This is a genomic window from Marinomonas algarum (assembly GCF_020532605.1).
GTDB lineage: Bacteria > Pseudomonadota > Gammaproteobacteria > Pseudomonadales > Marinomonadaceae > Marinomonas > Marinomonas algarum.
In genome coordinates this window covers 1-41,856 of the sequence record NZ_JAJATW010000021.1, presented here as the reverse complement: position 1 = coordinate 41,856, position 41,856 = coordinate 1, and the positions used below count along the sequence as shown (strand labels likewise).

The window sequence follows — 41,856 nt, the reverse complement described above, 5'->3', positions numbered from 1 at the left end:
CTAATCCCGTATGATTACTTAGTGACACTCTTCGAAGAATTACCGAAACGACAGACCAACGAAAGTCTTGATGACCTGCTGCCATGGAACGTCCGATCTATCTAGGTGGTGATGCTCTGACGCTTACGTCTTAACAGATGATGAAAGACCTGTCGTGTTATATGGAGATCACGAGTCTGATGGCTCTAAGTTTATGTCTAAATCATGAATACATTTAGTCTTTTATTCATGCCTTTTCAATATAGTTACATGTTAAATGCTATCTGGGTTAGTGCGCTGGTTGGTGGTGTATGTGGCTTTTTATCTGCGTATTTGATGTTAAAAGGTTGGTCATTGATTGGCGATGCTTTATCCCATTCTATTGTACCGGGGGTGGCTGGAGCCTATATGTTAGGTTTGCCTTTTGCTTTTGGCGCTTTTCTTTCCGGTGGGCTGGCGGCTGTTTCTATGTTGTTTCTTACTCAGCGAACGAAGCTTAAAGAAGATGCTGTGATTGGTTTAATTTTTACGTCTTTTTTTGGTTTGGGCCTGTTTATGGTTTCTTTGAATCCTATGGCCGTTAATATTCAAACTATCGTGTTAGGTAATATTCTTGCGATAACTCCCTCAGATATTGTTCAGTTGGCTATTATTGGTGGAGTGTCATTAACTATTTTGTTGTTGAAATGGAAAGACCTTATGGTAGTTTTTTTCGATGAAAACCACGCAAGGAGCATAGGGTTAAATCCAAATACATTGAAACTTCTTTTTTTCACTTTACTTAGTGCATCCACTGTTGCAGCGCTACAAACTGTCGGTGCTTTTTTAGTGATTGCAATGGTAGTAACGCCAGGGGCAACGGCTTACTTACTAACGGATCGCTTTCCAAAAGTTATCATTATGAGCGTATTGATTGGTGCTATTACTTCTTCTGTAGGGGCTTATATAAGTTATTACATTGATGGGGCCACAGGCGGTGTTATTGTTGTATTACAAACTATGATTTTTATGACTGCATTTCTATTTGCCCCTAAATATGGTTATTTTGCTGCAAGGAAAAAAGTGAGAGACGCCAGAAGAGAAGAAATAGTAGAAGGCGTAAATTGATGGATCAAATAGTGACTGTTTTATTTGAGCCCTTTAAGTTTGAGTTTATGAAACAAGCTTTTATTATGGTGGTACTGATTGCTATACCAACGGCTGTTCTATCTTGTTTTCTAGTGCTAAAGGGGTGGTCTCTTATGGGGGATGCGATCTCCCACTCTGTTTTGCCCGGTGTTGTATTGGCGCATATTCTAGCATTACCTTATTCTGTTGGGGCTTTTGTCGCGGGTCTATTTTGTGCTCTGTTTACCGGATTCTTAAAAGAGAATAGTCGAGTTAAAGAAGACACACTTATGGGTGTTGTATTTTCTGGCATGTTTGGCTTGGGTCTGGTGTTAATGGTGAAGGTACAAGCTGCGGTTCATCTGGATCATATTCTTTTTGGAAATGTGCTTGGTATAGATTGGCGCGACATACAGGAAAGTGCCGTGATTGCGATTGTTGTCGTTGTTTTTATGGCTCTAAAAGGCAAGGATTTATTGCTTTTTATATTCGACCGACAACATGCAAAGGCGATAGGTTTGCCGGTTAGTTTCTTGCATTATGGGTTATTGATCATTCTATCTTTGACAATAGTGGGAGCCTTGAAGGCGGTTGGTATGATTTTGGTCGTGGCGATGTTGATCGCTCCTGGGGCTATCGCGTTTTTACTTACTCGTAGTTTTATTAAAATGCTTGCCTTATCAGTTTGCATAGGAACGAGTTGTGCTGTTTTAGGTATGTATGTGAGCTTTATTATAGACAGTGCACCAGCCCCTACGATTGTTTTGTTGATGACGTTGACTTTTATTACGATATTTACTCACAACCGTTTTAAGTGTCGCGTTAAAGCCTCCTCCATTGATCGAGAAGCAGGCAGTTCAGAGGCCCTATTTTAAAAACACATTTCTCTTTTGCTCTAAAAATAGTCTATAGTGAATTGAGCGCTCAAAAAATAGACGATAATGAGAGGGGATACTATGAAACTCAAATTAACGCCAACTCAGAATTTATGCATTGGGTATTTAGAGTCCGGTTTTACACTGATTGAGCGAGATAATCAGTATTACTTTGTGAAAGGTCATCGATGTCAAAAGGTATTGCCGAAAACCTTAGAGGCTTTGGTTAATCGAGGGGCTTTGGAGTACACAGAGCAAGGGGATTACCTGCTGAGTGATGAGTTTATGGAATACCGTAAACAAATGCGTTATAAAAGTAGCAGTAAGCTCACTTGTCATTGATCTTACTGGCTACGAATCGTTTGTTTGAATGCCGCTTTGTTTTTTAATCACACGCATAAAGCACATTGCAGCAATAAAACTACTGCAATGATTTTGGTGTTTCTGTGAACAAATACCCAACTGCTTGGGCTAAGGCTGGACTAGCATGGCCGCTACGTAGCAAACGCCACAAAGGCTGTTTGGTTTCTGAGTGCTGGCTGAGCTCTGCCGTAATTTGTTTAAACGCAATGTAACCATCTTCGCGGTGTGCAAGTTTTTCCATAATAATGCGCAGAAGCTGAGGATTTTGCCCCAACCAGTGGGGGCATTTAGCGGCGAGAGCGGCAATGTTGTGAAGGTCTTCCTCTTTGCATTCCGTCAAGCTGCCTAAGAGACCAAAAAGAGGTAACAACAAGGTATCGTTCAGTGTGGTTCTTGATAGCGCTCGTAAATAGCTGGCTTGCATTAAGGCATCTTGTTCCGTCTGTAGCTGTTTAATAAGAACATTTTGTACGCTCTCAGGCAGTTTTTCATGCTCTAGAGCGTGGCATAAAGCACTGACAACCGGCTTAGCCGCGACAGGAAGGGCTTTATTGATCAGCTCTTGATAGTTGGCTTCATTCACACGTGCAGCCAGTTCAGCGATGCCTTGTAAGCCTAATAATTGCCAATCGTCATTTTGCGCGCTTAAATCCGATGATAAATGTGTAACCACATCTTGAAAATAAACAGAAGGCGTCTGACGTAGGTCTTTTCCTAGAATGGCATGAAAGCTTGCCATGCGTTCTTGGTCGGGCTTAAAGGCGTAAGGGCTGTCTTCTAAAGCCTCTGATAAACCTTTCGCTTCCCCTTTGTGCAAAATTTTATCGACGATGCTTTTGATAAAATGATCGCGTGTGCCCAGATTCAAACAACCTGCCTCATCAAGTGGTAACTTTAGAAACCAAATCACGGTGTCGGCTGTTGTGTCAGGCGCAGTCGATTTCAGGTGTTTCTTTTTTAATAAACAAGCGAGCCAAGCGTGCTGACGAAATGGAAAGGGGTAAACCTGCTGCTTTCGGTCAAATTGTATGGCTTGCTGTGGCGTGATTTTGGTAATGTGGCGTCCTAGGTCGTAATAGTTGACATCACATTCAACCATGTCGAATAAGTCGGAAAGAGATTCAATTTTGTTCATGATAAAATATGAGCTCAGTTGCCGATAAAAGCCAAGCTTGGGCTCTTATGGGATTATAAAAAAATCCTATCTTACCGTTTTTTAAAGGAGAAATCAGGTTGAAAGCAGTCTTTTCTGATCAGCCTACATTGGCAGATTTATTGGCGGATTTACAGGGTGCTATGCAAGAAGCCAGTGTATGGGAATGCACCGCTCCCAGTGACATTGCATTACAAAGTCAGGAGCCATTTTGTATTGACACCATGTCTTTCCCACAGTGGTTGCGTTTTGTCATGATCACCCGATTTAAACTCATATTAGTCTGTGGGCAAGATCTACCGGCCAGCTGCCATATTTCTCCTATGGCTGAAGAAGCCTTTAAGTCTTTGCCTAGCGGGCAAAGGCAAGCCATCGTGTACTGTTTAGATCGTATTGATCAGCACTTAAGTAGTTCACAATGACAATGACAATGGCAACCGGGCAGGATTCCGTCGTTGACGATCTGATTTGGCTGGTGGAAGGTCATTATATCGAGTGTGATTTTGATTTAACGCCGTATTGGCATGAAAACATTGCTGAGCGATTACAAACATTGAGTGACCATCCAGCGCCGCTTTACACGGCGTTAGCCGAATGCAAATCGCATTTCATGGGCAGTTACTTTGAGACCTTGTTTTCGTTTGCAATCGAACATTTATCGACCCTCATTATCCGGTTAGAGCACACACAGATTCAAGCAGACGGAAGAACGCTAGGGGAAGTGGATATGTTGGTGGAAACACCGATAGGGACTTTTCATCAGTTTGAAATCGCGATTAAGTTTTATTTAGAACGACCGGACCTTGCGCCCCATGATTGGATAGGACCAAACAAAAACGACAGCTTGCTGAAAAAAGTGACGCGGGCTCGTCAGCATCAGTTAACCATGTTCACTACGCCACCAGGGGCCGCTATTTTGGACGCTGTTGCCAATAAACAAAAGGCCGATGGGAATTTACTCATGTTCGGGCGTTTATATTCTGCCTTAAATTCGCAAGCGGATATTGACGCTTGGTTGCAACAAGCTGATAGGGGCGGCTGGATACGAGTAGAGTTGTTACCACGCTTAGCTCAGCACTTTACTCACTACGCAAAAATGAAAAAGCCTCACTGGATGGCAAGTCCAAGTCGAGAAGCGGTGTCACTTCTTTGTGCAGAGCGTTTAGCCGCAGAGTGTGTTCATGCTTTTTTATCCGATGATCGACCAGTGCATCTGTGTTTATGGCCTACAACGGGTTTGAATAGGGTCAATCCATCACCAAAAGCGCTTTTTGTTGTGCCTGAAGGCTGGTAACCATTTCTCCCCACGAGGGACCGCTGAGCCGATTTTTGATGTTCTACTTTTGGCGAATAAGGTATCCTCCTCGGCTTAGTATCTATAGATAAAGATAAAGACCCATAAATAAAAAGTAGGATTGTTGTGTCAACGCTTGAAAATCTTTCCTGTCCCATAGACGCTGCACCATTACGCCAAGACGGGCGAATGTTACTGTGTGAGCATGGGCACACTTATGATCTTGCTAAAACAGGTTATGTGAATCTGTTGCCCGTGCAAAACAAACGTTCAAAAGACCCAGGTGACAGCAAGGAAATGGTGGCGGCTCGTCAGCGTTTTTTGAATCAAGGACATTATGCCCCTATTGTTGACGCCATACTTGAATCCTGGCCAGACCCTCATTTAGTTGATCATGTACGCGTGTTGGATGCCGGTTGTGGAGAAGGTTATTATTTACACGAAATCGGTGATGCTCTTTCCAACCAATCCATTCAAGCAGACAGTATTGGCTTAGACATTTCTAAGTGGGCGGTACTAGCCGCCAGTAAACGTAGTAAACAAATAGGGTGGATTGTCGGCAGCAACGCAAGCTTACCTGTGCCTGATTGCCGTTTTGATGTGGTGTTGTGTCTGTTTGGCTTTCCTGTGTTTAGTGAGTTTTCACGCGCATTAAGTGACGACGGTGTTCTGCTGTTAGTCGAGTCAGGCGCTGATCACCTTATCGAATTGCGTCAGCTACTTTACCCAACGATTCACGACTACAAACCAACTCATTCAGACGGCGTATTAGGGTTTGAATTAATCAAAGAGCACACACAACGCTTCACCTTCTGCTTATCTTCTCAAGCTAGTATCCAGGACTTATTGAGCATGACACCGCACATTCATAAAGCCTCTTATGAAGGAAGAGAAGCCGTAAAGCAACTTGATTCGATTGTGTTAACGGCGGATGTAAAGCTCCGTTGGTATCGAAAACAAAAGGGAATATACCATGTCTAGTCATTTAGAAGAGCTCTTTAAGAAGAACAAAGAGTGGGCAACGAAAGTTACGGAAGAGAACCCAGAATTCTTTTCTACCCTATCCCACCAGCAATACCCGGAATATCTTTGGATAGGCTGTGCTGATAGCCGTGTGCCAGCCAATCAAATTGTTGATCTGCTACCGGGCGAAGTGTTTGTTCACCGCAATATTGCCAATGTTGTGGTGCATACGGACTTAAATTGCTTATCAGTGATTCAGTTTGCGGTTGATGTTTTGAAAGTGAAACACATCATGGTGGTCGGTCATTATGGTTGTGGTGGCATCAAGGCGGCGATGGGCGCAGAAGAACACGGCATGATTGATAATTGGCTGCGTCATATAAAAGACGTCTATCGATTACACAGAGAAGAAATTGATGCCATTACAGATGAACATGCTCAGCTCGATCGTATGTGTGAACTCAATGTCGTAGAGCAAGTAGCGAATGTTTGCCACAGCAGTATTGTTCAAAACGCTTGGAAAATGGGGCAAGAGCTGCATGTGCATGGCTGGTGTTACAGCCTTGAAAACGGACTGATTACTGACTTGGAGCGCACCGTATCGAGCGCATCAGAATCCATTGAGCAATTGAACAATATGTAGTGTTCTTAAAGATTTCTGACGACTTCTAAGTGACCAACGAGCCAAATAAAACGCATTGAATGCTCGTTCTATTTGGCTTTTTATTTAGCGCTTTTGTCTAGAGAGAGGTTATTTACAGGTTGTTGTTCTCAGCGATGGTTCTTGCACAACCGGCAATGGTTGAACGTAGCCATATGTGCCCCGGATCATGCTGTAACAGCGGGCTCCACAACATCTTGAGCTCAACTGGGGGAATGTCGAAAGGAGGCGGCAATACCACAACACTTTTATTGTCTTTCATTAAGCGCGTTGCCAATGACGGCAGTGTGGCGATTAAGCCCAGTTGCTCAGTAGCACGCATGGCGACATTGTAGTTTCGTGTAAATAAACGGATGTTTCGTTTAAAGCCTAAATCCGCCAAAGAACCGTCAACCCAACCTAATTTTTGTACTTCCTCAGGTTGAATACCCACACCCACACCAAAGCCAGTTTTGCTTACCCAGACATGTGGGGAAGACAGGTAGGCGTCTAAAGAGAAGTTTTTGGCTATCTCTGAATTGGCCGGCACCAAGCAAGAAAAGTGATCGACCCAAACCGACTTTTGATGGAAGGATTGGGGCAAGACATCAAATCGGTTGATGACAAGGTCTACCTTGCCTTTTTCCACATCATGAAAACTGACATCACTGGGGTTCATGACATCCAAAATCACATTAGGGGCTTCTGCTTGAAGTTTCTGCATCAAAGGAGGAATAAGCGTGGCTTCAGCGTAATCGCTGGCCATAATTCGAAACACTCTTGAACTGGATTGCGCTTCAAAATTTTGCCCTAGATGTAACACTTCATCCACTGATTGCAGAATACTTTGCACACGGGGCTGTAACTGTATGGCCAATGCCGTTGGCATCATGCCATCACTGGTGCGTACCAACAATGGGTCGTGAAATAGGTCTCGTAAACGTCGTAAACCGTTACTCATGGCAGGTTGTGTGATGCCTAATTGATTGGCAGCATGAGTCACATTTTGTTCTCTCAAAAGAGAGTCCAAATAGCGTAGTAAATTGAGATCTATTTTATCTAACTGCATAAAGTAAGGGGCTCGTCTACTAACCTAAGGGACTGCATCATACTTCATTTTACTAATGAATAGAATGATTCACCCTTGGTTATCATTGAACCTATTCACTAAGCAAAGGCGATTTGCCTGAGTTTGATTACGTAGCCGCTTGTTTTTAGGTAAGCGGCTTATTTTTAGTATTATTTTGTAAACATGCCCAAAGCGTAATCGGTTACTATTAAATCCATGATGTTTATTAAATTACAGTGGTCTGTACACGGATTCAACGCAAGGGTAAGTAACTATGAGGTCGACAGGAAGCACGTCGGAACAGGGTCGTATTTATAACGAAAGGGTGATTTTGCACCTTGTTCGACAGAACCCTGACATCTCTCGTGTGTCCATAGCAAAATACACGGGGTTAAGTGCACAAACGGTTTCTGTCATTACCGCAGCGTTACTTGAGCAGGGGTTACTGCAGGTGTCCGGTAAAGTGAAAGGTCGTCGCGGGCAACCTTCGATAAAACTCAGCATTCGTAAAGAGGGAGCGTATGGGCTGGGGGTTAATATTGACCGCAATCATATCAGTGCTGCTTTATTAGATTTTTCAGGAGCCTGTATTTTACTGCTAGAGCGCCAAGTTTCTTTTCCAACAGAGCAGTTGGCCAAAGCCATTGCAACGGAGTTAATAGAGGAAGTCAAAGCGATGCTTGGTGAAAACTGGCATAACGTACACGGGATTGGTTTGACGCGGCCTGATTACATGGATGACTGGCTAGACACCTTGGTGACCAACGCCGAACAACGCGCTGATTTGATCGCTTTAAAAGCGGCGTTGGTATATTGGCAGTCTGATGCCTTTGAATCTTGGCTAACCGATCTGACTCAGCTGGTGTGTTTTTGTGAAAATGATGCCGTTGCCGCTGCGACGAGTGAACTGCTGCTTTCGCCAACCGCATCGCAACGAGACTTCTTTTACCTGTTCATCAGCCAAGCGTGCGGCGGTGCATTTGTCGCCAAAGGGGAATGTTACTTTGGTGCCCATGGCAAAGCGGGCAGTTTTGGCTTGATTCCGACAGCGACCGGCAAACATGGTCAATGGATTCTGGAAGCCTTGTCTTTGTCTTCATTGCAACGTTTTTTAGAGCACCATTTATTGGCTTGGCCAACGGATGATGTCATATGGTATGAGCCGACTTATAAAGAAAAAGTTGCTCAATGGTCAGACGAAGTCGCAGGTGAAGTGCAACCCGCGTTACTGTCGGTTATTGCGCTTTACGATCCAGACAGCATTCTGATTGGTGGGCGTCTACCCAAACCGGTGTTGGATACCCTAATCATCAGTATGAGCGCCAAGCTTACCCCTTACAGTGTATTACCCTTGCCGACAATTGATGTCGCACAAACGGCTTACACAGCAGGCGTATTGGGCGCAGCGGTATTGCCATTGTATGGCTCCTTTGCGCCACAGAGTGATGTTTTACTTTTGGGTTCAAAGTCGCTGGGGTCTGATGTGACTGGCGATAAGGCGACTCAGCAGAAGAGACTCAACCGATCCACTCAATTCGTCAATGACGTCAGGAAGTATCATGAGATTGGAAATACAGTGCGAAGATAGAATCGGTATGGTCAGAGAGGCGTTGGATTTATTTGTGCCCCTCGGTATTGATATGCGTTTGGTAGAAGTGGATACCTTGCGTCGCTGTATCTACTGTGGTTTTCCAGACATTGCGTTTGAAACGTTACAGTGTTTATTGGCTAATATTCGTCGATTAGACAGTGTTGAAGATGTGAAAACGGTGATGTTTACACCTTCGGAACGAGAGCATAATGCCCTTTATACCTTGCTGGAGGCCTTGCCAGATGGGGTAATCTCGGTGGATTTAAAAGGTCATATTACGATGGTAACCGCCTTAGCGGCAGAGGAATTAAACGTTTCCGTTGAGGCACTGCTGCATCAGCCTTTATCGCACTTCATCAAAGGTGTGCCTTTTACTAAAGATACTTGGGCGAACCCAAAAGAAGGGGTAAGTAAGCGTATTCGTGTGAAGGGTAAAGCGCTGTTACTGGAAATGAAGCCTATTTTTGTCAGTGACGACGAAGGTCATAAAAACACCGCTGGGACCGTCCTATATTTAAAATCGGAAGCGCGCCTTGATCGTCAGACCGCCAGCTTAAAGCGAGCGCCAGAAGCAGAGCAGCGTCTAGAAGCGTACTTTCACTCCGCTGTCATAAAAAGCCATGGGATGAGAGAAACCTTGCGCAAGGCAAAGGCGTTTATGACGGTGGATTTGCCCCTATTGGTACAAGGGGACGTTGGGGTAGGCAAGGGCGTTCTAATTGAAGCCTTGTTTCAATATTGGCAGCAACGTCAAGGAGAGCAAGATGCTCGATTAATCGTGTGTCATGCGCGGGATATCACCAGAGAGGAAGTGTCGCAATGGCATCAGCAACCTGGCTGGAGAGTGATCAAAGACATTGAACAGCTAGATGAAACGGTTCAAGAAGATCTGATACGCTATCTTGCTCAACAGTCGAATATTGGAACCAGTCTAGATACGCCTGTACGCCTGATCAGTGTTTCGTCATTGGATGAAGTGTCTTTGAGTCAGCACCCAACACTCAAAACAGCACTGTATCTTGCTTTGTCATCTCTTACCTTATCGGTGCCCGCCCTGCGTGATCGAGCGGAAGATCTACCAGGGCTTGTTCAGCAAATACTTCAAGCCGAGTCTGAGCGTCATCGTTTGCCTATGCCGTTGCTTTCGAAGGGGGCAATGACGAAATTAGCCTTATATGAGTGGCCTGGCAATATTGTGCAGTTACACAATGTATGTCGACAAACTTTGCTGACGGCACCGAGTACACCATGGCAACCAGAGGAAATACATCTACCCACAACCGTTGAGAATGGTCTGGGTGAGCTGGTGGAGCATTCATTAGAGCGCACAATGAAGCGATGGGAGTCGGATCTACTGAAAGCCCTGTATCCCCATTACCCAAGCACTCGAAAATTGGCTAAAGCCGTGGGAATGAGCCACAGTGCCATTGCCAATAAACTGAAGGATTACGGAATTAAAACGTAAAAAAACCAGACAAAATCTTATCTGGTTTTGTCCGGTTTTAGAGTTGTCTGGTTTTAAGAGCCCAGTGAGCTAAGTCGACTGATTAAGAGCGACGACGGCGCTGATTAAGGCGATTTTGAAGTGTGTCTTCGCGCTCAATCTTAATCGGTTGCAGCTTTGTCTTTGGTGTGGCCGTTAATTTCTGGATATTGGCTACCAAGAAAGCAATGGCTGCGCAGGCAGCAATAAAAAGCAAAAGTTCAAACATGGCATTTCTCCAATCTCGTTCTTCTCATCATGGTCCATTATGACCACGGGGTAAAGGCAATTTTCTGATCTTCTTATTCAGGATGAACAAAGAGGCTCATATGACTTATAAATCGTAACGCTTTCTTAAATATCGAGCGACGCCGTCTTCATCATGGTGACCAATAATATGATTGGCCGCGTTTTTTACATTTGGCATGGCATTTTCTGTCGCGAAAGATTCATCAGAAACCTCAAACATAGACAGATCATTGTCACCATCACCAAATACAATAAGCTTTTCGGCACCCATTTCGGCTTTTAGTTCCGTTAATGCTGAGCCTTTGCATACATTACTATGGTGTACATCCAGCCAAAATGCATCAGGATTGTAAACACCGCCACCGGAATACGCCGTTAAATGCGGATGTTTTTTGCTGTCCTGAATAATATTGTCAATGATTTCAGGATGACCCATAGCACTGATGTTGGTGATTTTTGCATGCTGAGGTAAGCAGTCTATTGTGTGTAAACTCATGTTTTTATGGCTGCCCAGCTCATTCACAAGAAGGTTACTGACCTCTCCTGTTAAAGGGGCGTGATACACACGGTGTGAACCGTCTTCCTCTAAACAAAACACAAATGGCGTAATGTTGTTTTCTTCAAAAGAAAACAACAGTTCACTGATGTGACTTTGGGACAATAGATTTCGATGACGATACTGCTGTTGGCTTGGGTCCCACCATTCAACGCCATTTTTAAAAATTTGCCAGTTAGGAAAATCATGGCCTTGAATACAGGGCATCGCCGCAAAATGGGTTCTTCCAGTAGCGACAGTGTAATGTACCCCCGCTGCTTTTAAACGTTCCAGTGTTTCAAGGGTATAGTCAGAAAGACGTTGATGCCTGTTAAGCAAGGTGCCGTCTAAGTCAAAAGCCACTAATTCCATAATCACCTCATTATTATCATTCTCAGCACTATCGCATTTTATCTGCAGACACTTCAAGCGTGAGCAATAGGCTTGTGTGATTAAGTCGCTGAACTCTTTGTGTAGATACGTCACAGTGAACTGGGTCAGTTCACTGTGACGTGTTTTTCTTGGTACGTGGTGTGTAGACAGTCAGTCGCATTCAAATACGACAATATGAGAGGGACGAATTACGCGTCTTTTTTAGCCAAAGCCGAGCCAGAGAAGCGAATGCCTTCCCAGCCATTTTCAATAAATTGGCGAATATTCTGATGATCTTCCCCTGTTGGGTTTTCTAGCACATCGACACGATAAAAATCACCAAACAAATTGAGGGTCGCAGCCTGGTCAAATTGCAGCATTGACGCCAACGAAAAAATCTTGCAAGAACCATTATTTTCGTTGATAGCATTGTTTTGTGTGCCATTTGTAAAAGCAGTGGGTGTGAAATCGTATTCGCACTCAATGACTTCGATGACTTCTTTAAATTGTACCTGATCTGGGGTGTTGTTAACTTTTTCGATCAGGGTTTGAGTGTTTAACATAATGAGCTCCATGTTCAAGGGTTTGCAATTGGTTGGGCATAGCGTACCGTCACTTTCAAAATAATAAAAGCAAGAATGCCGCACATCGCAATGGTACCGAGCATAGGAACAAAAGTGCCATTATGCAATATGCTTATAGTTGTACCGCCCAACGCACCAAAAGCGAAGCGAGAGGTTCCCGCTAAAGCGGTCACACTGCCATTGTGGTTGCCAGCGTGGTTCAGTGCGCCTGCCATAAAACCACTGCCTAAAATCCCCATGGGTCCCATATACATGACGCTGGATAAAATAATCAGCCACAAGGGCGGATGTGAAAAAAAGCTCAATACAATCATTATAAACGCCGCTGTGATGGGAATATAAATGGCGTATTTGCACAAGACTTCTGTGCCCAGCTTTTCGACATAGCGACTGTTAATTGTGGCGGCCAACATCATAGACAACACGTTGATGCCGACTAAAAAGCCAAAGTAAGCTGGATCGACGTCGTACAGTTCGATGTAGACAAAAGAAGCGCCAGTGATAAAACTCATCATGCCGCCAAAGTAAAAGGCAGAGGCGACAATGTAGCCCATAACGGTACGATTTTTTAATAATACGCCATAGTTGCGAAGCGCATTGCCTAAAGCAAATGCCGTTCTATTATGAACAGGAAGAGTCTCGGGAATGGTGCGTAAAAACAACACAACAGCGACCAAGGCTAACAGGCCAAGAAAGACAAAAATATAGTGCCAATCAAACAAGATTAAAATAGCACCACCGATAATCGGCGCTGCCAAAGGCGCTAACGCCATGACGAGCATCACCAACGACATGGTTTTAGCAAACTGATTAATGGACATGCCGTCTTTGACCAATGCAGGCACACACACAGCGACTGCAGCACCGCCAAACGCTTGTATGGCACGACCGATGAGTAAGGTTTCATAGTGTTGTGAAAGCGCACAAAGGAAGCTGCCTAATGAGAAAATGATTAGCCCTCCCACCACAACTTTGCGACGGCCTATGGCGTCAGAAATAGGACCAAATACCAGCTGAAACAAGGCAAACACCAATAGGTAAATACTCAATGTGAGCTGAATCAAACTGATGTCTGTATTTAGGCTGTTTGCAATCGTTGGAATACTGGGTAAATAAGCATCAATAGCGAAAGGCGTTAACCCAGCAAGAAGACCAAGAACCAAAATAATGGGCAAAGAAAGAGTCATAAAGCAACTTAGGTCGGTGGGTTAACGTATAAAGAATAAAGTACATTATAGTGGCTTTGTTTGTGAACCGGCAGTTTAATTGTGCAAACAGCAAGTAAAGCTATTTTCGCACCGCAACGTGACCCTGAATGTTTATCGTGTCCTTGTGGTTTTCAATGAATGAACGTGGTTCAATCTCGCTTCTCTTTCTCAGCCCTTTATTGTTAAAAGGAAAACTATGTTACGTTTTTTTGAAAAATGGATATCGGCCTATCCAGAAACGGAGACAGCACAGGCACCAAAAACCTTGTATGCGTTTTGTCGATATTTCTCAAAAGGCGTTGAAGTTCCCTTAGTGTTAATGTCCATATTGACGGCCAGCATTGCGATTTTAGAGGTCGTTTTGTTCAGCTTTATGGGGAAACTCGTTGACTGGTTAATTAACAAAGACCCAGAGACCTTTTTTGCTGAGGAAGGCACTCATTTATTGTGGATGTCTTTTATGATTCTGGTGGCTATGCCACTGATTACTTTTGCACATTCGGCCATTATCCATCAAACGTTGCTGGGGAATTACCCCATGCGCATTCGCTGGTTGTCCCATCGTTATATTTTGCGTCAAAGTATGTCGTTTTTTCAGGATGAGTTTGCGGGGCGTATTTCAACTAAGGTGATGCAAACCTCCTTGGCCGTGCGTGAAACCGTGATGAAACTGTTGGATGTCTTGGTGTACATCAGTGTGTACTTTATTTCCATGGTGGTGCTTATCGCGAAGGCAGACTATCGCCTGATGATCCCCATGTTGGTGTGGCTACTGTGTTATGTGTTACTGCAAATGTATTTTGTGCCCAAGTTGAAAAAGATATCGGCTTCACAGGCGGACGCCCGTTCCACCATGACGGGACGTATTGTCGATAGCTACAGTAATATCTCTACTGTTAAGTTGTTCTCTCATCACCAGCGCGAAGCAGAATACGCCAAAGAGGGCATGGACGGTTTCTTACAAACTGTCTATGTACAAATGCGTTTGGTGACCAAGTTAAACGTGGGAGTACAAACCTGCAATTATATCTTGGCCTTTGCGATTGCGGCGTTATCGATTTGGTTGTGGAGCGACAGCGTGATCAGTGTAGGGGCGATTGCCATCGCAGTGAGTTTGGCGTTGCGATTAAATGGCATGTCCCAGTGGATTATGTGGGAAATCAGTATGCTGTTTGAAAATATCGGCATGGTCAATGACGGTATGAAAACCTTGTCTCGTCCGGTGGAGATTGAAGATCAAGCCGAAGCAAAAAACTTGTCTGTGCCCCATGGCATGATTGAATACGATGCCGTTAATTTTCACTACGGTAAGCGGGATGACAAGGTGATTGAGAACCTCAATCTTGCCATAAAACCTGGTGAAAAGGTGGGGCTGGTGGGGCGCTCCGGTGCCGGCAAATCCACCATCGTGAATCTATTGATGCGTTTTCATGACATTGAATCGGGGGAGATTCGGATTGACGGGCAAGCGATTCAATCCGTAAAGCAAGATTCTTTACGCGCTCAAATAGGCATGGTGACACAGGATACCTCTTTATTGCATCGTACTGTGCGTGAAAACCTTCTGTATGGTCGCCCCGACGCATCAGAGGCGGAAATGATTGCCGCCGCCAAACAGGCAGAAGCGCATGAGTTCATCCAAACGTTGACCGATCCTTTTGGTAACCGTGGCTATGATGCCATGGTTGGTGAACGCGGTATCAAATTATCTGGTGGACAGCGCCAACGTATCGCCATCGCTCGGGTGCTGTTAAAAGACGCGCCACTGCTGATTCTGGACGAAGCGACTTCTGCCTTAGATTCTGAAGTGGAAGCGGCCATTCAAGAAAGTCTTTACCAGCTAATGCAAGGTAAAACCGTCATTGCCATTGCCCATCGATTATCAACGATTGCCGCCATGGACAGGCTGATCGTATTGGATAAGGGGTGCATTGTTGAGCAAGGAAGTCATGAGGAATTGCTTAATCACAAAGGCATTTATGCCGCGTTGTGGGCACATCAAACCGGTGGTTTTTTAGCGGAAGATATTCAACTACAGATAGACTCTCCTAAAGCGTCTTCTTAGGTGAGTGGTAAGCGTCACTTGTAAAAGCCGCTTGTGAAAATAACAGATTAACTAAGAGTCAAGGTGAGTCAAATAATGACCTATGTGATTTTGTTGCTGGCGATTGTGTCTGAAGTCATTGCGACCTCGGCCTTAAAAGCGTCGGACTCGTTTAGTAAGCTTGGTCCGAGCTTGATTGTTGTGGTGGGGTATGTGTTTTCATTTTACCTATTGACCATTGTTATGCGATCAATGCCGACGGGCATGGCTTACGCCATTTGGGCTGGGTTAGGCGTGGTGCTGGTTTCTTTGTTTGGCTACTTTTTTGCTAACGAAAAACTGGACTTTGCGGCTTGTTTGGGCATGTCGTTGATCGTGTTAGGCGTGGTGGTTATTAATGTGTTTTCTAAAACAGTGAGCCACTAAAACCCATGCCTAGATTTCAGTGACTCTTGGTTTTAGTGCTCCTAGGTTTTAATGACCCATAGATTATTGATTTACTTTGTCTGGGTAATTCGACCTTTTTTATTGGCCAGCCAGACAAATTGGTAGGGCATTAGGGTCACTTTACCAAGGTGATCTTCGTACACTTGTTCAGACACGAGATCTGTCCAAGTGTCTGTGGCGATTAAGTTCAATTCAGATAAATTAAAACTCTGAGGCTGGTCTGTCATATTGTACACAGCGAAAAGGCTTTGTCGGCGATCAATGCTTTGACGCCAAAACGCGAACAAGTTTTCCCCCATGTGTAAAACATATTGCGTAGCATTGGGATGAAAGGCCGGTTGAGCGCGACGGACTTTGGTTAGTTTGGTGACACTTTGAAACACTTTCTGATGGTGAGTTGGGGTGTTCAATGCGTGTTCCAAATCTTCCATATCCCAAATATGGCGATTGATTGAGCGGAATTGCCCTGTGTTCTCCACGCGTTCTAGGTCGTTTTCTGTACCAAATAAACTGTGAATATAAAACGCGGGTACCCCCTCAAGAGACATCATCACGCCAGCTGCACATAAGAAGCGAGCAAATTGCCATTGATCAGGTCCCTGCTGAGCCGACCCTGAGAGGGCATTCCACAGGCTGATATTAATTTCATACGGTTTGGCTTCACCTTGTGGCGTGGTGCGTGAGCTGATTTTACCGCCAAAACGTTTCATGGTGTTGATCAGGGTGTCTAATTCCCATTCGCTCAACAGCCCTTCGGTCGGACGCAGGCCGATACCGTCGTGTGATGCAAGAAAATTAAGATAGGTTGTCCCTTGTTGGGCGGGTGGCATGCTCATCAGCCATTGTTTCAAATGGCTGCAATTGCCGGTGACCAAGCTATTGATCAGCAAAGGGGGCAAGGAAAAGTTGTAAATCAAGTGGGCTTCGTTGGCATTCCCAAAATAGGTCAGGTTTTCTTGGTTAGGAATGTTGGTTTCGGTGATGATTACGGACTCGGGCGCATAGTGTTCAATGAGCAAACGAAGTAGACGAATGATCTCGTGTGTTTGTGGCAGGTTAATGCAGCTGGTGCCTGGGATCTTCCATAAAAAAGCTACAGCATCAAGGCGAAACCAACGGATACCTTTTTCAAGATATAAGCGAATGATGCGTAAAAACTCCAGCAAAACTTCAGGCCTTTCAAAGTTCAAATCCACCTGATCATGGCTGAAGGTACACCAGACGTGTTTTTCACCATGCTTAGTTTGCACTTCCCTAAGCAGGGGGGACGTTCTGGGTCGAACCACCGCACTCAAATCCAGCGTTGGGTCGGCTTCATAAAAAAAGTTGGCCCCAGGGTGGGTGCCCGCTTTAAAGTTTTCAAACCACATACTGCGACTGGAACAGTGATTGATGACCAGGTCGCCCATGACTTTGAAGTCTTGTGCTAACTGGGTCACATGGCTCCATTTTCCAGATGACGGATTGACCGTCGTATAATCCATCACACTAAAGCCATCGTCGGAGCTGTACGGGAAAAAGGGCAGCAAGTGAACGGCAGAAATGGCGTCCGATAAGCTGGTTTTAGCAAACTGATGCAAGGTCTCTAATGGCGCTTCTCCTTCCCGACGCAGTGTGTCTGCGTAGGTGATCAGCATAATATCACCCTGGTCCCATAAGCTTTTATGGGGCCGTGGTGACTCGGTTGCAGGGTCAAGGTGAAAGGTGGCAAGGCATTGGTCGGCCAGTTCTTTGCTATTTAGCTGGGGATAAATGGTCTGTAAATGCGCAATTAACCTAGGTTCTAAATGAGACAAAGGGGCGTTTTCCATAGTTATCTACCTGTCTTTTTTGATCAGTGAAAAGTGACAATGTCGTAAGGGAAGATTTCTCCGCTACTGCCTTGCACCACGCTTGCACTCGCATCATGTCGAGTCATGCTTATTGAGTACTGAATTCAGCCATATCCGCGTCTACGGCGTCGGCCAGTTGTTCCATGACCCCTGGGAAGGCGCTGACGACGCGGTTCCAACTTGGAATAAAAGGCGTTTCCATTGGGTTTTCAAGGTATTGGTTGCCGGCTTTCATAATGTTACTGGCAAACAGTTCAACGGCTTGCTCTTCCGTGTGTACATCGAGTTTTAAGCCATTGATTTCTGCATCGTTACGGTATGCTTCGATGAAATCCAGTGCCACTCGATAGTAGGTGGCCTTGATGGTGCGGAAGGTTTCTTGGTTGAAAATAGTGCCGTTTGTTGCCAGTTTTCTGAAAATGGCCTTGGTGATGTCGATGGACATTTTCGATAAGCCACCATCGTCATTATCGGCAGACAAGTCTTGATGTTTGTGGTCATAAATATCGGCAATGTCGACCTGACATAGGCGGTTTTTTGAGTAGTTGCGGTACATTTCACTTAACACGCCAATTTCTAAGCCCCAATCGCTGGGAATGCGTAAGTCTGTCATCACATCGCGGCGAAAAGAAAATTCACCTGCTAATGGGTAGCGATAGCTGTCTAAGTAATCAATGTAATCCAAATGACCAAAGACTTTGTTCAATGAACACAGTAAGGGCGTTACTAATAAACGGCTAACGCGACCATTCATTTTTCCGTTTGCCGCACGGGCGTAAAAGCCTTTGCAAAATTCGTAGTTAAAATTGGGGTTGGCCACAGGGTAAATCAAGCGTGCAAGCAGTTCACGGTCATAGGTCACTATGTCACAGTCATGCATGGCGATGGATTCGGCTTTACCCGCTGCTAAGTTATAGCCCATGCAAAACCAGACGTTACGGCCTTTGCCTGGGTCGGAAGGAGAAAGTTGTTCGCCCTTAAGAACGCTGTCGATCGCACGCAAACGAGGGCCGTCGTTCCAAAGCACCTTGACGTTTTGCGGTAATACGCTGAAAAAATCCAAAGCGTGTCGGTACTGTTCTTCTGTCGCACGGTCAAGCCCGATGATGATTTCTGACAAGTAAGGGACTTTTTTCAAATGCTCAAGAATATTGGGCATGGCGTCTGTTTCTAATTCAGAATACAGGCAGGGAAGAATAAGCGACATAGGACGTACCTTGGCAAATTCAGTCAGCTCTTTTTCCATTTCTTCTAGCGGGCGGTTGGCCAGGTTGTGAAGGGTGGTGATGATACCGTTTTGATGAAAATCGCCCATAATAGCACTCCTAAATATTGTTATAAAAATACAGTGGTCAGTGTGTAAACAGTGTTGTTAGCGCCTCTTCGTAAAGAGGGTTTCTTTTATAAGAGGCCTCGCTTGGTCAACAGGCTGTTGATTGCTTGCGCCCAGCCTTCAGGGCCATAGCCATCGGTTAGCCAAGCATCGCTTCGATTGGGTATGCTTGGTGCGTCATGGACGGGTGAGCGAACCACCACAGGAATGTCCGCTTCGCTCAGCATGCCTACGTCATTTTCGCCGTCACCAAGGGCAACGGTCGTGATGGCAACGTGATCTTTCTGTTTGTAAAACGACGTTAACCAACGCATTGCATTCGCCTTGTCGCAGGCCTTACCCATCAGATGTGCAAAGCGTCCGCCTTTTTGAATTTGCACATCAAAGGGCGCGAGTGCTTCCCGTAACGTGTTGAGCGCGAGGTTGGAGTCAGCCCACACCATGGGCTCGGTAAATTCTCTTTGCATGGCTTGTTCGGCGCTTTTGCTGTCAAGACCGGTTAGAGTCATCAGATCTTGCTGGGTCATGTTACTGAAGCGTGTGAAAGCGTAGTGCGCTTGTTTGTCTTGGGTAAGCTCAATTAAACGTGCCCGAGTTGGGCCAAACGCTTTGCGCCAATAGTCTCCGCAATCTTCTAGCGCTTCTTTTTCAATAAAAAGAGGCTCAATGGAAAGAGATTTAGGAAGATATACCGCTGAGCCGTTTTCAACGACAAAAGGGTCTTGGTGGTGTAAGGCCTGTCGTAATGTGATGAGTTCGGCAAAGGTTTTGCTGGTGTTGATAATACAAGGGATTGAAAAGGCTTTTAAAGACTGCAAACTGGCCTGCGCCGGCTGGAAACGGTAGGTATGATGATCTAATAAAGTACCATCTAAATCGGTATAGATTAACAGTGTGGTCATCTTGATTCCTGTTTGGGTCCATTGAAAATACGCTGGACGTTATTGAATGACTTGCAAATCTGGTGCCAGTGCGCAAAAGTACGCGCCCATTAAAAGAAGGTTGCGTCTAAGGTTAACTGGGCGACAAAACAGATTGATGACAAATTTGCTGCGGTTGTGCTCGCTGATTGCATTGGCTTTATTGGCCTTTGCGGCCAATTCCGTGTTGTGTCGGTTGGCCTTATCGGATGGTTTGATTGATCCTGCCAGTTTCACTGTAGTGCGCTTATTGAGTGGTGCGTTTACGTTAGGGCTGCTTTGTGGGTTACAGTCTTTAACAAGCCGCACTGACGGTATTGAAAAGGTGTGGTCAGAGGGCAGTTGGTTGTCCGCCATAGCGCTGTTTGTTTATGCAACCGGCTTTTCCTATGCCTATGTCACACTGGAAACGGGAGTGGGCGCCTTGATACTGTTTGGGGCGGTACAGCTGACTTTAATTGTATTGACGATGTTGGCTGGGCAGAAGCTAGCTGGGCTGGAATGGCTTGGGTTAGTGATTGCCTTTATGGGCTTTGCGTATCTTGTGTTGCCAACCTTATCGTCACCGTCATTAGTGGGGTTCATCTTAATGAGTGTCGCGGGTGTCGCGTGGGGGTTATATACCTGGCGAGGAAAACGATCGACAAAGCCGCTTTTTGCGACTACGTCAAATTTTGTTCGTACGCTACCCATGTTAGGCCTTGTGTTGCTGGTGGTGAGCATCAATAAAACGACCTCTATGCAAATGGAAGGGGTTGGGTATGCACTGGTTTCAGGCGCCTTAATGTCAGGATTAGGCTACGCATTGTGGTATGCGGTACTGCCATATCTTAGTGCTTCATTATCGGCGGTTTTGCAGCTATTAGTGCCTGTGATCGCCACGATAGGTGGCGTTATATTTGCCAATGAATCCATAACCTTACACCTAGTGATTGCAACATCGGCTGTGTTGGGGGGCGTCATGTTGGTGATTTTAGGGAAAAAGCGACCTTCTAAAAATGCTTGATTTTGGTGCGTTTTTGAAGGCGTGCGACATTTCTGACAGAGTATGTGTTTAATTATGACACAATGAGAAGCACGTATTTTTAAACGAAAAGGACAGAGTATGAGTGTGAAGACAGTTATTAGAAAATTGATTTCAATGGCTACATTTTCTAGCAACACCTCATCCGACACAAGTATTGATCAAGTGCTTCGTAGCGTGATGACGATGATTGACGAAATGGTCGATCAATCCGAAGGGCGTGGGATTATTTTTACTGACTGCGAAGGTGCGAAGAACATTTTTGAGGGATACGTACTGTCGGACGATAAAAGCCTATTAAGCTTACGATATACTTATAACAGTGAAACCTACCAAACTCAGATCGATAACCGTTGTTACCAAATTAAACGCTTAAAAGATCAAATCATGGGTTTTGATTCAGATGGTGAAGCGTTTAATTTGTCTTTTGGTCCGCTTGTTTAACCCTTCAAATTTTTACGCTTCTATCGTGCGTTCTGACAAAGCAACGTAGGCCACGGTAAAAGCCCCTTCTTGAAACGCTCGCAAACCGGTTGCTTTAAACGGGATCGGCATGGGGTTGTGTTGCAAGATTTCTTTGGTTTTGGCACCGCTGAATAAATCAACTTGGACTGTGTCAATAAGTTGAATAGCCGCTTCTATTTTAAAGCCCACCGAGGCGCCAGCAAATTTTCCCTTAGTGGGGCGCTCACGAATAGCGACGCGTTCTACTTTATAATCTTCGAATAATTTCTTTAGCATAAACTGGAATTTACGCATACTTTCTGCGCTGTCTGAATGGCTGAGAGTGTGCCGAGTCTGACGGCAATCAGCGATTTGAAATAGGCCATCTTGTTTGGACAGCAAACATAAAATAACCTCGCTGCCTTTTATTTCAATACCACAAGTGATCATAACGGTGTCCTAACAATGTCTTAAATAAGTGTTTAGCGCATTATGGCACAAGAGGCGACAATCTCGCAGAGTAAAAAAGACTATGGGAAGAAAACATGGCAAGTCATATCTAAGGTGAAAACCAAAGAGTGTGGTGTATTACACTTTTTTGAATGTGAATGCTCTTGTTTTTTGGGCAGATATTATAAGATAGCAAAATAATCTTTTGCAGAAATGCAAATCACGACATTTTATGCTAATAAAATGCAGTATGGCATTTTTTTAAGCGTAAAGTGCTTTTTATCATTCTGACTAATTAGGTTGTTTAACATGACTGCTTTATCGCCAAAGGGGATTCCTCGTCCTCAGGTGAAAACTTTAGATGAAATCCTTCCACAAGAACCGCTTCTTATGATGGGCGCAGGTCCTGTCCCGATTCCTGAGCGTGTTGCCAACGCGAACTCGATGGTCATTAACCACCTTGGTGACGCCATGGCGCAGGTGATTGATCAAGTGAAGGCCATGGCACGTTATGTATTTCAAACAGAATCTAAATGGGTGTTAGGCGTCGCGGGGCCAGCATCGGCAGCAATGGAAATGTCTGTGGCCAATTTGTTGGAACCCGGCGAGCGTATCCTATGCATCAATAACGGCTTTTTTAGCCATCGAATGGCGGAAATGGCCACGCGCATCGGTGCGGATGTGCATGAGTTGCATGTTGGTGTTCATGAGTCTGCGGACCCTGAACGAGTGCGTCGTGCCATTGAAGAAACACGACCCAAGGTGTTGACCTTAGTACAAGGGGAAACATCGAATACCGTGTTTAACCACTCCCTAGAAGAGATTACTCGTATTGCTAAATCGTATGGTTGTTTGGTGGTCGTTGACGCGGTTTGTACCTTAAGCACCATGCCGTTGAAAATGGACGAATGGCAGGTGGATGTGGTGATTACCGGTGGACAAAAAGGGTTATCATCTATCCCGGGGGTGTCTTTGTTGGTATTTTCTAATGATGCTTGGGCAACGGTGAAAAGCAGAAAAAAACCAACCGTACAATGGTGTTTTGATGCGCAGTTAGCAGAAAATTTTTGGCACAACCATGGCTACCATTATACGGCGCCGGTGTCTGGCATCATGGCGTTGCACGAAGCATTAAAGCTGGTTTGTGAGGAAACCCTTGAGCAGCGTTTTGCTCGACATCTGCGTTGTTCAAAGGCGTTACAAGCGGGTGTGGAAGGCATGGGACTTTCTTTATACATCCCAGAGGTATCGCGTTTGAACTCGGTGGTGGGCATTAGTATCCCGGAAGGGTTAACGGCCGCACAGATTTGTCGACATATCTCTGATACATACCGCGTGGAAATTGCGGGGTCTTTTGGTCAGCCGATCATTCGTATTGGTCAAATGGGAGAACAATGCCGAGAGCATAATTTATTCCGCACCTTGCATGCCTTAGGCAGTACCATGCGCGACTTGGGTGCCAAGGTTGATCAACCTAATGGCATGGCGGAAATGGAAAGCTATTTACAGAGCGTGCCTCGCTCTTTGTATCGAGTGGCTTAGCAAGTACGACACCCTTTACCGTGGTGTGATATTAAAATCGTTTTCCTAAGAACAGATAAACGCTACCGATCCCCTTGTTGTCATTCGCAGTAAGGGGATTTTTTGTGTGTATCTTTTACCGTACGTATATAAAAATACGTAAGAAATAGTCAAGACTGACAGGGTAGTGACAGGTTTGCAGGGTAAAGTTTACGAACTCAAGTATGTTGATATGATTTTGTAACTTGATTCGCTAACAACAACAATAACAAGCAGGAGATAATCATGCTTAAAACCCTTTCTTTGAAGTCTGTTCTTATTACAGGTGCTGCGGCACTGACAATCGCTGGACAGGCACATGCCTTTGAACCCGCTCGAAGCGCAGAATGTATTGCTCCTGCTAACCCAGGCGGCGGCTGGGATTTTACCTGTCGTAGTGTGGGTAAAGTGCTTGTTGATCAAAAATATTTTTCGGGCAACGTACAGACCGTTAACATGTCTGGCGCAGGCGGTGGTGTTGCGTTTGCACACACGGTGAGTAAACGTGCTAGCGATGACAACTTGATTGTAGCGGCCAGTACAGCAACGACAACACGCCTTGCTCAAGGCCAATTCCCCGGCATGAACGCTGACCAAGTAAAATGGGTGGGTACTCTGGGTGCTGACTACGGCATCATTGCAGTAGGCAAAGAGTCAAAATACACCTCTTTATCACAAGTGATTGATGCCCTTAAGAAAGATCCTGGTGCCGTGAAATTTGCGGGCGGCAGTGCGTCAGGTGGTTGGGATCATTTGAAAGTCTTGATGACAGCGCAGAAAGCCAATGTCGAGAAATTACCCAACATTCGCTACCTTGCTTTTAGTGGCGGTTCAGAGGCTTTGGTTCAAGTTGTTGGTGGACACGTTGACGCCTTTACAGGCGACATTTCTGAAGTGAAAGGTTTCATGGATTCCGGCGACTTGCGTGTATTAGCGGTGCTATCTGAAGAGCGTTTACCGGCGCCTTTTGATTCGATTCCAACGGCCATGGAGCAAGGTATTGATTCTGTTGCACCTAACTGGCGTGGTTTTTACGTGCCGGGTAAAGCCGATACGGCGTCTTACGACTGGTGGGTTGATACTATTGATGAGCTGTACACCACACAAGAATGGAAAGATGTCATGACTAAAAACGGTCTGATGCCATTTCATAAGTCAGGCGCTAAATTTACAGAATTTGTTAAAAATCAAACACTAGACATCAAAATTCTTTCTCAAGATATCGGTTTGATTCGCTAAGAGTCGACTGTTTTGGAGGGGGGCCGTGTTCTGACACACTGCCTTCTCCTATTTTCTCTTTATTCCCCCTATGATTTATTAACACGGAGCAAAGACATGCGCATTAACGATCGTGTGTTTGGCATGCTGATGCTGATTCTCGCCGTTGTTTACGGCTGGGAAGCAACCAAATTCCCTATTCCTTTTGGCGGACACGAAAGTGTTGGGCCTGAAACCTTTCCTATTATGTTGTCGATCATTTTAGGTGTCAGCGCTATTTATCTGATGGTGCGTCCTGATGAAGACGAGCCATGGGCACCGGTTGCTATGTTGATTGAGCTTGGTGTGGTGGTGATTTCTATGTTGGCGTTTGCTTGGGCCATTGAACCCATTGGCTTTATGCCAGCGGCGGCCTTGGTAGTGTCTTTTTTAAGTTGGCGTATGGGGGCAAGCATTGCGAAGAGTCTTATCACCGGTGTGACAAGCTCCGTGGTGATTTTCTTCCTATTCAATAATGTGCTTGAACTAGCGCTGCCTCTAGGTCTATTGGAGTTTTAATATGGATACTATGAGCTTATTAATGCAAGGCTTTGCGGTGGCATTGACGCCGGAAAGCATTATGTTTGCGGTGATCGGTGCCATATTGGGTACCTTGATCGGGGCATTACCGGGTCTTGGCCCCGCAAATGGTGTGGCGATTCTGATTCCATTGGCGTTCAGTTTGGGGCTGTCTCCCACGTCGTCTTTGATTCTACTCACCTCCGTATACGCGGGTGCCATGTATGGCGGTCGTATTTCATCTATTTTGCTGAATATTCCAGGCGATGAGCCTGCGATGATGACCTGTCTAGACGGGTATCCTATGGCGGTGAAAGGCAAAGCCGCGGAAGCCTTGGCCATCTCAGCGATTGCGTCTTTTATTGGTAGCTTTATTGCGACCATCGGCTTGGTGATTTTGGCGCCGATTCTGGCAAAATTTGCCTTAAAATTTGGCCCTTCAGAATACTTTGCTTTATTCGCCTTGGCGTTTGCGACCTTGGGTGGTATTACCGGTAAGAATCAATTTAAAACCTTAATGGCCGCGGCGATTGGTTTAATGATAGCGACAGTGGGTATCGATATTTCCACGGGTGTGCAGCGTTTTACCTACAACACGTTAGAGTTATTTGAAGGCATCGACTTTATCATCGCAATTGTTGGCTTGTTTGCCATCAGCGAATTGTTGTTCTTCCTTGAGCGTCACGCAGGTGATGGCCTGAAACAGGTTGCGATCAATAAGCTCAAGTTGTCTCCAAAAGACATTGTAAAGGTTTTACCTGCGTCCTTCCGTGGGGCCGTGCTGGGTTTTGTGGCGGGTGTTTTGCCGGGTGCCGGCGCGTCTTTGGGGAGTTTTATCAGTTACACCTTGGAAAAACGCACGTCCGATAAAGGCGAATTTGGTAAGGGCGATCCTCGTGGTGTGGCTGCGCCAGAAGCAGGCAACAACGGCGCAGCATCCGGTGCACTTGTGCCTATGTTGACCTTGGGTGTGCCAGGCAGTGGTACAACCGCTGTGTTGTTGGCGATGCTGATTTCGTTGAATATTTCGCCTGGTCCTATGTTGTTTCAACAAAATGCGGATTTGGTATGGGGCGTAATCGCGGCCATGTTCGTGGGTAACTTGGTGTTATTGTTGTTAAATATTCCAATGGTGGGTATTTTCGTGAAGTTGCTGAGCATTCCACCAAAATATTTGATGCCAGTAGTGACCCTGATCGCCTCAGTGGGTATTTATTCTGTTAGTCACAGCGCGTTGGATTTGTACTTCATGGTGGGATTTGGTGTTCTAGGTTACATCTTCCGTAAAGTGGACATTCCATTGGTGCCGATTATTCTGGGTATGTTGCTTGGGCCAGAAATGGAAAAAAGCCTTCGCCATGCCTTGGTCTTGTCCGATGGTGATTGGACGGTCTTATTCAATAGTGGTTTAAGCATTGGTCTTTGGACGGTTGCGATTCTCGGTTTGGTGCTGCCAATTATTATCGGTCCGATTGTTCGCGCTAAAATGAAGCGATCAAAAGACACTGTCAAAGACAGCTAAGCCCTGCAATACTAGGGAAAAGCGACATTAAAATTCGAGCCGTGAGAGCGGCTCGAATTTTGTCGTTTATAACCCTCAACAGCGCCTAAAAAAATAACAATAGGATAACAAAGCGATATGCGTATTTTAGTGGTGGAAGATACTCAAGTCTTGGCGCAAGCTATTTGCGATCGGTTGACCAGCTTAGGCCATGGTGTAGACCTGATGGAGGACGGTCAACGCGCGGATGATTTACTCAAATATCAGTCATTTGATCTAATCTTATTGGATTTAAACTTGCCCAGTTTATCGGGTCTGCAGCTACTGAAAAAGCTGCGTCAGCGTGATGACGATACGCCCGTATTGATTCTGACGGCCCGCGACCAAATTGAAGATCGTATTCGATTGCTTGATGAAGGCGCTGACGATTACTTGAGTAAACCCTTTGATTTTGGTGAGTTAGAAGCGCGTTGTCGTGCTTTGTTACGCCGCAAACAGGGCTATGCGTCTAACGTTTCGGAGCACGGTAACATTCTGGTCAACCGCGACAGTCGTCAGGTGTTTGTGAATGGCGAGCTTATCGGTGTGACCAATCGTGAGTTTCGGTTATTGGAAATATTTTTGGGGCATCTTGGGCGAGTGCTAAGCAAGGATGAGATCACCGATCATTTATTCAATTTTAATGAAACCCCAGGGCCGAATGCCATTGAATTGTATGTTGGTCGTCTACGCAAAAAAATTCTCCAAGGAGACTTAGTTATCAGCACGCTGAGAGGCATTGGGTATGTGGCAGACATCGCTAAACCAGCCAAACCTGAGTGAGGAAGAAGAGAAAAAAGCCTTAGCGCGGGCGCCGTCATTACGCTTTCGATTTATTGTGGCTGGCGTTTTGGTTATCGGTGTGATTGCCGGTCTGGCGATTAATCTAATTTTTGATTACAGCCAAAAGTTAGCGGATTTGTCTTACGACCGATTACTGCGCAGCGCTCTTCTGCAAATGGATGAAAATGTTGGTTTGATTCGCAACGAAGTCAGCATTGATATTCCTTGGTCGGCTTTTGCCACCTTGGCGCAAGCAGAAGAAGACCGTGTTTTCTATAAAGTAGAAAGTCTAGAGCAGGGTTTTATTACGGGTTATCAAGACCTGAACAGCTTTCCCCCCCGTTTCCCTGTGTTGGATGAAATCCAATTTTACAACCAGGCGTACTCCGGTGAAATGGTGCGTTTTGCTTGGGTGCAACGCAATATTATCGACGCAGAAACTGCCCAGACGATCCGAATTATTTTAGGGCAGACACGATTGTCACGGGAAGCAATGGCCGCCTCAATCACTCGTAAAGCGGTTGAAGTGGTGGTACTCATTGCGTTAGTGGCGATTACCTTGATCATCATTGGCAGTCATTTGGTGTTGCGGCCTTTGCATCGTATTGGTCGTGCCCTTGAGGACAGAGCCGTGGGAGATTTGACTCCTATTGATATTAATACCCCCAAAGAGACACACCATTTAAAAGTCGCCATTAATCATTTTATGGCGCGTTTGCAAACCAACTTAGCACAACTGGAGAATTACACCGCTGACGCCGCTCACCAGTTACGTACCCCCTTGGCCAGCCTGAAAGCGTTGGCTGAAAATGCCAGGGATATTGGCAACTCTGATCATTATTCGCCTGAAAAACAACGTCAGGCGTTGGAAAATATCGTTAAGCAGTGCGATACGTTGAACCAAACGGTAACCTTGTTGTTGAATCAAGCGGTGGTGTCCCATCGCCTACAAACTCATCGCTTGGCGTTGATGGATTTATTGGTGCCCGTGACCGAGTCTTGTCGAGAACAGGCGTTAGTCGCATTGCGTCAAGGCGTGCACCTGTCTTTAGAATGCGATTTAAAAGAGAGCCTAATTTTAGGCGATCGTTTTTCCATCCAGCAGATGATGCAAAATTTAATAGAAAACGCCGTGCGTTACAGCGGACAAGATTCTGCCGCACCAAAGGAAGTGATTGTGCAAGTGATGGCGTTCGATCTTTTTTATCGTATCAAGGTCATTGATCATGGCGATGGTATACCGGACAGCGAGAAAGAACGCGTCTTCGAGCGCTTTTACCGTGGTCGTTATGACGTTGCGGGCAGTGGCGTGGGGCTGTCGATGGTGAGAGACATTGTGAATCACCATTCGGCGCGGGTAAAAATCCTGAACACGGTGCCCAAAGGAACGACGTTTCAAGTGGACTTTGCCAAACATCGATTTGATGGGGACGATCAGTGATGGGTATTTTTCAAGTGTTGTGCATGGTGATGTTACTCCATGTTGGCAGTGTTTGGTCGGCAGATCCTGTCTGGTTTGGCAGTCAAGACAACACGCGTGTGTTGCATGTGAATTCGACCATGGATTTAGCCTCATTTGAGCCCATTTTAAAGGTCTTCGTTGCCTTACACCCTGATATTAAAGTGGCTTATCGAGACGTAAACACGCTGGATTTGTATCACCTGACCATTGATCAACATAAGCAGCCTCAAGCCAGTTTGGTGATCAGCAGTGCTATGGATCTGCAATTGAAGCTGGTGAACGATGGGTATGCGCAAACCTATCAATCAAATTTTACCGAGCGTCTACCCAGCGATTTTAGATGGCGTCATCAAGTGTTTGCTTTTTCTCTAGAGCCAGTGGTGATGTTGGTGAACACAGAGGTTTTTCCTGGTGACTTGCCAGAAGATCGTCAGTCTCTTTTGCAAACCATTCGGCAAAATGAAAGCATCATGACGCAACGAATCGGGACGTATGATATTCGTCAAAGTGGTGTGGGGTACTTATTGGCCAGTCAAGATGCTCGACAAGCGGATGTGACTTGGGGGCGACTCTTAGAAGCGTTTGGCAGCCATCAAGTGCGCACTTACTGTTGCACTCATGAAATGATCGACGATGTCGCCTCAGGCGAATTGGTGCTTGGTTACAACTTGTTAGGCTCTTATGCGTCTCAGCGAGCCCGGGATGATAAACGGCTGAAAATGATTTTGCCCAAAGATTATACCTTGATGTTGATGCGGACAGCCTTGATCCCAAAACAAGCGCCTAATCCACAAGATGCGGGGTTGTTTTTAGATTTTTTGTTGTCTGACAGTGCACAAAAAATGATGCAAACCCAAGGGTTATTGTTTCCTATTCGACCCGATGCGAACATCCCCAATGATCCTTATGTGGTCAGTGCGCCGGGGCCCACTGGCGTGATTGAGTTGGACCAGCAATTGTTGGTTGGGCGGGACTATGCTAAGCAAAAACGTTTTATTCGTAACTGGGAAATGGCATTAGAAATCAGCGAACTGGTGCCATAATCGGTGAGAATAGTGTGTTTTTTATGGCATTATTTTTCGACTGAGTCTTTTAAATAATGTGTGATTTCTTTATATTAGTGTAAATTAATTTAGAGGGTCTAGAAATGAAAAAATACAAAGATATCAATAATCATCAAAACGTTTTAGCGCGCGAATACCACCAGTCTGCGCCTGACATGCTGAACAGCTTTATGGCAATGCACAAAGTGGCCATGGCTGAAGGCGCATTGTCGGTAAAAAACAAAGAACTTATTGCGTTAGGGATTGGTATTGCTGCGCGTTGTGACGGTTGTATTGGTGCGCACGTTCAAGCGGCATTACAAGCGGGCGCTACACGCGAAGAGCTGGTTGAAACGGTCAACGTTGCGGTTGTGATGGGCGGTGGCCCTTCCATTACGTACGGTACGCAAGCGTTGGGTGCGGTAGACGAGTTTCTAGCGGACTAAACTCAGGCCACAGAAAGCAGGCCATAGAAAGGTTTGTTTGCAAATAAAACACACAAAAAAGCGATTCACTGTAGGTCGCTTTTTTTTGTTTAATTTGCTTAAGCTGTTTAAAGCATAATAACACCACGACCAATAGAGGCAATGGGCCCGGTTGGCAAGCCTGTAGGTGAGCCCGACGCTTGCTCTAGGGTCAGTTCAAACAGTTGGTTCTCGGTCAGAGGGGGGAGAGAATCCAAATTCACCTTGAGTGTTTCGCCCTTTTTAACAAGGCCCAATGACACCGGTTTCTCCCAACCTTCTGCTTTTGTCCAGAACTGCAATGCCTTGCCTTTCGGGATCTCAACGGCGGCTAATGGCACCAATTGCATTTGATTTGATTGACCTGTTTGAATCACCCAGCTCGGAGTTTTATCTTGAGGGGCAACCAATACGGCAATGTAGGTTGGCTCGCTTAATTCGGGTTGCATGGTGCTAAGTTGAACCGCAAAAAAGACGGTTAAGGCCATACCCACTCCGGCTAAACCTCGCCATATTGGTAAGCTTTGCCAAAAGTTCGTTGTCGGCTTTTGGGTTATTGGACGAGATGTTTCTAACGTATCCAAACTGCGCTCAATACGAGCGGACAGCGGCTGCGGTGCTGACACAGGAGGAAGTTGGTCAGTAATAGAGACAAAGTGATCTTGCCATTGGTTAACCATTTTTTGCAGCTGAGGGTTGTCCGCCAATCTTGCTTCAAACACCACTCTTTCAGTTTTATCTAGCGTGCCCAGAACATACTGACCGGCAAGGTTGTTATCGGTATTAAGCGAATCTGCATCGGTGGTTTTCATTGTAAGCACTCCTTTAGCGCATTTAGGCTACGTTTAATCCATGACTTAACGGTGCCGAGTGGCTTGTCGAGTAGGGTGGCGATTTCATCTTGTGTGTAACCATCGACGTAAGCGTGTAACACACAGAGTTTACGCTGTGGTTCTAGATGATCTAAGCAGCGGTTAAGAGAGGCTTGCGCCAATGGATCATTGACTAAGGTTTCTACATTGTCTTTCTGATGCTCGTTTTCAATGGCGTGGTGATCACACAGGTCCAATAAAAATTCGGGCTCAAATAGAACTTGTCTATGGCTGTATTTCAGCGCGTTGAGTGCTAAGTTGCGAGTTAGGGTATAAATCCATCCCCGCGCTGACCCAAGCTCGCTGTGATACTGTTGCGCGTTCTGCCAAATTTTAATAAACGCATCGTGTACCACGTCTTCTGCGAGTGGACGATTTTGCAGAATCCTCAATACAACGGCTAATAATCTTGGGGCTTCTTGCTCATAAAGCTGCATTAAGGCGCGTCGATCCCCTTGTGCGCATTTTTTAAGCGATGTTTCGTAGTTAAAAATAGAGGGAGACACGCTGATCCTATCTAATGAAAAAAAAACAGTGTACAAAACTGGCTCTTCTAAGTCATTAAAGTCAGTGCAAGAGTAACGTTTAAAAAAGTTTAAAATTTTTTTTATCTTTGCTGCATCCAAATCCTTTCCTCAATGGTTGTACTAATAGAAACACCAACACAGACAGAGAAGCCCATTCAAAAACGACTTGTTTTAAATGGGAGGAGTGTTGAATCCCTATTTGATTAACCTATGAAAGGAAATAACGATGAGAAATAAAGTAATTTTAAACGGTCTTCAAGTTGCAGCGATGGCTGCAGTTATGGCAACAGCGACTCAAGCCCATGCATGGACTTTTTCGCAAGAAAACTTACCAAGTGCTGTTCAGGTGCCTGCAGGCAACAAAGTCGCTATGTTCACATCTGCGCAAGGTAACATTACTTGGGAATGTAAAGCCGATGCCAGTAACATGGATCAAGCAAAATGGGCGTTTGCAGGGCCGCGCGCGATTTTAAGTGATAATAAAGGCAATCATTTAGTGTCTTACTTTGGACCGCCAGCAACTTGGGAATCTTTAGACGGTTCTTCTATTACGGGTAAGCAACTTGCCGTGTCTCCTTCTGAGAAGGGCAGTATTCCTATGCAGTTAGTAAAAGCGAATGCGTCTTCACGTCCGGGTTCGTTGGAAGGGGTGACGTATGTACAGCGTATTAACCTGAAAGGTGGTGCGGCGCCGCAAACCGGTTGTAATATGGATAAAATTGGCCACAAAGTGGTCGTGAATTACTCTGGCGAATACCTATTCTGGAAAGCTAAATAAGACGCTTTGCCCTGTCACAAAGTGACGGGGCGCATTGTTTCTACTGCTGTTTGTTCGTTGTTATCTTTATCAACCAAGTCCTCTTGATAGCATGCTTATTGATACGATGGCTGATCCCCTCGTTTTTGTTGCATGCGACGCAAAAACTCCGACATGATGTGCATGTACAGCTCATCCCCTAGGTATTTGTCTTCCACACCGCGGTCGATACTGGGGTTATCATTCACTTCGATTACGTAACCGCGACCGTTAATTTCTTTCACATCCACCCCGTACAGGCCATCGCCAATGGGTTTGGTGGCAGCGATGGCTGCTTGCAACACTTTACGCGGCACTTCAAATGTCGGTAGGGTATCAAAGCCGCCGCTTTCACTGGCGCTGTCACTGTGTTGATAAATTTGCCAGTGGTCTTTTACCATGTAATAACGACAGGCAAAAATCGGTTTGTTGTTGAGCACACCAATGCGCCAGTCGAACTCGGTGTATAAATATTCTTGCACCAACAGCAAAGACGACTTTTTAAACAATGAACTCAAGCTTGCCGTTAGCGCCTCGCGATTTTCGGCCTTGATGACGCCTTTTGAGAAGGCGCCATCGGGTATTTTTACTACCATTGGGTAGCTGATGACCGCTTCTAGAGCGTCTTCAACGTCTTTCTCACCTTTGTGTACAATGCGTGTTTTCGGGCAAGGGACTTTGTGGGTGTTAAATAAATCTGCCAAATACACCTTGTTTGTGCAGCGCATAATGGACTGAGGGTCGTCCATCACCACCAAGCCGGCCGCTTCGGCTTTTTTAGCGAAGCGGTAAGTGTGGTGGTCGATATTGGTGGTTTCACGGATAAATAAACCGTCGTATTCCGGTAACCGCATGATGTCTTTTGGTCCTATCATGTCCACGTGAATGCCCAATTGTTTGCCTGCCTGGATGAATTTTTTAATCGCTTGTTCATCGCTTGGTGGCATGGCTTCTTCTGGGTTGACGAGAATCGCCATATCAAATTTTGCGGCGCGTTGAATACGGCCTTTACTCCACACTTTATGACTAAAGGCTTCCAATGATTCGGCAAAGAGGGTTTCTTCCGCGTCGTTAAGGCTCTTATGTGAGGTGATTTGTAGATCACTGACTTGCCAGGTTTTGCGAAACTTCAACTTCACTTCCAACACTGGGCAAGCAAAGGCTTCGAACATTTTACGAGCGAATTCTTTCATTTCAGGCAAGGTGGTTTTTCCAAACACACAGTGAAAAGCGATGTCAGTCGGTGCGTCGGGTGTGCCCAGCTTTTGTGCTAACGCCGGTAAAAGTTGTGCCACTTGCATTTCATACAAGGCTTTTTTACTGATGTCGTTTAAGACCCGAACAGACGGCATAACATGATGACCGCGACTTTCAGCCAACAGAGAGCAATAGTACCCATCTGATAGGTATTTGCTGCTTTTACACAGGTTGATGATACGGGTTCGCCCATGGTTTTTGACTGCCATGTTTAGGTATTGTGTGAAGGTAATGACACGATCGCTTGGCAAAAACGCAGACCAATCTTTGGCCTGATCAACAACGATGTAAGTCTGTGACATGTGTTTTGGTTTTCCTTATAAGGTGGTTTTTTTGAGAGAATTGAACGATTTAATGGTGTCTTGAATTGTGCGGATAGTGCGCTTGTTTTTGTGATTTAACAATAGGCGAAAAAGAAATAAAGAGATGTTTTTTTGTTGAAAATTTAGACTATCTTTTACATAAAATTCGCCCTAGAATGCGCGAAAATTTCCATCGTTACATCGCCTTGTTATGGCATCCGCGTTTGATGCTATAGTCCAAAAATGCAACGATTCTAGTGACCTTTTGCCCTTTCGAGGCGATGCCATGAGCAAGTTGATTTCTTCTGTAATACCCCCCTCTCAATCCCTTTCCCAATCTCTTTCAAGCCTTAATGTGCAACCGGCCGTATTGGACGACCTTAGTGGCTTATTGCAATTAGAAAGCCTGGCTTTTAATGGTGATCGTTTGAGTCGCCGCAGTTTTCGGCGTGCCATCACCAGTCAAGGTTCGGCATTATTTGTTGCAAAACGAGAGACCGGTGAATTACTTGGCTACGCCTTGCTTCATCTTCGTCAGGGGACGCGTTTGGCGCGTTTGTATTCGTTGGCGGTGTCACCTTCGGCGCGAGGATTGGGCATAGGAAAATTACTGATTCAAGCCTGTGAGAAAAAAGCGCTAAAGCAAGGAAAAATGCTGCTACGTCTTGAAGTCAGTGATGTGAACCTCAGTGCCATTGGCTTGTACCAAGCGCTGGGCTACAAGGAGTTTGGCCATTACGATGCTTACTACGAAGACCAGACCGATGCGATTCGTATGCAAAAGCGTTTACGCCATGTGGGTGATGAGCAAACCACACGCCCTATGCCTTGGTTAGCCCAAGGTACTCCCTTTACTTGTGGCCCAGCATCGTTGCAAATGGTGTTGTCGGCGTTGCAACCAGACTATCAGGCCACGCCCGATGATGAGCTGGAAATATGGCGTGAAGCCACAACGATTTTTATGACTTCGGGTCACGGTGGCTGTCATCCAATGGGGCTGGCGTTGGCGGCAAAAAAACGTGGCTTGTCAGCCAGCGTGTGGTTAAGCGAAGCTGGCCCCTTGTTTGTTGACAGCGTGCGTAATGAACTAAAGAAAAGCGTGATTACGCGCGTGCACGAAGGGTTTACGAAACAATGTCACGAGTTGCAGTTACCTGTGCATTATTCACCGATGCCTTTAGATCAGTTGATTGCTGAGTTCGATCATGGCGCCGTGGCGATAATCTTGATCAGCACTTTTCGTATGGACGGTAAAAAATCGCCTCATTGGGTGGTGATGTCAGGTTACGACGAACATTGTATTTTAGTACACGACCCGGATTTAGACGATGAAACACGTTTGCCAGATGATCCGCCTAGCCCCTTAGATTGCCAATTTGTTCCCATAGCACGGGATGAATTTGAAAAAATGTCTCGGTTTGGCCAAAGCCGTTTACAAGCAACTGTGGTGCTGAAAACGCTCTAAGCAGCCTTGGTGTTTTGCCATGAAGGCGAGCGTGATACTGTTCTTCCATAAAATGAGTACTTTTCAAAAATCGATGGAGGAACAGTCAAATGAAGGTTGCGTTTACCAGTGATAATATTGCCGGCGCGTCTGACGCCGTATTTCATGCCATGATGGAAGCCGCGCAAGGCGATGCTATGCCCTATGGTCATGACGAAGGTACGGAGCAGGTCACGCACATGCTATCGGAACTGTTCGAGTGCGATCTCGCGGTGTTTTTAGTGTCTACTGGCACGGCAGCGAATGTATTGAGCATCAGTGCGTTAACGCCTCCTTGGGGCAGTGTGTTGTGTCATTCTGAAAGCCATCTATTAAACGATGAAAGTACGGCGCCAGAGTTTTATGCGGGAGGCGCTCGCTTTGTGGGTGTGCGTGGTGCGGACGCTAAAATCGACCCTGTTCAGTTAAAAAAAGTCATTAATCAAAAAGTAGGTGACGTTCATTCATGCCAAGCGTCGGCGGTGAGCGTGTCGCAAGTGACGGAAGTGGGCAGTGTGTATTCATTGCCTGAGCTGCGTGCCATTACTGATGTTGCTAAAGCGGCTGGTTTACCTGTTCACATGGATGGTGCTCGTTTTACGAATGCCTTGGTGGCGTTAGATTGTTCACCCGCCGAGATGACCTGGAAAGCGGGGGTTGATGTCGTTTCGTTCGGCGCTACCAAAAATGGCGTGATGGCCGCGGAAGCCATCGTGGTATTTAAGCATTCGTTAGAAAGCAAAGGCATTGACAGCGAGCGAGTCGTTCAAGAACTGGGTTTTCGTCGTAAACGCGGTGGACATTTGCATTCTAAGATGCGTTTGTTATCTGCGCAAATGGTGGCGTATTTGACCGATGACCTGTGGCTCAACAATGCCAACCACGCCAACACCATGATGTCGATGTTACAAGACGGACTAAAAGACATCCCCGATGTGATGATAGATACGCCGGCACAAGCGAACATGCTGTTTTGCCGGATGCCTTTAGCGATGATCGACTTCCTACAAAAAGAGGGATTTGGTTTTTACACTGGACGCTGGGAAGAAGGGGTGATTCGATTGGTAACGTCTTTTAGAACGCCCAAAGAAGGTGTGGACGCGTTTATTAATGCAACTCGACGTTTTTCAGCAATAAGCGATTAGGTCAAGACGGGTAACGGAACAGGATAAAAAGCCCCATCGACTCTTATAGTGTCGTTGAGGCTTTAAATTTGAAACGAGATTAACGCAAGATGAGCAAGGGAACGTCGCTTTCTACGATCATTTTGCTGGTGTTGCTGCCGACAAAAAATTGACGTACTTTGGAATGGGCGTAAGCACCCATGGCCATTAGGTCAATATTATTTTCTTTTCGGTATTCAGTCAGTACAGGATAGATTTTCCCTGGAATAATCGACGCCGTAACGTCGAATCCTTCCTTTTCCAACATCTTATGGGCTTCTTCCAGTTTTTTGCGTCGTTCAGGTGTTGCGTCCCCCGCCATAACTAGGTGGCACGGCAAGCCTTTTAACAGTGGGCTTTGTGCAATGCGCGCAATGGCATTATTCGCCGCTTCGCGACCGTCGTAAGCGATCATGAAATTAGACGGTGGCGTAAAATCATCGACCGTGATTAAGATAGGACGATGAAGGGTTCTGGCGGCCCGTTCGATGTGCGTTCCCACCGTTTGTGCTGATAAGGTATGGTTCGTACCCAGCCGACCGAGCACAAAGAGACGAGCGTCTGTTTCTAAGTCAATAAGATTATCGACCAAATCCCCATGACGTTGCAGGGTGTTCGTTTGGGTTGCTCCTGCTTTTTTAGCAAGCTCATCGGCATTGTCTAAAATAATCTTGCCATACTCTACAGCCAACTTGGCGCGTCTTTGGTCCAGTTCCACCAACTCATCCAGCAAGTGCTCACGACTGCCAAAACCAATTGCACCGGATAAATCCTCATCGGTGCGAATAGGATCTTTTTCCAGCGAATGCAATAACGTCAGTGGGCTGTCCATACGGTTTGCCGCCCACACTGAGGCATTTGTGACGTACTTGGTCAAAGAAGACCCATCTATACAAGCGATAATATGTGTCATGTTGCGCTCCTTATTATTTGTGTGATTCGGCCTAGTGGCCGCCCATGACTTTTTCGACTTCTTCTGGGTTGCTGTGTACCCCAAACTTGTCGACTACGGTGGCGCTGGCGGCGTTCATACCTACGAGTTCAACATCGGCTCCTTCACGACGGAATTTGATCACCACTTTATCGAGGGCCGACACCGCTGTGATGTCCCAAAAATGGGCGTCGGTCAAATCGATCGTCACCTTTTCAACCACTTCTTTGAAATCAAAAGACGCTGTAAATTGATCGGATGAGGCAAAAAACACCTGACCGACAACTTTATAAGTGCGTTGGTTGCTGTGTTCGCCTTGTTCGTTTTTCACCACCATAAAGCGGCCAATTTTGTTGGCAAAAAATAACGATGCCAATAAAACACCCACGAACACACCGATTGCCAAGTTGTGTGTGGCAACCACGATGGACACCGTGGCCAACATAACAAGGTTAGTCGATAACGGGTGTTTTTTCAGGTTAACAATGGATTCCCATGAGAAAGTGCCGATGGATACCATGATCATCACCGCCACTAAAGCGGCCATTGGGATTTGACCAATAAGGTCATCGAGAAACACGACCATAATAAGCAGTAATAAACCGGCAATGAAAGTGGACAGACGACCGCGACCGCCGGATTTAACGTTGATGACGGACTGACCGATCATGGCGCAACCGGCCATACCGCCCATTAAACTGGAACCAATATTGGCGATGCCCTGACCTTTACACTCGCGGTTCTTGTCGCTGGTGGTATCGGTAAATTCGTCAACAATGGTGGCGGTCATCATGGATTCAAGTAAACCAACGACAGCCAAACCGAGCGAGTAGGGTAGGATGATCATCAATGTCTCTAGATTTAACGGCACATCTGGCCACAAGAAAATCGGCAAAGTATCAGGTAACTCGCCCATGTCACTCACGGTACGAATGTCTAATCCGTAGGTCATGGCGAAAACAGTCAATAACACAATGCAGACCAAAGGCGAAGGTACGGCTTTGCCAATGATTGGCAACAAGGGGAAAAGATAAATAATGCCTAATCCTGCTGCTGTCATGGCGTAAACATGCCAGGTTACGTTGGTTAATTCAGGGAGCTGCGCCATAAAGATAAGGATTGCGAGGGCGTTAACGAAGCCAGTGACTACAGATCGAGAGACAAAGCGCATTAAGGCGCCCAGTTTTAAGTACCCGGCAATAATCTGAAAAACACCCGTAAGCAAGCTGGCGGCGAGAAGATATTGCAAGCCGTGATCTTTTACTAAGGTCACCATTAAAAGTGCCATGGCACCGGTTGCTGCGGAGATCATTCCAGGTCGACCACCCACAAATGAAATAATCACGGCAATACAAAAGGACGCGTATAATCCGACTTTCGGGTCAACACCGGCAATGATAGAGAAGGCAATCGCCTCAGGTATCAGAGCCAATGCCACAACGGTTCCTGCAAGGGAGTCGCCTTTTATGTTTGAGAGCCAGTCTCGTTTTATTGAATCGATCATTTATTACCTTCTGAAATACCGTTATGCCAAATTAAGCCGTTTCATACCGCTTTTGGCTTTTATCATTTTTAAAAATAGGGGGGTTGAGTGACCTGTGTTGTATGGCCTGCACAGGTCAAAACGAAAAGAGTGAGTCATTGACTCATTACACAGAGGATTAACATAGGATTAAACAGTTGTTTACCGTGCCTTTTTCATGACAAAAATTATAGAGAGTTGCTTGATGTATAGCAATGAAGAGGCGACCGGAGTCGACAAAAAGTCGCAAAACCCTCGTACTGTACCAAGGTACAGTAGCGGACATGTTTAGCATGCTTTATTGTGATAGTAATTATACAAATATTCTGACTTTTTAAAGTCCCATCGATAAGGAAAGTACCATGAGCGACAGCCAAGTACCATTCGCAACCCTCGGTAATACCATTGGATTTATTTCTCAGGCAAGCGGTCTAGTGACTGTACAGTCTATTGATGGGCAAGAACGTGTTGTACGTGTTGGTGATCCAATTTTCTATGGTGAGACCGTTGTCACAGGAGCCGGTGCCTCGGCCACGATTGCCTTCGTTGACGGCACAGAAGTACTGATTGGCGACGAGTCTGTTGTCGAAATAAACGACGAAGTTTACAACACGGGCGATGCAGAAGAGTTGGTTGCTGATTCCACCTCAGAAGTGGACGCCCTTCAAGCCGCGATCCTAGCCGGCGATGACCCTACCTTAGTTCAAGAAGCGCCTGCGGCCGGTGAAGCAACAGATGATCAAAACCGCGTTGATGTGGATGTAGAGCGTAATGATGATGCGTCTTTGCCAACGTTTGGTACTGACACGCTTAGCACTTTGCCTACTTATGGCTATGACACAAATGTAGATTCTGCAGCGATTCCCGCCTCGGAACAAACTCAAAGAACATCGCCGACAGAAAGTATCCCCGCTGTGGCTGGTACCGTTGTTATCAATAGTATAACCAACGATAACGTCATCAATTCTGCCGAAGCAAGCGGTACTATTACTGTATCCGGCACGGCCACTGGTGGTGATGTATCAGAAGGCGACACGGTTCAACTCGTCGTCGATGACACCACGTACACCACTACCGTAGGCGCTGACGGGTCCTGGACTGCTGATGTGGCTGGAAGTGATCTAACAGTGGGCACAAACGTTACAGCAACTATCACCTCAAGTAATGACCTTGGTAATACAGTGACGAGTACTGGCGATACAACCTATACCGTCGATTTATTAGCTGATGCAGGCGTTGTAACAGTCGATGCTATTACCTCCGACGATATTATCAACGCAACCGAAGCTGCACAAACCATCACTGTCACCGGTACAGCAGCGGGTGGAGATATCTCAGAAAACGACGTCGTCACCATGACAATCAACGAAACGGTCTACACAACTACCGTTGGCACTGATGGTACCTGGTCTGTAGATGTTGCTGGTTCTGACTTAGCTGCGGATACCGCTTTCGATGCAGTCGTAGCGTCTTCAGATGTGGCGGGTAACACAGTCGTTACAACTGGTTCTTCTATCCATGTTGTTAATCAGGCGCCAACAGCGACAGCGGCGACCGGCAGCGTGACAGAAGATGCGAGCATCACAGGCAGCATCAGTGCACAAGACGTGGATCTGCCAGCGGGTGCGAGCTTGACGTTCAGCACGACGTCAACGGCAGCAGGCTTGACGCTGAATGCAGACGGTTCTTACAGCTTCGATGCTTCTTCTTACGACAGCTTAGAAGTAGGCGAGAAACAAGTTATCGACGTACCGGTTACGGTGACTGACGACCAAGGTGCGACAGCAAGCACGACTCTAACGGTCACCATTAATGGCACCAACGACGCGGCGGAGATCAAAGGCGACACAAGCGCATCCGGTACTGAAACCGATGCGGCCTTGACGCTAGGCGGTACGTTGACAGCGAAAGACGTCGACAACACAGACAACGTGTTCACAGCGAACACGATCGAAGGCACCAACGGCACGTTCAGCATCGACGCCAATGGCGCGTGGACGTTCGTGGCGAACAGCGCGTTCAACGAACTCAACGTGGGCGACAGCAAAGTAGAAAGCTTCAACGTGACGTCAGCGGATGGCACGGTTCAAGCGGTCACGGTCACCATTAATGGCACCAACGACGCGGCGGAGATCAAAGGCGACACAAGCGCATCCGGTACTGAAACCGATGCGGCCTTGACGCTAGGCGGTACGTTGACAGCGAAAGACGTCGACAACACAGACAACGTGTTCACAGCGAACACGATCGAAGGCACCAACGGCACGTTCAGCATCGACGCCAATGGCGCGTGGACGTTCGTGGCGAACAGCGCGTTCAACGAACTCAACGTGGGCGACAGCAAAGTAGAAAGCTTCAACGTGACGTCAGCGGATGGCACGGTTCAAGCGGTCACGGTCACCATTAATGGCACCAA

At 46.0% G+C, this 41,856-nt stretch carries 41 protein-coding genes; 26 read left to right on the top strand and 15 right to left on the bottom strand.

The genetic code is table 11. From position 1 onward, the window contains the following. The first annotated feature begins 3 nt into the window (after nt 1-3). From LG368_RS12710 to LG368_RS12695, 4 genes are all read left to right on the top strand, one after another. Entirely contained in the window at nt 4-105 is a 102-nt protein-coding gene (locus LG368_RS12710) for a transposase domain-containing protein (RefSeq protein WP_338086327.1), read from the top strand. 99 nt (nt 106-204) lie between these two features. Beyond that, nucleotides 205-1,086, top strand: coding sequence for a metal ABC transporter permease (locus tag LG368_RS12705; protein WP_226755104.1), 882 nt, complete (start codon nt 205-207; stop codon nt 1,084-1,086). After that, a complete protein-coding gene (locus tag LG368_RS12700; protein WP_226755103.1) occupies nt 1,086-1,961 on the top strand; it encodes a metal ABC transporter permease in 876 nt (291 codons plus the stop codon). Before LG368_RS12705 ends, LG368_RS12700 begins: the two co-directional genes overlap by 1 nt. An 81-nt stretch (nt 1,962-2,042) precedes the next feature. Further along, nucleotides 2,043-2,303 carry a formyltetrahydrofolate deformylase gene (locus LG368_RS12695; RefSeq protein WP_226755102.1) on the top strand — a complete coding sequence of 87 codons (261 nt, stop codon included), beginning with the start codon at nt 2,043-2,045 and terminating at the stop codon, nt 2,301-2,303. A 79-nt stretch (nt 2,304-2,382) separates the two neighbouring features. Here LG368_RS12695 and LG368_RS12690 read toward each other — a convergent pair whose 3' ends face one another. Beyond that, nucleotides 2,383-3,459 (bottom strand): DUF3549 family protein, encoded by a 1,077-nt coding sequence (locus LG368_RS12690; RefSeq protein ID WP_226755101.1) that lies wholly within the window; start codon nt 3,457-3,459, stop codon nt 2,383-2,385. Nucleotides 3,460-3,557: 98 nt separating this feature from the next. On the opposite strand from LG368_RS12690, the gene LG368_RS12685 reads away from it, so the two are divergent. The 4 genes from LG368_RS12685 (at nt 3,558) to can (ending at nt 6,377) form a co-directional block, all read left to right on the top strand. After that, on the top strand, nt 3,558-3,899 hold the full coding sequence (locus LG368_RS12685; protein WP_226755100.1) for a YqcC family protein: 342 nt from the start codon (nt 3,558-3,560) through the stop codon (nt 3,897-3,899). After that, nucleotides 3,896-4,771 carry a DUF1853 family protein gene (locus LG368_RS12680; protein WP_226755099.1) on the top strand — a complete coding sequence of 292 codons (876 nt, stop codon included), beginning with the start codon at nt 3,896-3,898 and terminating at the stop codon, nt 4,769-4,771. Before LG368_RS12685 ends, LG368_RS12680 begins: the two co-directional genes overlap by 4 nt. A gap of 126 nt (nt 4,772-4,897) precedes the next feature. After that, nucleotides 4,898-5,752 carry a putative RNA methyltransferase gene (locus LG368_RS12675; protein ID WP_226755098.1) on the top strand — a complete coding sequence of 285 codons (855 nt, stop codon included), beginning with the start codon at nt 4,898-4,900 and terminating at the stop codon, nt 5,750-5,752. Beyond that, a complete protein-coding gene (gene can, locus LG368_RS12670; protein ID WP_226755097.1) occupies nt 5,745-6,377 on the top strand; it encodes a carbonate dehydratase in 633 nt (210 codons plus the stop codon). Before LG368_RS12675 ends, can begins: the two co-directional genes overlap by 8 nt. 112 nt (nt 6,378-6,489) lie before the next feature. On the opposite strand, the gene LG368_RS12665 is transcribed toward can, so the two are convergent. After that, nucleotides 6,490-7,443, bottom strand: a complete 954-nt coding sequence (locus LG368_RS12665; RefSeq protein WP_226755096.1) for a LysR family transcriptional regulator — start codon at nt 7,441-7,443, stop codon at nt 6,490-6,492. Nucleotides 7,444-7,717: 274 nt separating this feature from the next. Between LG368_RS12665 and LG368_RS12660 the strand changes: the two genes are divergently transcribed. Further along, a complete protein-coding gene (locus LG368_RS12660; RefSeq protein WP_226755095.1) occupies nt 7,718-9,031 on the top strand; it encodes an ROK family transcriptional regulator in 1,314 nt (437 codons plus the stop codon). Further along, nucleotides 9,003-10,499 (top strand): TyrR/PhhR family helix-turn-helix DNA-binding protein, encoded by a 1,497-nt coding sequence (locus LG368_RS12655; RefSeq protein ID WP_226755094.1) that lies wholly within the window; start codon nt 9,003-9,005, stop codon nt 10,497-10,499. The genes LG368_RS12660 and LG368_RS12655 overlap by 29 nt, the downstream gene beginning before the upstream one ends. A gap of 82 nt (nt 10,500-10,581) precedes the next feature. Here LG368_RS12655 and LG368_RS12650 read toward each other — a convergent pair whose 3' ends face one another. From LG368_RS12650 to LG368_RS12635, 4 genes are all read right to left on the bottom strand, one after another. Next, nucleotides 10,582-10,746 (bottom strand): hypothetical protein, encoded by a 165-nt coding sequence (locus LG368_RS12650; RefSeq protein ID WP_226755093.1) that lies wholly within the window; start codon nt 10,744-10,746, stop codon nt 10,582-10,584. 105 nt (nt 10,747-10,851) lie between these two features. Further along, a complete protein-coding gene (locus tag LG368_RS12645) occupies nt 10,852-11,673 on the bottom strand; it encodes an HAD family hydrolase (protein WP_226755092.1) in 822 nt (273 codons plus the stop codon). A 209-nt stretch (nt 11,674-11,882) separates the two neighbouring features. Continuing rightward, nucleotides 11,883-12,236 (bottom strand): HopJ type III effector protein, encoded by a 354-nt coding sequence (locus LG368_RS12640; RefSeq protein WP_226755091.1) that lies wholly within the window; start codon nt 12,234-12,236, stop codon nt 11,883-11,885. A 14-nt stretch (nt 12,237-12,250) separates the two neighbouring features. Next, nucleotides 12,251-13,444 (bottom strand): Bcr/CflA family multidrug efflux MFS transporter, encoded by a 1,194-nt coding sequence (locus tag LG368_RS12635; RefSeq protein WP_226755090.1) that lies wholly within the window; start codon nt 13,442-13,444, stop codon nt 12,251-12,253. Between the two features lie 217 nt (nt 13,445-13,661). Between LG368_RS12635 and LG368_RS12630 the strand changes: the two genes are divergently transcribed. Both LG368_RS12630 and LG368_RS12625 read left to right on the top strand, forming a co-directional pair. Beyond that, nucleotides 13,662-15,530 carry an ABC transporter ATP-binding protein gene (locus LG368_RS12630; RefSeq protein WP_226755089.1) on the top strand — a complete coding sequence of 623 codons (1,869 nt, stop codon included), beginning with the start codon at nt 13,662-13,664 and terminating at the stop codon, nt 15,528-15,530. Nucleotides 15,531-15,602: 72 nt separating this feature from the next. After that, nucleotides 15,603-15,935, top strand: a complete 333-nt coding sequence (locus LG368_RS12625; protein ID WP_420827968.1) for a DMT family transporter — start codon at nt 15,603-15,605, stop codon at nt 15,933-15,935. 71 nt (nt 15,936-16,006) lie between these two features. Here the strand turns inward: LG368_RS12625 and LG368_RS12620 are convergent, their stop codons facing one another. The 3 genes from LG368_RS12620 to LG368_RS12610 all read right to left on the bottom strand — a co-directional run bounded on the left by LG368_RS12620 (nt 16,007) and on the right by LG368_RS12610 (nt 20,023). Beyond that, entirely contained in the window at nt 16,007-17,767 is a 1,761-nt protein-coding gene (locus LG368_RS12620) for an alpha-amylase family glycosyl hydrolase (protein WP_226755087.1), read from the bottom strand. A 109-nt stretch (nt 17,768-17,876) separates the two neighbouring features. Continuing rightward, nucleotides 17,877-19,103: a glycosyltransferase family protein gene (locus tag LG368_RS12615; RefSeq protein ID WP_226755086.1), complete on the bottom strand. Its 1,227-nt coding sequence runs from the start codon at nt 19,101-19,103 to the stop codon at nt 17,877-17,879. A gap of 86 nt (nt 19,104-19,189) precedes the next feature. Next, nucleotides 19,190-20,023, bottom strand: coding sequence for an HAD-IIB family hydrolase (locus tag LG368_RS12610; protein ID WP_226755085.1), 834 nt, complete (start codon nt 20,021-20,023; stop codon nt 19,190-19,192). A 46-nt stretch (nt 20,024-20,069) separates the two neighbouring features. On the opposite strand from LG368_RS12610, the gene LG368_RS12605 reads away from it, so the two are divergent. Together LG368_RS12605 and LG368_RS12600 are read left to right on the top strand one after the other, a co-directional pair. Then, nucleotides 20,070-21,047: a DMT family transporter gene (locus LG368_RS12605; protein WP_338086326.1), complete on the top strand. Its 978-nt coding sequence runs from the start codon at nt 20,070-20,072 to the stop codon at nt 21,045-21,047. A gap of 135 nt (nt 21,048-21,182) precedes the next feature. Then, nucleotides 21,183-21,509, top strand: coding sequence for a hypothetical protein (locus LG368_RS12600; protein WP_226755084.1), 327 nt, complete (start codon nt 21,183-21,185; stop codon nt 21,507-21,509). Nucleotides 21,510-21,521: 12 nt separating this feature from the next. On the opposite strand, the gene LG368_RS12595 is transcribed toward LG368_RS12600, so the two are convergent. Then, nucleotides 21,522-21,959, bottom strand: coding sequence for a DUF3010 family protein (locus LG368_RS12595; protein ID WP_226755083.1), 438 nt, complete (start codon nt 21,957-21,959; stop codon nt 21,522-21,524). A gap of 309 nt (nt 21,960-22,268) precedes the next feature. Between LG368_RS12595 and LG368_RS12590 the strand changes: the two genes are divergently transcribed. The 8 genes from LG368_RS12590 to LG368_RS12555 all read left to right on the top strand — a co-directional run bounded on the left by LG368_RS12590 (nt 22,269) and on the right by LG368_RS12555 (nt 30,569). After that, nucleotides 22,269-23,501 carry a pyridoxal-phosphate-dependent aminotransferase family protein gene (locus LG368_RS12590; protein WP_226755082.1) on the top strand — a complete coding sequence of 411 codons (1,233 nt, stop codon included), beginning with the start codon at nt 22,269-22,271 and terminating at the stop codon, nt 23,499-23,501. A 264-nt stretch (nt 23,502-23,765) separates the two neighbouring features. Beyond that, nucleotides 23,766-24,758: a Bug family tripartite tricarboxylate transporter substrate binding protein gene (locus LG368_RS12585; RefSeq protein ID WP_226755081.1), complete on the top strand. Its 993-nt coding sequence runs from the start codon at nt 23,766-23,768 to the stop codon at nt 24,756-24,758. Nucleotides 24,759-24,854: 96 nt separating this feature from the next. Then, entirely contained in the window at nt 24,855-25,295 is a 441-nt protein-coding gene (locus LG368_RS12580) for a tripartite tricarboxylate transporter TctB family protein (protein ID WP_226755080.1), read from the top strand. Nucleotide 25,296: 1 nt separating this feature from the next. Beyond that, complete coding sequence (locus LG368_RS12575) at nt 25,297-26,817, top strand: tripartite tricarboxylate transporter permease (RefSeq protein WP_226755079.1); 1,521 nt, start codon at nt 25,297-25,299, stop codon at nt 26,815-26,817. A gap of 117 nt (nt 26,818-26,934) precedes the next feature. After that, nucleotides 26,935-27,618, top strand: a complete 684-nt coding sequence (locus tag LG368_RS12570) for a response regulator transcription factor (RefSeq protein WP_226755078.1) — start codon at nt 26,935-26,937, stop codon at nt 27,616-27,618. Then, complete coding sequence (locus LG368_RS12565; RefSeq protein WP_226755077.1) at nt 27,581-29,059, top strand: sensor histidine kinase; 1,479 nt, start codon at nt 27,581-27,583, stop codon at nt 29,057-29,059. Before LG368_RS12570 ends, LG368_RS12565 begins: the two co-directional genes overlap by 38 nt. After that, complete coding sequence (locus LG368_RS12560; RefSeq protein ID WP_226755076.1) at nt 29,059-30,123, top strand: ABC transporter substrate-binding protein; 1,065 nt, start codon at nt 29,059-29,061, stop codon at nt 30,121-30,123. Before LG368_RS12565 ends, LG368_RS12560 begins: the two co-directional genes overlap by 1 nt. 104 nt (nt 30,124-30,227) lie before the next feature. After that, a complete protein-coding gene (locus LG368_RS12555) occupies nt 30,228-30,569 on the top strand; it encodes a carboxymuconolactone decarboxylase family protein (RefSeq protein ID WP_226755075.1) in 342 nt (113 codons plus the stop codon). A 107-nt stretch (nt 30,570-30,676) separates the two neighbouring features. Here LG368_RS12555 and LG368_RS12550 read toward each other — a convergent pair whose 3' ends face one another. Continuing rightward, nucleotides 30,677-31,399: an anti-sigma factor gene (locus LG368_RS12550; RefSeq protein ID WP_226755074.1), complete on the bottom strand. Its 723-nt coding sequence runs from the start codon at nt 31,397-31,399 to the stop codon at nt 30,677-30,679. Further along, nucleotides 31,396-31,965 carry a sigma-70 family RNA polymerase sigma factor gene (locus LG368_RS12545; RefSeq protein WP_226755073.1) on the bottom strand — a complete coding sequence of 190 codons (570 nt, stop codon included), beginning with the start codon at nt 31,963-31,965 and terminating at the stop codon, nt 31,396-31,398. The genes LG368_RS12550 and LG368_RS12545 overlap by 4 nt, the downstream gene beginning before the upstream one ends. 247 nt (nt 31,966-32,212) lie before the next feature. On the opposite strand from LG368_RS12545, the gene LG368_RS12540 reads away from it, so the two are divergent. Further along, the gene (locus LG368_RS12540; RefSeq protein WP_226755072.1) at nt 32,213-32,764 is read left to right on the top strand and encodes a DUF3455 domain-containing protein; all 552 of its coding nucleotides are present in this window, start codon (nt 32,213-32,215) and stop codon (nt 32,762-32,764) included. A gap of 95 nt (nt 32,765-32,859) precedes the next feature. On the opposite strand, the gene LG368_RS12535 is transcribed toward LG368_RS12540, so the two are convergent. Next, nucleotides 32,860-34,341 (bottom strand): RimK family protein, encoded by a 1,482-nt coding sequence (locus LG368_RS12535; protein WP_226755071.1) that lies wholly within the window; start codon nt 34,339-34,341, stop codon nt 32,860-32,862. Between the two features lie 286 nt (nt 34,342-34,627). Here LG368_RS12535 and LG368_RS12530 point away from each other — a divergent pair, with 286 nt between their 5' ends. Next, nucleotides 34,628-35,806 carry a GNAT family N-acetyltransferase/peptidase C39 family protein gene (locus tag LG368_RS12530; RefSeq protein ID WP_226755070.1) on the top strand — a complete coding sequence of 393 codons (1,179 nt, stop codon included), beginning with the start codon at nt 34,628-34,630 and terminating at the stop codon, nt 35,804-35,806. An 89-nt stretch (nt 35,807-35,895) separates the two neighbouring features. Next, nucleotides 35,896-36,969: a threonine aldolase family protein gene (locus LG368_RS12525; protein WP_226755069.1), complete on the top strand. Its 1,074-nt coding sequence runs from the start codon at nt 35,896-35,898 to the stop codon at nt 36,967-36,969. Nucleotides 36,970-37,048: 79 nt separating this feature from the next. Here LG368_RS12525 and LG368_RS12520 read toward each other — a convergent pair whose 3' ends face one another. Further along, nucleotides 37,049-37,900 (bottom strand): universal stress protein, encoded by an 852-nt coding sequence (locus tag LG368_RS12520; protein WP_226755068.1) that lies wholly within the window; start codon nt 37,898-37,900, stop codon nt 37,049-37,051. A gap of 31 nt (nt 37,901-37,931) precedes the next feature. Next, complete coding sequence (locus LG368_RS12515; RefSeq protein WP_226755067.1) at nt 37,932-39,422, bottom strand: SulP family inorganic anion transporter; 1,491 nt, start codon at nt 39,420-39,422, stop codon at nt 37,932-37,934. Nucleotides 39,423-39,802: 380 nt separating this feature from the next. Between LG368_RS12515 and LG368_RS12510 the strand changes: the two genes are divergently transcribed. Beyond that, nucleotides 39,803-41,856, top strand: a 2,054-nt coding sequence (locus tag LG368_RS12510; RefSeq protein ID WP_226755066.1) for a retention module-containing protein, incomplete at its 3' end; no start/stop codon positions are given.

Excerpts from the sequence above, each read along its gene's own strand:
- LG368_RS12705 (WP_226755104.1), top strand. The coding sequence starts at position 205 with ATGAATACATTTAGTCTTTTATTCATGCCTTTTCAATATAGTTACATG.
- LG368_RS12700 (WP_226755103.1), top strand. The coding sequence starts at position 1,086 with ATGGATCAAATAGTGACTGTTTTATTTGAGCCCTTTAAGTTTGAGTTT.
- LG368_RS12695 (WP_226755102.1), top strand. The coding sequence starts at position 2,043 with ATGAAACTCAAATTAACGCCAACTCAGAATTTATGCATTGGGTATTTA.
- LG368_RS12690 (WP_226755101.1), bottom strand. The coding sequence starts at position 3,459 with ATGAACAAAATTGAATCTCTTTCCGACTTATTCGACATGGTTGAATGT.
- LG368_RS12680 (WP_226755099.1), top strand. The coding sequence starts at position 3,896 with ATGACAATGACAATGGCAACCGGGCAGGATTCCGTCGTTGACGATCTG.
- can (WP_226755097.1), top strand. The coding sequence starts at position 5,745 with ATGTCTAGTCATTTAGAAGAGCTCTTTAAGAAGAACAAAGAGTGGGCA.
- LG368_RS12665 (WP_226755096.1), bottom strand. The coding sequence starts at position 7,443 with ATGCAGTTAGATAAAATAGATCTCAATTTACTACGCTATTTGGACTCT.
- LG368_RS12660 (WP_226755095.1), top strand. The coding sequence starts at position 7,718 with ATGAGGTCGACAGGAAGCACGTCGGAACAGGGTCGTATTTATAACGAA.
- LG368_RS12655 (WP_226755094.1), top strand. The coding sequence starts at position 9,003 with ATGAGATTGGAAATACAGTGCGAAGATAGAATCGGTATGGTCAGAGAG.
- LG368_RS12650 (WP_226755093.1), bottom strand. The coding sequence starts at position 10,746 with ATGTTTGAACTTTTGCTTTTTATTGCTGCCTGCGCAGCCATTGCTTTC.
- LG368_RS12645 (WP_226755092.1), bottom strand. The coding sequence starts at position 11,673 with ATGGAATTAGTGGCTTTTGACTTAGACGGCACCTTGCTTAACAGGCAT.
- LG368_RS12640 (WP_226755091.1), bottom strand. The coding sequence starts at position 12,236 with ATGTTAAACACTCAAACCCTGATCGAAAAAGTTAACAACACCCCAGAT.
- LG368_RS12635 (WP_226755090.1), bottom strand. The coding sequence starts at position 13,444 with ATGACTCTTTCTTTGCCCATTATTTTGGTTCTTGGTCTTCTTGCTGGG.
- LG368_RS12630 (WP_226755089.1), top strand. The coding sequence starts at position 13,662 with ATGTTACGTTTTTTTGAAAAATGGATATCGGCCTATCCAGAAACGGAG.
- LG368_RS12620 (WP_226755087.1), bottom strand. The coding sequence starts at position 17,767 with ATGGAAAACGCCCCTTTGTCTCATTTAGAACCTAGGTTAATTGCGCAT.
- LG368_RS12615 (WP_226755086.1), bottom strand. The coding sequence starts at position 19,103 with ATGGGCGATTTTCATCAAAACGGTATCATCACCACCCTTCACAACCTG.
- LG368_RS12610 (WP_226755085.1), bottom strand. The coding sequence starts at position 20,023 with ATGACCACACTGTTAATCTATACCGATTTAGATGGTACTTTATTAGAT.
- LG368_RS12605 (WP_338086326.1), top strand. The coding sequence starts at position 20,070 with ATGACTTGCAAATCTGGTGCCAGTGCGCAAAAGTACGCGCCCATTAAA.
- LG368_RS12600 (WP_226755084.1), top strand. The coding sequence starts at position 21,183 with ATGGCTACATTTTCTAGCAACACCTCATCCGACACAAGTATTGATCAA.
- LG368_RS12595 (WP_226755083.1), bottom strand. The coding sequence starts at position 21,959 with ATGATCACTTGTGGTATTGAAATAAAAGGCAGCGAGGTTATTTTATGT.
- LG368_RS12590 (WP_226755082.1), top strand. The coding sequence starts at position 22,269 with ATGACTGCTTTATCGCCAAAGGGGATTCCTCGTCCTCAGGTGAAAACT.
- LG368_RS12585 (WP_226755081.1), top strand. The coding sequence starts at position 23,766 with ATGCTTAAAACCCTTTCTTTGAAGTCTGTTCTTATTACAGGTGCTGCG.
- LG368_RS12580 (WP_226755080.1), top strand. The coding sequence starts at position 24,855 with ATGCGCATTAACGATCGTGTGTTTGGCATGCTGATGCTGATTCTCGCC.
- LG368_RS12575 (WP_226755079.1), top strand. The coding sequence starts at position 25,297 with ATGGATACTATGAGCTTATTAATGCAAGGCTTTGCGGTGGCATTGACG.
- LG368_RS12570 (WP_226755078.1), top strand. The coding sequence starts at position 26,935 with ATGCGTATTTTAGTGGTGGAAGATACTCAAGTCTTGGCGCAAGCTATT.
- LG368_RS12565 (WP_226755077.1), top strand. The coding sequence starts at position 27,581 with ATGTGGCAGACATCGCTAAACCAGCCAAACCTGAGTGAGGAAGAAGAG.
- LG368_RS12560 (WP_226755076.1), top strand. The coding sequence starts at position 29,059 with ATGGGTATTTTTCAAGTGTTGTGCATGGTGATGTTACTCCATGTTGGC.
- LG368_RS12555 (WP_226755075.1), top strand. The coding sequence starts at position 30,228 with ATGAAAAAATACAAAGATATCAATAATCATCAAAACGTTTTAGCGCGC.
- LG368_RS12550 (WP_226755074.1), bottom strand. The coding sequence starts at position 31,399 with ATGAAAACCACCGATGCAGATTCGCTTAATACCGATAACAACCTTGCC.
- LG368_RS12540 (WP_226755072.1), top strand. The coding sequence starts at position 32,213 with ATGAGAAATAAAGTAATTTTAAACGGTCTTCAAGTTGCAGCGATGGCT.
- LG368_RS12535 (WP_226755071.1), bottom strand. The coding sequence starts at position 34,341 with ATGTCACAGACTTACATCGTTGTTGATCAGGCCAAAGATTGGTCTGCG.
- LG368_RS12530 (WP_226755070.1), top strand. The coding sequence starts at position 34,628 with ATGAGCAAGTTGATTTCTTCTGTAATACCCCCCTCTCAATCCCTTTCC.
- LG368_RS12525 (WP_226755069.1), top strand. The coding sequence starts at position 35,896 with ATGAAGGTTGCGTTTACCAGTGATAATATTGCCGGCGCGTCTGACGCC.
- LG368_RS12520 (WP_226755068.1), bottom strand. The coding sequence starts at position 37,900 with ATGACACATATTATCGCTTGTATAGATGGGTCTTCTTTGACCAAGTAC.
- LG368_RS12515 (WP_226755067.1), bottom strand. The coding sequence starts at position 39,422 with ATGATCGATTCAATAAAACGAGACTGGCTCTCAAACATAAAAGGCGAC.